This is a genomic window from Streptomyces plumbidurans, assembly GCF_019857225.1.
Taxonomy (GTDB): domain Bacteria; phylum Actinomycetota; class Actinomycetes; order Streptomycetales; family Streptomycetaceae; genus Streptomyces; species Streptomyces plumbidurans.
In genome coordinates this window covers 1-56,812 of sequence record NZ_JAFJSY010000017.1, presented here as the reverse complement: position 1 = coordinate 56,812, position 56,812 = coordinate 1, and the positions used below count along the sequence as shown (strand labels likewise).

Genomic DNA, 56,812 nt, shown 5'->3' with positions numbered 1-56,812 from the left:
ACGTCCACTCCGGCACCGGCGACCTCTATGGCACCGGCACCTCCCGCGACACCGGCACCGGCACCGGCACCCGCGACACCGATACCGCCGACGCCCCCGTCACCCCCCACCTCAAGCCCGTAGGCAGCCCCAAAGTCCGTGCCCTGCTCGCCGCCCTGCTCCTCGAAGCCGGTCGGGTCGTCTCCGTCGAGTCGCTCAAGGACGCGCTGTGGGGTGGCGCGCCGCCCGCTTCCGCGCAGGCCTCGCTGCACAACCATGTGGCCAGGCTCCGCCGTCTGCTCGACGACCCGGAGCGGCTGCGGGCGGTGCCGCCCGGGTATGTCCTGCGGGTCGAACAGGGCGAGCTGGACGTGCACGTCTTCGAGCGTCATGTCGCCGCTGCGCGCGGCGCGCACATCACCCACAACTGGGAAGGGGTCGTACGCGAAGGTGCCGCAGCCCTCGCCCTGTGGCGCGGCACCCCGCTCAGCGGGCTCCCCGCCGAGCTGGGCGGATACGCCTTCGTCCAGCGCCTGGAGGAGGCGCGGCTGCTCCTCCTGGAGTGGCGCTACGACGCCGGGCTGGCCGTCGGCGGCGCCCGACTGGACGGTCTCGTACCGGAGTTGGCCGCCCTGACCGCCGAACATCCGCTGCGCGAGGCATATCACCGTCAGCTGATGCTCGCCCTGCACCGCACCGGCCGTCAGGCCGAGGCGCTCGCCGTGCACCGCGATCTGCGCGCCCGCCTGGTGGAGGAACTGGGTGTGGAGCCGGGGCGGTTGGTGCGCGAGGCCCACGCGGAGGTACTGCAGGGGACCCGTGCGCCTGTGCGGCCCCCTGCTGCCGTCGGCGGCGAGCGCGAGGGCGAGCGTGAGGACAAGGACCAGGCCGTGACCGGGACCAAGCCCGGCGGCGCCCATGGGCCTCCGGATCCGCCCGACGCCCGGGTGCCCCCTCGCCAACCCGCAGCCTCCGCCCCGGCCCCCACCCCGTCCCCAAGCCCCGCTCCCGCCCAACTCCCCCCACCCCCACCCCACTTCACCGGCCGCACCCCCGAACAGTCCGACGTACGCCACACCCTCCTCGACCAGCGCAGCCACGTCGTGATCAGCGGCATGGCCGGCGTGGGCAAGAGTGCGCTCGCGCTCCACGTGGCACATCAGTTGCAGAACCGTTTCCCCGACGGTCAGCTCTACATCAACCTGCACGGCGCCACCCCCGGCATGACCCCGCTCACCCCCGCCCAGGCCCTCGCCGCGCTCCTGCGTGACCTCGGCACCGAACCCCGCCGCGTCCCCGAGGACCCGGACGCGGCCGCCGCGTTGCTGCGCAGCCTCCTCGCCCCGACCCGCACGCTCCTGGTGCTGGACGACGCCGCGAACGCCGCTCAGGTGCGCCCGCTGCTGCCGGGCGGTGCCGGATGCGCCGTGATCGTCACCAGCCGCTCGCCCCTGGCCGCCCTCGACGGCGCCCGCCGCTTCCCGCTCGCCCCGCTGAGCGACGAGGAGAGCGCCGCGCTGTTGCGGGCGGCCTCCGGACGCGACGCCCTGGACGCGGGCCACCGTCTCGTCGAACTGACCGGCCGCCTGCCGCTCGCGCTGCGCATCGTCGCCGCCCGGCTCGCCGCGCGCCATGCGCTCACCCCGGACGTACTCGCCGGTCAACTGGCCGCCACCGGGGGACGGTTGCACCACCTCGAATACGACGACCTGAGCGTGCGCCGCTCCCTGGCCGTCGCCCATGACGCGCTCGCCGCCTCCAGCCGAGAGGCCGACCGGGACGCGGCGCTGGTGCTGCGCGGTCTGGGCACGCTCGACCTGCCCGCGTACGGCGCACCCCTGCTCGCCCATCTCGTCGGCATTGACGCGCGTCGCGCCGAGGCCGCGCTGGACCGGCTCGTCGACGTGGCGCTCCTGGAGGAGACGGCGTACGGCCGCTACGCCCCTCACGACCTCGTCCGCGACTACGCACGCGAACTGGCCGGGGGCGCCGGCGCCATCGACTCCGCCCTGACCTGGTACGCCGCCGCCGCGGAGCGCGCCTTCGTCGCGATCGTCGAGCCGGGCCCCGACCACGACGAACGCTGCCGCCCGACCGCGGCACAGCCGCCGGACCATGCCGCGCATGTCGCCGCCCTCCCCGTCTTCGAATCCTTTGGACAGGCCTTCGCCTGGGGCGACACCGAGCTGGAGAACGTCGTCACGCTGGTCGAGCGGCACACCGACGACCCGGACGACATCGATCACCGCAGGGCCGCCCGCCTCTCGACGCTGATACGGCTCTTCTACCCGTATGTGCAGCGCAGCGGCCGGGTCGCCGAGATGGAGGTGCTCGGCCGGGCCGCCCTGCGCCTGGCCCGGCGGCTCGGTGACGAGGCCGCCGAGGGCTACGCGCTGGGCGACCTCGCCGGACTGCACTTCCTGACCGGACGGCAGAGCGAGGCCCTCGCCCTCAACGACCGGGCGCTGACGATCTGGCGCCGGCTCGGCCGTGTCTCCCGGCTGCGCCGCTGCCTCAACAACCGCGGCCTGCTGCTCGAAGGACTCGGCCGCTACGCGGAGTCGGAGCAGGCCCTGCGTCAAAGCCTCGATTACTCACGGCAGTTGAACGACCCGCACGGCGAGGCCGTGACCCACAGCCACCTGGGCAATCTCTACGAGCACACCGACCCGCGGGCCGCCATCGACCAGCACCGGCGCTCGCTCGCCCTCGGCGACCGGCTCGGCGCCGTGATCGTGCAGCACTCCGCGCACTGCAATATCGGCTACGCCCATCTGACCCTCGGTGAACCGGCCGCCGCCGTATCCCACTTCGAGGAGAGCCTGCGCATCCTCGGCGGCCACGGCGACTGGCACGGCGAGTCGCAGAGCCGGCTCGGCCTGGTGCGGGCCCTGCGGCTGCTCGGCCACCATGAACGGGCGGGCGGCGAGTGCGCCGAACTGCTCCGCGGGGCGGACGCCCGCGCCGACCGCTACACCGGCGCTCTCGCCCGCCACCAGCACGGGCTTCTGCTGCGGGAGAAGGGGCGCGCGCAGGAGGCGTACGAAGAGTGGCGCGGTGCGCTCGACGCCCTGGACGGCACGGACGAGCACGAGGTGGTCGCCGAACTCAGGGAGCTGCTGGGCGGCGCGGCCACCCGGTGAGCTCGGTCTGCCGGGCGGCGGCTCGTGGGTTTTACTTTCTGCCGGGCTGCCGCCCGCGGTTTGAGCGTCTTTCGGGCGGCGGCCTGCCGTTCACTGCCTACCGGGCTGCGGGCCGCGGTTTGACCGTCTGCCGGGCTGCCGTCCGCTGCTTGCGCCGCCTGCCGGGCGGCGGCCTGCCGTTCACTGCCCACCGGGCTGCGGGCCGCGGTTAGACCGTCTGCCGGACTGCCGTCCGCTGCTTGCGCCGCCTGCCTGGCTGCTGCCCGCCGTTTCACCGCCTGCCGGGCTGCGGGCCGCGGTTTGACCGTCTGCCGGGCTGCCGTCCGCTGCTTGCGCCGCCTGCCGGGCGGCGGCCTGCCGTTCACTGCCCACCGGGCTGCGGGCCGCGGTTAGACCGTCTGCCGGACTGCCGTCCGCTGCTTGCGCCGCCTGCCTGGCTGCTGCCCGCCGTTTCACCGCCTGCCGGGCTGCGGGCCGCGGTTTGACCGTCTGCCGGGCTGCCGTCCGCTGCTTGCGCCGCCTGCCGGGCGGCGGCCTGCCGTTCACTGCCCACCGGGCTGCGGCCCGCGGTTTGACCGCCTGCCGGGCGGCGGCCCGCCCCTTCACACTCTGCCGGGCTGCCGCGCTGTTTCACCGTTTGCCGGACTGCGGCCCGCTGCTTTCACTGCCTGCTTGGCTGCCGCCTGCCGTTTCACCCGTCTGCCGGGCGGCCCGCCGTTTCACCGCCTGCCTGGCCGTCGCCCGCTGCTTGCACCGCCCGCCTGGCCGTCGGCCGCCGTTTCACTCCCCGCCCGGCCGCGCGCCGTTTCATCGCTAGCCGGGCGCAGCCCATCCCCTCACTTGGCGTCGGCATAGCACTCCACCACCGCCGTAGTGAACGGGAACCGTACCGGCGTCTGTCCGAAGGTCAGCCGGCCTGCCAGCTCCGCCGCGTCCCGGATCGCCGCCACCACTTGGTCCGTCTCCTCCTCGGGGCAGTGCACGATCACCTCGTCGTGCTGGAAGAAGACCAGTTCGGCCGCCATGTCCGCGCAGGTCTGCCGCAGTGCGGCGAGCAGCAGCAGGGCCCAGTCGGCGGCGCTGCCCTGGACGACGAAGTTGCGGGCGAAGCGGCCGCGGGCGCGGGTGTTCGTCGAGGCGTAGCCCGGCACCCATTCGGTGTCCGCGGGGGTGTGCGCGGTGTCGTCCTGGGGGAGGCCGGCCTCCTCGGTGGCGTCGTCGCCCGTCCCGGCCGCGGGCGGACAGGTACGCCCCAGCCAGGTCCGTACGAGTCGGCCCTCCTCGCCCGCGCGGGCCGCGTCGTCGACGTACGCCACCGCCTTGGGGAAGCGGCGTCTGAGTGCGGCGAGGTTCTTCAGGCCGTCGCCGGAGGTCTGGCCGTAGACCGCGCCGAGCACAGCGAGTTTGGCCTGGGCGCGGTCGCCGGAGAAGGCGCGGTCGGAGACGGACTGGTACAGGTCGCTCTCCCGCCCGGCGACCTCCATCAGGCCGGGGTCGCGGGAGATCGCGGCGAGCACGCGCGGCTCCATCTGGTCGGCGTCCGCGACAACGAGCCGCCAGCCCGGGTCGGCGACCACCGCGCGCCGGATGACCTTGGGGATCTGCAGGGCGCCCCCGCCGTTGGTGACCCAGCGGCCCGTGACCGTGCCGTGCGCGAGGAACTCGGGCCTGAACCGTCCCTCGCGCACCCAGTCCTGCAGCCAGGACCAGCCGTGGGCGACCCAGATGCGGTACAGCTTCTTGTACTCCAGCAGGGGTTTGACGGCCGGGTGGTCGACGGACTCGATCTCCCAGCGCCGGGTGGACTTGACCTTGATCCCGGCCTGCGCGAACGCCTTGACCACGTCCGCGGGCAGGTCGGGCCGCACCCTGCGGCCGAAGGCGGCGGACACCTCGTCCGCCAGCTCGGCCAGGCGCCGGGGCTCGCCGCCGCCCGCATACCGCTCACCGAGCAGTTCGTGCAGCACCTGGCGGTGCACGTCGGCGCTCCAGGGCAGCCCGGCGCGGTTCATCTCGGCGGCGACCAGCATGCCCGCGGACTCGGCCGCGGTCAGCAGCCGCATCCGGTCGGGGTGCGTGGTGGCGTCGTGCCGGCGCTGCTGCTCGGAGTAGACCGCGACGAGGTCGGGCAGCGGGAGGTGGACGGCGCGCGGTTCGAAGAGGGAGGACTGCGCGCCGGGGTCGGCGGAGCGCAGGGGCGGGTCGGGCGGTACGGGGCCGCCGCGCAGCCTTGCCAGGGCGGCGGCCGCTGAGCGGGGTTCGCCGTACCGCCCCTCGTGGCCGAGGAGGAGGGTCTCGGCGTCCTCGATGTCGTAGCACCGCTCCACTCGCACGCCCGTGGCGAGCAGGCGCGGATAGACCTCGGCCGTGGAGCGCCACACCCAGCGGACGACCTCCGGCCGGGCCCGCACGGCCGTCGCGAGGTCGGGCTCCCACAGGACAGGTCCGGCGAGCAGGCCGTCCGGGCCGAGGGGGGCGATCTCCACGCCACCGTCCTCGGCCGGAGCCAGTGCCCAGCGACCGGTCATGCTGTGAGTGTCGCAGGGGGGTCTGACAACGGCGTCAGGCCTGCGTGGGTGGGGCCTGCAGGTACTTCTCCAGCGCCTTGACCAGCTCGGCCTCCACTGGTGCCTTCTCGACCCCGAGGCCGGAGAGCACTCCCGTGCCGTGCTCGAACTCCAGCATGGCCAGCAGGATGTGCTCGGTGCCGATGTAGTTGTGACCGAGGCGCAGGGCCTCGCGGAAGGTGAGCTCCAGGACCTTCTTGGCGTCGGAGGAGTACGGAACGAGCTCGGGCGCCTCGTCGGCGGCCGGCGGCAGCGCGGCGGTCGCCGCCTCGCGCACCGAGTCGAGGGTGAGGCCCTGCTGGACCAGCGCCTTGGCGGCCAGGCCCTCCGGTTCAGCGAGCAGGCCGATGACCAGGTGAGCGGGCGCGACCTCGGCGTTGCTCGCGGCCTTGGCCTCGTTGTGCGCGGACATCACCACGTTGCGGGCGCGCAGGGTGTAGCGGCTGAAGCCCTGGCTGGGGTCGAGCTCGGCCGACTCCTTGGGCACGAACCGCTTCTGCGCCGCCTGCCGGGTGACCCCCATGCTCTGGCCGATGTCGGTCCAGGAGGCCCCGGAGCGCCGGGCCTGGTCCACGAAGTGGCCGATCAGATGGTCGGCCACCTCGCCGAGGTGGTCGGCGGCGATGACGGCGTCCTGGAGCTGGTCGAGGGGCTGGGAGTGGACCTTCTTGATGGCAGCGATGAGGTCGTCGAGTCGTACGGACGACGCGGGGATCGGGTTCGTCGACATGTGTCAACCGTAGGTTGACACCCCTGCAGTGTCAACCCGAGGTTGACGATCACTCCGGTCCACGCGCGCGTGCCGCTACGTCGGCGTCACCCACCTCGGCGCTGCCTACTTGGGCGTCACCGCCAACCGCACCGCCAGACCCGTGAACACCGTGCCGCTGAAGATGTTCAGCCCGCGCGCCACCCGGCGGCTGCGGCGCAGCAGGGCGGAGAGCTTGCCGGAGAGCAGGCCGATCGAGCCGTCCACGCAGAACCCCATCACCGTGATCGTCAGCCCGAACACCAGGAACTGTTCGCGGACATGCCCCAGTGAGGGGTCCGCGAACTGCGGCAGGAAGGAGACGTTGAACAGGATCACCTTGGGGTTGAGCAGATTGGTGACGGCACCCTGCCAGAAGGCGCGCCGCCGCCCGGGCCCGGCCGGCGTCTCCTCCTCGACCGGAACCGAACGGTCCCGGAACGCCTTGACCGCGAGATACAGCAGATAGGCCGCGCCCGCCCAGCGCAGCACGTGGTACAGCGTCGGCAGGGCCAGGAACAGTGCCGACAGCCCGAGCGCCGCGGCGACCGTGTGCACGAACATCGCGCAGGCCACGCCGAACGCGGCCAGTACCCCGGTCCCGGGCCCGCCCCGCCCGCCCATCGCCACGATGAACATCATGTCGGGGCCGGGCGTGATGCAGAGCGCGAAGGCCGCGACGAGGAAGGCCGCGTACGAAGACATGTCCACCATGGGGGCCATGCTTGAACCGACGGCAGCCGGAAGCGACCGAATTCTCAAGGAGTGAGACGAAGGGAGTGGGACGAGGGGAGGGAGATGAGGGAGGGGGCGAGGGGAGTGGGACGAGCCCGGGGAAAACGCCGTGTGGGGAGCGGGTGCACGGTGATTGACTCACTTGCCATGACCACGACCACGACCACGCAGCCCTCGGACTCAGCCGCCGCCCCGACGCCGACTCCCGTACCCGTCACCGACGTTCCGGCCGTAGTCGACGAGACCGCCAGGCTCCTGACCGAGCACTACGTCTTCCCGGACGTCGCCGAGCAGTTGGCCGCGCTCCTGCGCCGGCGGCTGTCGGAGGGCGCGTACGACGTGCCGACCGCCGAGGAGCTCGGCGCCCTGGTCACCGCCGATCTGCAGTCGCTCAACGGCGATCTGCATCTGCGGCTCGCGTACCACCCCGAGAAGGTGCCGCAGGGCCGGGGCGAGGCCGCGCTGGCCAAGATGCGCCGCGAATTCGAGGCCTCCCTGGGCGGCGTCCCGCGCGTGCAGCTGCTGACCGGCGGGACCGCGCTGCTCGAACTGGCCCCCGCGCTCTTCCCTCTCGAATGGTCCGCCGAGCCGCTCTCTGCCGCGCTCACCCTGGTCGCACGCGCCGACGCGCTGATCCTCGACCTCAGGGGCAACCGCGGCGGCGACCCGGACACCGTCGCGTTCGTCTGCAGCCACCTCCTGGACGAGCGCACCCACCTCAACACCATGTACGCGCGCGAGGGCGACCGCTACGACCAGTCCTGGACCCAGCCGCACGTCCCCGGCCCGCGCTTCGGCGGCAGCAAGCCACTCCATGTCCTCACCGGCCCCGACACCTTCTCCGCAGCCGAGGAACTGGCCTACGACCTCCAGCAGTTGGGCCGCGCGGCCCTGGTCGGCGAGCCCACCCGCGGCGGCGCCCACCCCCGCGAGGGCTGGACCGTCCACCCGAACCTGGAGGCCACCATCCCCGTCGGCCGAGCGATCAACCCTGTCTCCGGCACCAACTGGGAAGGCACCGGCGTCCTCCCGGACGTCCCCTGCGAGGCCGGGGAAGCGCTGGACCGTTCACTGGCGCTGCTCCACGACTGACCTGACTGGTCGTCACCGGCGAGGTCAGCGGTGGGCGCGACGTCGATGACGTCATCGGGCCGGACGTCGCGCGCGTCGCGCCCACCGGCTAACCCCGGGCGACCTCAGCGGTGTGCGCGGGGGTGTAGCGCTCGCCCCTCACCTGGTCGCTCAGCGGGTCCAGCGCGGCCAGCGCCTCGGCGTCCAGGGTGAGTTCCAGGGCGGCCGCGTTCTGCTCCGGCCGGGCAGGGCTGCGGGTGCCCGGAATGGCCGCCACCGCCACCCCGAGGCGCTCGGCCTGCGCGTACACCCAGGCCAGCGCCACCTGGGCCGGGGTGGCACCCAGCCGGTCGGCCACCTCGCGGACGGTCCGCGCGATCTTCTCGTTGGCCTCGTCGGCGAAGCGGGGGTTGGTGCGCCGGAAGTCCTTCTCGCCCAGCGCGGAGCGGTCCAGGGCGCCGGTCAGAAACCCCCGCCCCAGTGGCGAGTACGGCGCACGAAGTCCCGGGCACCGCGGATACGGCGTGACCGGTCGCCGGCGCTGCGGTCGATGCCGAACTTGGTGGCCACCTGCACCTGGTCCCGGCGGCCGTGGACGGCCCGGCGCCCAGCTCAAGCGCCCGACCGATGGTGGCCAGCGAGCCGAGCGTGGTTCGGGTGATCATGCGCGAACACTCTTCCTGCCCGGCGGAACCGGGCGGTGCCTTGAGCACGGACGAACGCCTGCGAAGCCAGGACTTGAAGCGCGCTCGAAGTCGAGCCGCATCCGAACCCGGCCGTCGCCCCCGCCGGTCGCCCCCCACCCGTCAACGCCGCCCGTCGAAGCAGCCTGTCAGTGCCCCGTGGCACGATCGACGGGTGAGCAGCACTACGTCCGGCACCGTTGAACGCGCCTTTCGGGCCGCCCTGTACGCCGAGAGCGACGCGGCCCTCGACACGGGTGCGTCGCTGCTGGCTGCGGACCCTGCCGCGGACGGCGAACTCGCCCGCCGGGGGCAGGAGTTCATCGCGGCGGCCTGGCGGCGCGGGTGGCAGCCTGCCGATGTGGTGCGGACGGTGCGGCGCGAGTTGGACGACGTACACGTGCGGCTGGCGTCGGAGCTGATCCGTGCGCAGCGGCCGTACGACGGCCCGCGTGGTCCCCGCTGGCGCGCGCAGCTGGACGAACTCGCCGACGAGGCGGCCGAAGCGACCGGCCGGTCCACCGGTGCGGCGTCCCGCGCCGACCGCTTCACGCACGCGACCACCGTCCTGGAGCTGTACCGCCTACTGCTGCACCTGCCCCCGCTCGAACCCCTCGACGAGCCCACGCACCGGCCCAGTCCCGAGGCCGGCGGCCCCGCGTCCGGTGGCTCCGAGTCCCGCATGCTCACCCGCATCCGCGCGCTGCTCGCCAAGGCCGAGGCGACCGGGTTCCCGGAGGAGGCGGAGGCGCTGTCCGCCAAGGCGCAGGAGCTGATGGCCCGGCACAGCATCGACGAGGCGCTGCTCGCGGCCCGGACGCCGTCCGCCGCCGCCCCCGGCGCCTGCCGGATCGGTGTCGAGGCGCCGTACGAGCAGGCCAAGGCGGTGCTGCTGGACGCGGTGGCCACCGCCAACCACTGCCGCGCGGTGTGGAACGAACCGATGGGCTTCTCCACGGTCGTCGGCTTCGAGACAGATCTGGAGGCGGTCGAGATCCTCTACACCTCGCTGCTGGTACAGGCCACGACGGCGATGACCAGGGCGGAGGCGGCCCAGCGCGCGGGCGGCCGCAAGCGCACCAAGACCTTCCGGCAGTCCTTCCTCGCGGCCTACGCCCACCGCATAGGCACCCGCCTCTCGGTGGCCGCCGAGACGCAGGTGACCGACGACCTGCTCCCGGTACTGGCCTCCCGCGAGGTCGCGGTCACGGCACACACGGACCGCATGTTCCCGCGCACGACCACGACCCGGCTGCGCGGCGTCAACGACGCGGCGGGCTGGACCGAGGGCGCCGAGGCGGCGGACCGGGCACAGGTGGACCGGGCCCAGGCGGGAGCCCGGCCGCGGCTCCCGTGAGACGTGTGAGACGTCCGCCGTGAGACGGGTGTGGCGTCCGCCGTGAGACGTGTGAGGCGTCCGCGCGTCAGTCGCCGGCCTGCTGGAATGCGGTCACCGAGGCGTTCGGCTCGCCCTCGCCGCCCGTACCACCCTTGCCGCCCTTGGCGGCGACATCGCCGTACGACCAGGTGAAGCGATGCTTGTCGCCGGAGCCGGGCAGGGTGAACGTGCCCGTCTTCACGGCGAGGCTCTTGGTGGCGCCCGCGCCGCCCCGGACGTACGTGATCGTGAAGGAGGCGGTGGCGTCCTTGGCGAGGGTCAGCTTCTGGGCCTTGGCGGCCTTGTCGGCAGGGACGGTGCTCGACGTGCCGCCCGCCTGGAGGCCGACGCTCGGGAAGCCGTTCAGGGTGCATTCGGCGCCCTGGTTGGTGAGCGTGACGGTGACGGTGCCGGAGTCACCGGCGGACGGGGCGGCGCTCGCCGCGATCTGCACGCCGGTGTGAGCGAGTGCGCACGCGTCGCCGGCTTTGTCGGCACCGCTGCCACTGCCGCCGCCGTCACCGCCATCACCTCCGTCGTCGCAGCCGGACAGGAGGAGAGCCGCGGCGAGAGCGGCGACGGTGAGGGAGGTGGTGCGCATGGTGGTCCTCTGGTGCTCTGCGGCGTGACGCCGGTGGTCGCGTGCATGGATCATCACGCACGCGCCCGCGAGGCGGTTGCGCGCCCCCCGGCGGCTACTGTCCGAGGCTCGCCGTGGGCAGCCCCGAAGGCAGCGACCCGCCCGCGGACTTGGTGTACGTCTCCTTGCCGGTGCCGCCCGACCAGGTGATCTGCATGGCGCTCTTGGTCACCGAGTCGACCATTCCCGTCGTACGGCCCTTGCTGCCGTCGGTGCAGGTGAGGTGGATCATCTTCATCCCGGCCTCCTTGCCCGCGGTGCCGCTGCACACGGTCCCGCCGGTCGAAAAGAGCCCGGCCTGCTTGCCGTTGATCACCAGCGCCACGGCCTTGCCGCCGGTGGTGGCGAGCCAGCTGCCCTGCAAGTCGTCGGACGAGCCCGTGGTCGCGCCGGAGCTGCCACCCGTACCACCGCCCGTGCCACCGCCCGTGTCCGCGCTCGACGCGGCGGAGGAGGAGGGCGTGGACGAGGAGTCGTCGTCGGAGTCGCCGCCGCTGCACGCGGTCAGCACGAGCGCGCCCACCAGACCCGCGGCCGCCGCCGCGATCCGCACCTGCCGGCGCGACACCGTGCGAGAGGGACGCGTGAAGGTCGCCGTAGTCACTGGAAGCTCCCAAGCTGTAGCAGGGGGTGGCCACTCGCCCGGCCGGGAGACCGAACGCCCGCAGCAAGCTACCAGCAGCACCCCCTCGCCCCATGGGGAGCGCCTGTGAGATTTACCGACAGGAGTTGCGCCCTCGCGCTCGCCCTCTCCGTGCACAGGGGAGACCACACAGCCCCCACGTGTAGGAGTTTCCCTACGCTTAACGCGTAGGAAAAACCCTACGTATAGTCGTCCCCATGAACATCACTCACGCCTCCTTCGTCACCCTCCCCGTCTCCGACCAGGACCGCGCCCTGAGCTTCTACACGGACGTCCTCGGCTTTGAGGTCACCGCCGACCTCGACCTGCCCCAGGGGCGCTGGCTGCAGGTCGCGCCGAAGGGTGCGCAGACCGTCTTCACGCTCTCCGGTCCGGGGATGGGGGATTTCCGGCCCGGCGAGAGCCGGGGGATCATGTTGGTCACGACCGATGTCGACGCCGACTGCGCCCGGCTCGCCGAGGCGGGGGTCCGCGTGCAGGGTCCGGACGATTTCCCGTGGGGCCGCATGGCCTCCTTCACGGACCCCGACGGCAACGGTCTGATGCTGCTCACCGAGGCGCATCCGACGGAGGCGCACCAGTAGAAAGGCGGGCATGACCGCAACCGGTACCCGCGCGGCGGAGGCGGACCGCGTCTTCGCCGCGCTCGCCAACTCGACCCGCCGCGAGGTGCTTCGGCTGCTCCGCGACGGGGGGCCGCAGCCCGTCCAGGCGCTGGCCGACCACTTCGACATGCGCCGCCCCAGCCTCTCGGAACACCTCAAGGTGCTCCGGGAGGCCGGTCTCGTCTCCGAGCAGCGCAACGGCCGGCAGCGCATCTACCGCCTGGAGGCGGCGCCGCTCGCCGATGTGCAGGACTGGCTCCATCCGTACGAGCGGTTCTGGCGCGAGCAGCTGACGGGCCTCGGCGAACTGCTCGACCGCATTCCCGACGATGAGCCGTCATGAGCACCGAACACCCCGGCGTCCCCGAGGGCCACGACTCCTCCCAGGACCCCGAGAAGTACGGCTTCCCCGAAGACCCGGACGCCGACGACCTCACCGTCATCCGCGTCGACCAATTCTTCCCGCACCCGCCCGCCAAGGTCTGGCGCGCCCTGACCGAGCCGGCGCTGCTCGTGCAGTGGCAGATGCAGGGTGCGGAGGACTTCCGTCTCGAGGTGGGGCACCGGTACCGCCTGACCTCCGTACCCCGGCCCAACACGAACTTCTCCGGTGTCGTGGACGTGCAGGTTCTCGCCTACGACATCGAGCGGATGCTGTCCCTCCGCTGGGCCGACGCCGATCCGGCCAATCCCGCGGACTGGACCATTACCTGGACGCTGGAACAGGAAGGCCGCGGTACGCGTCTCTTCCTAGTGCACGAGGGATTCGACCCCGACGACCCGGCACAGCTCATGGCGCGCCGGATCATGGGCGGCGGCTGGCGGTCGCATGTCCTGCAGGCTTTGGGGCAGACGCTCGAACGGGTCGGGTAAAGCACGCGTCAAAGCTGTAACCGCAGGACCACCCCGCGTGCACGTGCATCTGCTCATGCATCTGCACATGAACAGGGTTATGATCCGGGCAGTTGACTACTGCATCAATGGCCCCTGGGCCACCGCACCACCGGGGAGCGACCTGTGGACCGGGACGTGTACAACGGCATGGCAGCCACGGATTTGAACGGGGTGTCCTGGCAGAAGAGCAGGCACAGCAACTCGCAGGGCTCCTGCGTGGAGTTCGCCAGGCTGCCCGACGGAGAGGTCGCCGTCCGCAACTCGCGTTTTCCGGACGGCCCCGCGCTCGTCTACACCCGCGCGGAGATCGAGGCGATGCTCCTCGGCATCAAGGACGGCGAGTTCGATCACCTGATCGCGGGCTGACCTCCCGCCGACCCCGGGGCAACTCGGGGCAACCGGTTCCTCACACGCGGTGACGCGCGTAGATTCCGGGCGTCAGAAAACGCCCGGTCGTCCTACTCACCGGACCTCGCTGTGTGCGGCAGCCGGAACAGCGCCCAGACGACCTTGCCGCTGAGCGTGCCCGCCATCGGGTGCCAGCCCCAGCTGTCGGCGAAGGAGTCGACGAGGAACAGGCCGCGGCCCGACTCCGCCGCGAAGTCGTCCGCCCCCTCGCGGGCCACCGGGCTCGCATGGCTCGGGTCGCGCACGGCGCACACCAGCCGCTCGGTCCAGCGCATCAGATGCAGCCGTACGGGCGGGCTCTGGTCCGCGGCGCACAGGGTGCCGGCCGGCAGGCCGTGCCGCAGGGAGTTGGTGACGAGTTCCGAGACCACCAGGCACACATCGTCGAAGCGCTCGCCTATCTCCCACTGGTCGAGCATTCTGCGGGTGAAGGCTCTCGCCTCGCGCACGGCCTCGTAGCGGGCGGGGAGGGCGCAGGAAGCGGCGTTGGACACGGCCGCTGGATCAAGCGGCGGAAGGCCCTGCCGTAACGGCTCGAGCATGGTCGATCCATTCGTCCCCATGCGAGGCACTCCCGGGAATTCGCGGTCGTTGCGATGCAGCGGTGGCGCGGGACCATGGTTTCGGATGCGCGGTGCAGATGCAAGGTGCAGATGCACGTGCACGTGACCGAATTGGGGGTTCCCGTCCCGCTTGTGGGCCATTTTTTCCGCCAACTTCTCTCCCTCTGGTGGCCAACTTCTTCCTCTCCCTTGCGCGGAAACTTTGGCTTCTTTCCATATCTGTAATCAGACGAGTACTGCTCGGAGTGTTTTAGTGGCAGACTCTGGCCCCTGAAGCGTTGGGGAGGCTGACGAACGTGAGCGTGGGAGAGCCCGGATCGGTGGTGCGGCGGATGCTGCTCGGCTCGCAACTCAGGCGACTGCGCGAGGCACGCGGAATCACCCGCGAAGCGGCGGGTTACTCGATCCGTGCCTCGGAGTCCAAGATCAGCCGGATGGAACTGGGCCGGGTGAGCTTCAAGACGCGGGACGTCGAGGACCTGCTGACCCTCTACGGCATCAGCGACGAGCAGGAGCGCACTCAGCTCGTCTCCCTCGCCCGCGAGGCCAACGTCGCGGGCTGGTGGCACAGTTACTCCGACGTCCTGCCGAGCTGGTTCCCCACCTATGTCGGCCTGGAGGGCGCGGCCCATCTGATCCGCGCCTACGAGGTGCAGTTCGTGCACGGCCTGCTGCAGACGGAGGAGTACGCGCGCGCGGTCGTGCGGCGGGGCATGCAGGGCGCGAGCACCTCCGACGTCGAAAAGCGGGTGGCGCTGCGGCTGGAGCGGCAGAAGAACCTCGTCTCCGAGCACGCCCCCGACTTCCATGTCGTCCTGGACGAGGCCGCCCTGCGCCGCCCGTACGGCGACCGCGAGGTGATGCGCGGACAGCTCGAGCATCTGATCGACATCTCGCAACGGCCCAACGTACGGCTACAGATCATGCCGTTCCGGCTGGGCGGCCACTCGGGCGAGAGCGGTGCGTTCACCATCCTCAGCTTCCCGGAGTCGGATCTGTCCGACGTCGTCTATCTGGAGCAGCTCACCAGCGCGCTCTACCTGGACAAGCACGAGGACGTAGCGCAGTACGAGAGGGCCCTGAAGGAGCTGCAGCAGGAGAGCCCCGGCCCGGACGAGAGCCGCGATCTGCTGCGCGGCCTGCTCCAGTTGTCCTAGGTTTCTCCGCCAACTTTCCCGGGGTTCTCCCCAGAAGATTGCACAGAGTCCCCAACTCACCTGTGCCGACAGTACGATGACAAGTGATCAGACCCTGTTGTCGATCGTGTGTCTGCTAGTGATTTGGGGATCACATGTCGTCGTACTTCTCCGACCTGGCCCAGCAGTACATCGACGGTGAGTGGCGCCCGGGTACCGGCTCCTGGGACATCATCGACTTCAACCCGTACGACGGCGAGAAGCTGGCCTCGATCACGATAGCCACCGTCGACGAGGTCGACGAGGCGTACCAGGCCGCGGCCCGCGCCCAGAAGCAGTGGGCCGACACCAATCCGTACGCGCGCCGGGCCGTCTTCGAGAAGGCCCTGCGGCTGATCGAGGAGCGCGAGCAGGAGATCACCGAGGTGATCATCGCCGAGCTCGGCGGCACCCGCCTCAAGGCCGCCTTCGAACTCCACCTGGCCAAGGAGTTCCTGCGCGAGTCGATCCAGTGGGCGCTGCGCCCCGAGGGCAAGATCCTGCCCTCGCCGGTGGACGGCAAGGAGAACCGCCTCTACCGCGTGCCGGTGGGCGTCGTGGGCGTCATCAGCCCCTTCAACTTCCCCTTCCTGCTGTCGGTCAAGTCGGTCGCCCCGGCCCTCGCGCTCGGCAACGCGGTGGTGCTCAAGCCGCACCAGAACACCCCGGTCACCGGCGGCACCCTGGTCGCGAAGATCTTCGAGGACGCGGGCCTGCCCGGCGGCCTGCTCAACGTCGTGGTCACCGACATCGCGGAGATCGGTGACGCCTTCATCGAGCACCCGATCCCGAAGGTCATCTCCTTCACCGGTTCCGACAAGGTCGGCCGCCATGTGGCCACCGTCTGCGCCTCGCACTTCAAGCGCTCGGTCCTCGAACTGGGCGGCAACAGCGCGATCGTGGTCCTCGACGACGCCGACATCGACTACGCCGTGGACGCTGCGGTCTTCAGCCGCTACGTCCACCAGGGCCAGGTCTGCATGGCCGCCAACCGGGTGCTGGTGGACCGCTCGATCGCGGACGAGTTCACCGAGAAGTTCGTCGCCAAGGTCAGGACGCTCAAGGCCGGCGACCCGCGCGACCCGCAGACCGTCATCGGCCCGGTCATCAACTCCCAGCAGGCGGACGCCCTTTCGGCCACCGTCGAGCAGGCGATCGCCGAGGGCGCCACGGCCCTGGTGCACGGCACGACCACCGACAACCTGGTCGAGCCCTCCGTCCTGACCGGCGTCCCCGCCGACTCGGCCCTGCTGCGCCAGGAGGTCTTCGGCCCGGTCGCCTTCCTCATCCCCTTCGACGGCGAGGAGGAGGCCGTACGCCTCGTCAACGAGACGCCGTACGGCCTCAGCGGCGCCGTGCACACGGGCGACATCGAGCGGGGCGTGTCCTTCGCCAAGCGCATCGACACCGGCATGTTCCACGTCAACGACGGCACCGTCCACGACGAGCCGCTGGTCCCCTTCGGCGGCGAGAAGAGCTCGGGGGTGGGCCGGCTGAACGGCGAGTCGACCGTCGAGTGCTTCACCACCCTGAAGTGGATCTCGGTGCAGCACGGCCGCAGCGGGTTCCCCTTCTAGCCCTCCGGTTCCAGTCCTCCGGTTTTGGTGTGATCGCGCGGGCCCTCTAGGACGGAACCTGTCCTAAAGGGCCCGTAGCTTCGTCGGTGTCAGGGGGAAGCCCCCGGCAGGATCCGACGAAAGGCGGCCGGTCATGGTTCACATTCCCGCAGAGGCGCAGGGCGACGAGCGCGGAGCGCTGCTCGCGTTCATCGAGGAGCAGCGCGGCGGTATCCGGCGCGCGCTGCTCGGACTGACCGAGGAGCAGGCCGCGAGCAGGCCGAGCGCGAGCGAGCTGTCCCTGTCCGGGCTGCTCAAGCATTCCGCCGAGGTCGAGCAGAGCTGGATCGCGCGCGCCAAGCAGGAGCCGCCGGCCGTCCAGCGGGACGCCTCCAACTGGCACGAGACGTTCCGGCTGGTCGAGGGCGAGAGCGTTCAGTCGCAGTTCGCGTACTGGGAGAAGGTCGCCGTTGAGACCGAGGCGTACGTCCGCTCGGTGCCGAGCCTCGACGACACCTTCCCGCTGCCCGACCAGCCCTGGTTCCCGGAGGACCGGGTCTCCGTGCGCTGGCTCTGCCTGCATCTGATCCGGGAGACCGCCCGGCACGCCGGCCACGCCGACATCATCCGCGAGTCCCTGGACGGCGCGACCGCGTTCGAGCTGGCGGCCAAGGAGCAGGGCACGAGCGTGAGCTGACGTCAAGGGTCCTACGCTGGCCCCATGTCAGCGATCCGTCTCCTGGTGCTGGGCGCGGTCCGCCGGCACGGGCGGGCCCACGGCTACCAGGTGCGGAGCGACCTGGAGTACTGGGGCGCGCACGAGTGGTCCAACGCCAAGCCCGGCTCGATCTACCACGCGCTCAAGCAGATGGCGAAGCAGGGACTGCTGCACGCGCACGAGATCGCGCCGTCCACGGCCGGCGGACCGCCGCGCACCGAGTACGAGATCACCGGCCGGGGCACCGAGGAGTACTTCCGGCTGCTGCGTGCGGCGCTGGTCTCCTACGACCAGAAGCCGGACGTGCTCACCTCCGCGCTCGGCTTCATGGTCGACCTCGACCGCGAGGAGGCCCTCGCGCTCCTGGAGGAGCGGGTGCGCGGCATCGAGGCGTGGCGCAAGTCCGTGACGGAGTACTACACGCCCGAGGACGGCCCCGGCCAGCTCGGCCACATCGGCGAGATCATGAACTTCTGGGTCCACTCGGCCGACACCGGCGCCGAGTGGACCCGCGGGCTCATCGAACGGATCCGCGGCGGCGCCTACACCTTCTCCGGGGAGGGCGAGCCGTTCCTCGGCATCCTCGCCGACGGGCAGGAGAACCCGTACGCGACGGGGCGAGTGCACCCCGAAGACGCGCGCTGATCACGTCCGGGCCGACCTCCCGCGTCCCCTAGTGGTGGAAGCCGGTGGCCGCCGTCTTGTCCTTGGTCCAGGGGTGCGGCTGGCGGTGCAGCTCCGGCAGCAGGCGGGTCAGGTCCTCCACGAACAGGTCGGCGAGGTCGCTCGAGAAGCCGTTGCGGCACACCACCCGCAGCACCGACAGGTCCTCGCGGTTCGGCGGGAAGGTGTACGCGGGCACCAGCCAGCCCTTCTCCCGCATCCGGCGGGACACGTCGAAGACGTCGTACGACTCCACGCCCGGCGCCGTCGTGAACGCGAAGACGGGCAGCTCGTCGCCGCGGGTCAGCAGCCGGAAGTCGTCGAGCGCCTCGACGCGTTCGGCGATGCTCCGTGCCACGTCCCGGGTGGTCTGTTGCACGGCCCGGTAGCCCTCGCGGCCCAGCCGCAGGAACGTGTAGTACTGCGCGACCACCTGGGCGCCGGGCCGGGAGAAGTTGAGCGCGAAGGTCGGCATGTCGCCGCCCAGGTAGTTGACGCGGAAGACCAGCTCCTCGGGCAGCGCCTCCTTGTCGCGCCACAGCGCCCAGCCGACGCCCGGGTAGACCAGGCCGTACTTGTGCCCCGAGGTGTTGATGGAGGCCACCCGCGGGAGGCGGAAGTCCCACACCAGGTCCTCGTCGAGGAAGGGCGCGATCATGCCGCCGGAGGCGCCGTCCACGTGGACGGGGACGTCCCAGCCCGTGCGCTCCTGGAGGGCGTCGAGGGCCGCGCACAGGTCCGCGATGGGCTCGTAGGAGCCGTCGAACGTCGAGCCGAGGATGCCGACGACGCCGATCGTGTTCTCGTCGCACAGGTCGGCGGCGGCCTGCGGGTCGAGGTGGAAGCGGTCGCCCTCCATGGGCACCTGGCGGGCCTCCACCTCCCAGAAGTTGCAGAACTTCTCCCAGCACACCTGGACGTTGACCCCCATGACCAGGTTCGGGCGCGCCCCCGGCGCCGGGTTCCGCTTGCTCCAGCGCCGCTTGAGGGCCATCCCGGCGAGCATGCAGGCCTCGCTGGAGCCGGTCGTCGAACAGCCCACGGCGGCCGACGGGTCCGGCGCGTTCCACAGGTCGGCGAGCATCGCCACGCAGCGGCGCTCCAGCTCCGCGGTGCGCGGGTACTCGTCCTTGTCGATCATGTTCTTGTCCCGGCACTCCGCCATCAGGACGCCGGCCTGCGGTTCCATCCAGGTGGTGACGAAAGTGGCGAGGTTCAGCCGGGAGTTGCCGTCCAGCATCAGCTCGTCGTGCACCAGCTGATACGCCGTCATGGACGGCATCGGGGCGTCGGGGAGCCGGTGCCTGGGGGGCGCCTCGGTCATGCCCGCGACCGGATCGGCCTCCCCGAAGAAGGGGTTGACCGACATCGGGCGTTCGTCGGGCTTCTGCGGGCCTTTGTGGAGCGCCATGACCTTGTCTCCTCGTGTCTCTTCGGTGAACGTGTGTCAGCGGACCGGGGTTCCGTCGTCGCGCAACTGCATCTGCGGCCGCCCGGTCACCAGCAGCCAGGCGGGCAGCGAGGCGAAGCACAACAGGGCGAGGATGGCCGGTGAGGACGCCAGCACGGCGGCCGTGAACAGGCTCACCCAACCCTGCCGGGTGACGGCGAGGAGCATGCCCAACACGCCCGTGGCGACACCGAGCGCCGGGTGAACGGACGGTATGAGGGCGTGCGCGCCCAGTCCGAAGGCGGCGCCCACGAACACCGCCGGGAAGATCCGGCCGCCCCGGAAGCCGCAGGACGCGGCGACGAGCAGCGCGGCCAGCTTCACCACGGCCAGCACCGCGTACTCGCCCGCCGACCGGCCGTCCGGGTCCCGGGCCAGTTCGGCGACCTCGTCGAGCCCCTTGAAGAGCGTCAGATGCCCGCCCAGGGCGGCCAGCAGCCCCAGCACCAGCCCGCCCGCGGGAAGCGCCACCAGGGGGTGGCCGAGGCGCCGGAAGACGCCGTGGACGTAGGGGAACGCGTAGACCGCGCACATGCCGAGCGCCGCCGCCAGCGGCGCGATCACCAGGGCGGCCAGCAGGTCGCCCCAGCCGGGATGCCGGCCGAACGCGGGCAGATCCAGGTCGAAGGTGGGATGGGCCACCAGGGTCGTCGTCAGGGCGGCCGCCCCGGCGGCCACCAGCGGCCCGAACACGTTGTCCCAGAGCAGCCCCTTGAGCTGCCGCCCGGCCAGCGCCTCGGAGACGACCAGCGCTGCCGCCACCGGTGTCCCGAACAGCGCCCCGATCGTCGCGGCCTCCGCCAGCGCCGGCCACAGCCCGCCCGGCAGCCGGCGGAACAGCCGGGTCCCCGCCCAGAAGGCGAGCCCCACGTTCACCGCGATGATCGGGTTCTCGGGACCCAGGCTCGGGCCGCCCGCCAGCATCAGCGCGGTCGCCAGCAGCAGGCCCGGCAGCACGCGGGGTGCCAGCACGGGCGCGTTGAGTCCCAGGGTGGCGGGCTCCGGCCCGGCGTGGCCTGGCACCTTCCACACCACCAGTCCGACCGCGAGGCCCGTCGCGGTGAGAATGACGAGCATCCACAGCACGGAGTACCGGCCGATGCCCAGGGCGTCGGGCAGGTTCCTCCACAGCACGTGCTGGAACTGCTCCGCGGCCGCGCTCACCCCGACGAACAGCAGGCTCGCGCCCACGCCCACCAGGAGAGCGGGCAGGATCAACGGCACGAGCGCGCGTGCCGGTGCCGCGGGAACAGACGGCTCCTGCTGGACGGTGTCGTGGGCCACGGGCTCACCATAAGCGGACGAATCGCATCAAACATGCGGAAAACCTCCGGAGCGGACGGGGCCGGCCACCCGCGAGACTTGCGGAGAGAACCGACTTGCACCTCACGTGGCGTGAGGGCTCACCGTGAAGGGCGTACCGAGAAAGGAGCGGAGAAGTGAGCTACTCCGTGGGACAGGTCGCGGACTTCGCCGGGGTCACGGTGCGCACGCTGCACCACTACGACGCCATCGGGCTGCTCGTCCCGAGCGAACGCAGCCATGCGGGCCACCGGCGCTACAGCGACGGCGACCTCGACCGGCTGCAGCAGATCCTGTTCTACCGGGAGCTCGGCTTCCCGCTCGAGGAGGTCGCCGCCCTGCTCGACGACCCGGACGCGGACCCGCGCGCGCATCTGCGCCGCCAGCACGAGCTGCTGACCGCCCGGATCGAGAAGCTGCAGAAGATGGCGGAGGCCGTGGAGAACGCCATGGAGGCACGGAAGATGGGCATCAACCTCACCCCGGAGGAGCGGTTCGAGGTCTTCGGCGACAAGGACCCCGAGCAGTACGCGGAAGAGGCGGAGGCGCGCTGGGGCAACACGGAGGCGTACGCCGAGTCGCAGCGCCGCGCCGCCACGTACACCAAGGAGGACTGGAAGCGCATCCAGGCCGAGGTCGACGACTGGGGGCGGCGGTACGCGGCCCTCGTGGCGGCCGGCGAGCAGCCGTCCGGCGAGGCGGCCATGGACCTCGCCGAGGAACACCGCCAACAGATCAGCAGGAACTACTTCGAGGTCCCGTACGAGATGCACCGGTGCTTCGGCGAGATGTACGTCTCCGACGAGCGCTTCAAGGCGTTCTACGACGCCATGCACCCGGGGCTCGCCGAGCACCTGCGCGAGGCGATCCTCGCCAACGCCGACCGGCGGACGGCCTGAGCGCCGAGGGCTCACAGCTTGGTGCCGGTCTCCTCACAGTGCATGCTGGAGGCACCGGTGGAACCTGGGGCGGACACATTGCGTTGATAGCTTTGTGCGCCCGCAGAAGGACGCCGTTCTTCTCTCACCCCCTCAGGGAGCCCGGAACCGTGACGACGCTTGCCCTCGGCCCGAGCTGGCTGGATCCGAACCACCTTCTGGACTCGTTCGGCATCTGGGGCCTGCTCCTGGTCGTCTTCGCGGAGTCGGGCCTGCTCATCGGCTTCTTCCTGCCGGGCGACTCGCTGCTGTTCACCTGCGGTCTGCTGATCACAGCGGGAACCCTCGACTTCCCGCTGTGGGCGGCCGTCCTGCTCATCAGCCTCGCCGCGGTCCTCGGCGACCAGGCGGGCTATCTCTTCGGCAAGAAGGTCGGACCCTCGCTCTTCACACGCCCCGACTCACGCCTGTTCAAGCAGGAGAACGTGGTCAAGGCGCACGAGTTCTTCGAGAAGTACGGCCCGAAGTCCCTGGTCCTGGCCCGCTTCGTGCCCGTCGTGCGCACGTTCACGCCGATCATCGCCGGTGTCAGCGGCATGCGGTACCGCTCCTTCATCACGTTCAACGTCATCGGCGGCGTGATGTGGGGCGCGGGCGTGACCCTGCTGGGCTCGTGGCTGGGCAACGTGGACTTCGTCAACAAGAACATCGAGGCGATCCTCGTCCTGATCGTCCTGATCTCGGTGATCCCGATCGCCATCGAGTTCCTGCGCGCCCGCTCCAAGGCGAAGAAGAACCCCCAGCCGGCCGCCCAGGCGCCCACCCGGCAGCACGCTCCGGCGCCCATGCCCATGCCCATGGACGACGCGACGACCCAGCTGCGCCGCGTCCCCGCGGCGGACGACCGGGGGCACCGGCAGCAGTACCCGCAGCAGTATCAGGAGCCGTACCAGCCGCAGCAGTACCAGCAGCCGCAGCCGCAGTACCAGCAGCCCCAGTACGAGGAGCCGCAGTACCAGCAGCCTGAACCCCAGTACCAGCAGCCTCAGTATCAGCAGCCCCAGTACCAGCAGCAGCCCCAGCAGTACGGCGGCCGCCAGGACCAGCAGTACCCGTACGACCAGGGCTACTAGAACCCTCGGGTCCGCTTGGCGGCCCGGCGTCCCGCCGCGCTGGCCGCACCCGGCACCCGCAGGAACAGCCGGGAGATCTCGGAGCCGAGGTTGACCCCGATGGCGATGGCCATGGCCAGCGACGCGGCCGTGGCCAGGGAGACCAGCCCCTTGTCGACCTCGTTCTGTGCCGTCGCGAGCAGCCCGAAGTAGGTCGCCGATCCCGGCAGCAGGGGGCCGATCGCCGCCGTCGTGTAGGGCAGCGCGGACGCGAAGCGGTACCGCGAAAGCAGCTGCCCGAACAGGCCCACGAGGCCTGCCGCCACGGCGGTCGAGGCGACGGGGGAGAGGCCGCCGGGGTAGTGCAGCGCGCCGTACACCGTCCACGCCACGCCGCCGTTCAGCGTCACCCACAGCACGGTCGACTTCTCCTGCTGCAGCAGGACCGCGAAGGTCAGCGACAGCAGCATCGACGCGGCGATCTGCAGCGCGGGCCGCTGGGAGATGCCGAGGGCCGCGTCCGGGTTGAGCTTGGCGCCCAGGTTCACGCCGAAGTACAGGACCACCAGGACGCCCACGACGATGCCGACGAAGAGGTACAGGACCTCCAGCAGACGCGCCGACGCCGTGATGTAGAAGCCGGTCAGCCCGTCCTGCACGCCCGCCACCAGCGCCCGTCCCGGCAGCAGCGCGAACAGCCCACCGGTGATCACCGCGGACGCCTTGACGTCGACGTGCGCGACGGTGAGCGCGACCCCGATGGCCGCAGGGGGCATCGCGGCCACCGTGAACTGGTAGAACTCCGGCAGCCCGCGCCCGGCGCACAGCCAGGCGAGCCGGTCGCCGAGCATCGCGCCCAGCGCGGCCGCCATGAACACCAGCCAGTCACCGCCGACCAGCACGGAGGCCGCACCCGCGAGCAGCCCTCCGGCCGCGGTCAGCGCCCAGCCGGGGTAGGGGTGCCGGTTGCGCCGTATCTCGGCGAGCCGCCGGTAGGCCTCCTCCAGGGAGAGATGGGTCTCCGGGTCGCTGAGGTCGTCCACCAGCCGGAAGACGGCCGCGAGCCGGGTGTAGTCGACGGCCCGGCGCCGCACGGTCCTGGACGCCGTCACCGGGTCGTCGACGAGGGACGGCTGGTGCGAGATCGACAGCAGGGTGAAGGTGACGTTCGGCTCGCAGCGGTCGAGGCCGTAGGAGCGGCAGACCGCGAACATCGCGGCCTCCACGTCCTCGGCGCCCTCACCGCCCGCCAGCAGCAACTCGCCGATGCGCAGGGTCAGGTCGAGCACGCGCGGGACGGCGGGGCCGTCCTCCTCCGCCTTCGGCGCGTGCTCCGGCGCCGGCCGCTCGGCCACCGGCATCCGCAGCATGGTGCGCATCCGGTCCTGCCAGGGCACGTCCTTGGTCAGGCTGATGGCGGGAATGCCGGTCGCCGGGGTGAAGGCCGTGGGGGGCTGCTTGGAGCTGTAGGTGTTCGGCGTGCTGAACGCCGATTTCTCCACCTCGTCGCTGTGCGGGTGCTGGACGTCCAGGCCGTCGGGGACCGCGAACTCGGACGTCGTCTCCGACTCCGTGACGCCCCTGGGCGCGGCGAAGCCCGCGGGAATGGCGAATTCGGATGTGATCTCGGGGTCGAACGCGCCCCTGGCCTCGTCCGACTGCGGCTTGCGGTCCTCCGCCTCCGACACCTGAGTAACGCTCCCTGTACGACGCGTGCAGCTACGCCAGTATGCGCACACGAACACGAACGGGCCGCACGCGCACGCGTGCGGCCCGTTGGACGACTCGGGGCTCAGTGGCCGCCCTGCTCCTTGAACCGCTTGTAGGAGCGCTCGATCTCGATCTCGGCGTCCGTGCGGCCCACCCAGTTGGCGCCCTCGACGGACTTGCCGGGCTCCAGGTCCTTGTAGACCTCGAAGAAGTGCTGGATCTCCAGGCGGTCGAACTCCGACACGTGGTGGATGTCACGCAGGTGTTCCACCCGGGGGTCCGTGGCCGGCACGCACAGCAGCTTGTCGTCGCCGCCCGCCTCGTCCGTCATCCGGAACATGCCGATGGCGCGGCACTTGATGAGGCAGCCAGGGAACGTCGGCTCGTCCAGGATGACCAGCGCGTCCAGCGGGTCACCGTCCTCGCCGAGGGTGTTCTCGACGAAGCCGTAGTCGGTCGGGTAGGCGGTCGAGGTGAAGAGTCGACGGTCCAGGCGGATCCGACCGGTCTCGTGGTCCACCTCGTACTTGTTCCGCGAACCCTTCGGGATCTCGATCGTGACGTCGAACTCCACCGGTGGCTCCTCCATGATCAACACATAGTTCTGGTGGTTAAGTGTCCCTCACGCTGGTGTGTGATCGCGAAAGGGGCTGGTGATCGTGCCCGAGCTGAGGCCTTGGCGGGCCGTTAGACCGCATGTGGCGCGGGCCGCGAACGCCGTTCGACCGCGTCTGGCACGGGCCGCCGGGACCGTACGTCCGCATCTCGAACGGGCCGCGAACGCCGTGCGACCGGGGCTGGAACGCGCCGCGGACGCCACGAAACCGCGGCTCGCGCGTGTGCGGTCCGTCCGGCTCACGCGGCCGAAGCCGGTCGGGGCCTGGCCGTACACCGCGGGCGCCGCCACCGCCGGTCTGGCGCTGGCCGTCGCCGTGGTGACCGCCGCCGGCCCCTGGGACTCCACCGGTCAGCGTACGGCCGAGGCGGACCACGCAGTCGCCCTGGAACGAACGGGTGGCGCAGATCACGGCCGTAATTCCGCTACGTCCGGTTCGTCCGACGCGGCCGCGGGCGCGCCCCGGCCCGCACCCAGCGCCGCCTCCGTCCTGGTGGGCCTCGGCCGGACGACCAGCACCGTCAAGTCGGCCCCCGCCGGACCGGCCCTCGCGGACGTGCTGGGACCGCTGCTGAAAAACCCGGCGCTGGGCACCCGGCACGCCGGCGCGGTCGTCGACATCGCGACCGGCGAGCGCCTGTACGGCACCGGCACCGGCGAGCCGCTCACCCCCGCCTCCACCACGAAGATCGCCACCGCGACGGCGGCCCTGTCGGCGATGGGCGCCGACCACCGGCTGACCACCCGCACGGCGCTGGAGCCCGGCACCGGGGAACTCGTCCTGGTCGGCGGCGGCGACCCCACCCTGACGGCACGCAAGAGCGCAGGCGGCTGGGCGAGCCTGCAGGATCTGGCGGACCGGACCGCGAAGGCACTGAAGAAGCGCGGCATCACCAAGGTGACGCTGTCCTACGACACCACTCTGTACACCGGCCCCCTGCTGCACCCCATCGGCGTCAACGGCAACCTCGCCCCCGTGAGCGCCCTGATGGCCGACGAGGCCCGTACGAACGACTCCACGAGCGGGCCGGTCGAGCGGGTGACCGACCCGGCGGCGGACGCGGCCCGCACATTCCGTACGTACCTCGCCGCCCACGGCATCCACACCACGTCCCCGGGCCCGTCCAAGGCGACGGGCCGGGCCGACGACCTCGCCGCCGTCTCCTCGCCCCCGCTGTCGGCCCTGGTCGAGCGCATGCTGACCAACAGCGACAACGACATCGCCGAGGCCCTGGCCCGGCAGACCGCCGTCGCGACGAAGCACCCCGTGAGCTTCGACGGCGGCGCGGCCGCGATCGCCGCCCAGCTGAAGAAGCTGCAACTGCCGCTCAAGGGCGCGCAGTTCCACGACGGCAGCGGACTCGACCGGGACGACCGGCTCACGGCCGGCCTGCTGACGGCCCTGCTGGCGAAGGCCGGCGACCCCGCGCGGCCCGAACTGCGCCCGGTCCTCACGGGCCTTCCGGTGGCCGGCTTCACCGGCACTCTGGCCACCCGCTACACGGACGGTGCGGCAGGGGTCGTACGGGCGAAGACGGGCACCCTGACGGGCGTGAACACCCTGGCGGGCACGGTGGTCGACCGGGACGGCCGCCTGCTGGCCTTCGCGTTCCTCGCCTCGGACACGACCGATGCCCAGGCGGCCCAGTCGGCCCTGGACAGGACCGCGACGGCCCTCGCCGCGTGCGGCTGCCGCTGACGCCCCGCCCGGCCACCGCGACCGCCGCCCGTGCTCGCGGCCTGCCCCAAGCGGGAACGCTCACGTACCGTTGACGCATGACGAGCATCGGTGGTGCCGAGATGGTCGACTGGAATCTCGCGGTGGCGACCGCGACCCGCCTCGTGCGGCCGGGCCCCGACGTGAGCCGCGACGAGGCGAGGACCGTCGTCGCGGAGCTGCGCCGGCATGCCAAGGCCTCGGAGGAACACGTCCGGGGCTTCACCCGTATGGGATCGGAGGAGATCCACGACACCCCGGTCCTCGTCGTCGACCGCCCCGGCTGGGTGCGGGCGAACGTCGCGGGCTTCCGGGAGATCCTCAAGCCCCTGCTGGACAAGATGCAGGAGCGGCGCGGCAGTACGCCCGGCGGCGCGGTCCTCGGCGCCGTCGGCGGCAAGGTCACCGGCGTCGAACTGGGCATGCTGCTGTCGTTCCTGGCCTCCCGCGTCCTCGGCCAGTACGAGACCTTCGCGCCGGCCACCCGCGAGCTTCCGGCGGGGGAGAACGGCGGCGGCCGGCTGCTCCTCGTCGCCCCGAACATCGTGCACGTGGAGCGCGAACTCGACGTCCAGCCGCACGACTTCAGGCTGTGGGTGTGCCTGCACGAGGAGACGCACCGCACGCAGTTCAGCGCGGTGCCCTGGCTGCGCGACCACCTCGAGGGCGAAATCCAGTCTTTCTTGGGGGAGACCGACGTCGACCCCATGACGGTCCTGGAGCGCCTGCGCGAGGCCGCCCAGTCCCTCGCGGGCGGGCGCCCCGAGGGCGAGGAGGACGACGGCGGGCGCTCCTTCGTGGAGATCGTGCAGACCCCGGCGCAGCGGGAGATCCTCGGGCGGCTGACCGCCGTGATGTCCCTCCTGGAGGGCCACGCCGACTTCGTGATGGACGGGGTGGGCCCGCAGGTCGTGCCGAGCGTGGCCGAGATCCGCGAGAAGTTCCAGCAGCGCCGGGCGAAGGGCGCCTCCCGGCTGGACATCGCCCTGCGCAAACTGCTGGGCCTGGACGCCAAGCTGAGGCAGTACCGCGACGGCGAGCGGTTCGTGCGGGCCGTCGTCGAGCAGGTCGGCATGGACGGCTTCAACCATGTGTGGACGTCCCCCAACACCCTCCCGACCAAGGCGGAGATCGCCAAACCGGCGGACTGGGTCGCGCGGGTGCACCGCAAGAACGAGTCGTGAACCCCGCGGGGGGTCGTGAAACGAATCCGGCCGACGGCAGGCGAACGCCCCTCCAATCACCCGTCCGAGGGACCGTGAGCCATGGGTAGGCGTGCGATGCTCGGGGAACGTCCCGGTTCTGTCACCATCTACACACTCTGAGTGACCGAACCGGGCTCACCCCCCGAAAACTTCATGAAGGGAACCGGACATGGGTCCCCATCCAGCGGTCGCGGCGATACGCCTGGCGGTCCGCCACGTCCTTCACGACATCCTCAACGAGCACCAGACCGCCTCCAAGGCCTACGGGCGCTTCGAGCAGGTCTCGCACGAGCGCCGGTCGTCGCCGCTCGTGCTCGTGGCATGCTCCGGCGGCGCCGACTCCATGGCCCTCGCCTCCGCCCTCGCCTTCGAGGCCCCCAAACTCGGCATCCGGGCCGGCGGCATCACCGTCGACCACGGCCTGCAGCAGGGTTCCGACCAGCGCGCCGAGGAAGTCGCGCAGCGCCTGCGCGAGCTTGGCCTCGACCCGGTCGACTCCGTGGCCGTCACCGTCGGCCGCGACGGCGGGCCCGAAGCCGCCGCCCGCGACGCGCGCTACGCCGCGCTGGACGCCGCGGCCGTCCGCCACGGCGCCACCGCGGTCCTGCTCGGCCACACCCGCGACGATCAGGCCGAGACAGTGCTGCTCGGCCTCGCCCGCGGCTCGGGCATCCGCTCCCTGTCCGGAATGGCCGCGGTCTCGGGGGCCGACGGCCGTTACCGCCGCCCGTTCCTCAGGCTCGACCGCCAGACCGCCCGCAAGGCCTGCATGGTCCAGTCGCTCCCCGTCTGGGACGACCCGCACAACGCCGACCCGGCCTACACCCGCTCCCGGCTGCGCCACGAGGGCCTGCCCGCCCTGGAGAAGGCGCTCGGCAAGGGCGTCGTCGAGGCCCTGGCCCGCACCGCGCAGCTCTCCCGCGACGACGCCGACGCCCTCGACTCCTGGGCCAGCCAGGCCGAGACCTCCGTACGGGACGCGGCGGGCCGCCTGGAGTGCGCCAAGCTCTACGCCCTGCCGCCCGCCGTGCGCCGCCGCATCCTGCGCAGGGCCGCCATCGAGGCCGGGGCGCCCGCCGGTTCGCTGTTCGCCCGGCACATCGAGGAAGTCGACCGGCTGATCACCCGCTGGCGCGGCCAGGGAGTCATCAATCTCCCGGGCAAAGTCGTCGCGCAGCGCCAGGGTGGCAGACTGGTGATTCGGCAAGGCTGAAACCTTGCCCCCCTTTGGGGGGTGATGGGCGGCCGCTGGGACGACCGAAAGTGATGCGGGTGGACGCGAAAGACATGGGCACCGACCTCAAAGAGGTGCTCATCACCAAGGAAGAGATCGACGCGAAGCTGCTCGACCTGGCCGCGAAGATCGACGCTGAGTACGCGGGCAAGGACCTGCTCATCGTCGGTGTCCTCAAGGGCGCGGTGATGGTCATGGCCGACCTCGCCCGGGCGCTGTCCACCCCCGTCACCATGGACTGGATGGCCGTGTCGTCGTACGGCGCGGGCACCCAGTCCTCCGGCGTGGTGCGGATCCTCAAGGACCTCGACACCGACATCAAGGGCAAGCACGTCCTGATCGTCGAGGACATCATCGACTCCGGCCTGACCCTGTCGTGGCTGCTGTCCAACCTCGGCTCGCGCGAGCCGGAGTCCCTCAAGGTGTGCACGCTGCTGCGCAAGCCGGACGCCGCCAAGGTCGCCATCGACGTGGAGTGGGTCGGTTTCGACATCGCCAACGAGTTCGTCGTGGGATACGGCCTCGACTACGCCGAGAAGTACCGCAATCTCCCGTTCGTGGGTACGCTCGCGCCTCACGTCTACGGCGGCTGAGCCAGTGAGGCCGTCTTAGTAGGACGATCGGGAACCCCAGCGGGTTTCGCGCCGTTGGAGCATGCAGACGGGCTTGCCAGCCCTCCCGTGCGGCTTCGTGCGACAAAGCTGGGGTACCGTCAGAAGAACTGTCTTATCAAACTCACTATGGCAGGAGGGACGGGGCGACACCGCTCCGTATGGATGGACGTGAAGCGATACTTCCGTGGGCCGGTCATGTGGATCGTGCTGGCCGTCCTTGCCGTGGTCGTGTTGATGCAGGTCGTCGGCTCGTCCGGCGGCTACAAGACGGTGGACACCGGCCAGGTCGTGGCGGCGATCAATGACAACAAGGTCGAACAGGCCAAGCTGACCACCGGCGACGAGCAGACCGTCAAGGTCCAGCTCAAGGACGGCGTAAAGGTCGAAGGCAGCTCGAAGATCCAGGCGAGCTACATCGGCGACCAGGGCGTGACCATCGCCAACACGCTGCAGACCAAGTACCAGGACAAGCAGATCCCCGACGGCTACACCGTTTCGCCGTCGAAGCAGAACCCCTTCCTGGGCATCCTGCTCTCCCTGCTCCCCTTCGTCCTGATCGTCGTCGTCTTCCTGTTCCTGATGAACCAGATGCAGGGCGGCGGCTCCCGGGTCATGAACTTCGGGAAGTCCAAGGCCAAGCTCATCACCAAGGACACCCCCAAGACGACGTTCTCCGACGTGGCGGGCTGTGACGAGGCCGTCGAGGAGCTCCACGAGATCAAGGAGTTCCTGCAGGAGCCGGCCAAGTTCCAGGCCGTCGGCGCCAAGATCCCCAAGGGCGTGCTGCTCTACGGCCGCCCCGGTACCGGCAAGACGCTGCTCGCGCGTGCCGTCGCCGGTGAGGCGGGGGTCCCCTTCTACTCGATCTCCGGTTCCGACTTCGTCGAGATGTTCGTCGGTGTCGGTGCCTCGCGTGTCCGTGACCTGTTCGAGCAGGCCAAGGCGAACGCCCCGGCGATCGTCTTCGTCGACGAGATCGACGCGGTCGGCCGCCATCGCGGCGCCGGCCTCGGCGGTGGTCACGACGAGCGCGAGCAGACGCTGAACCAGCTGCTCGTCGAGATGGACGGCTTCGACGTCAAGGGCGGCGTGATCCTCATCGCCGCGACGAACCGGCCCGACATCCTCGACCCGGCGCTGCTGCGCCCCGGCCGTTTCGACCGCCAGATCGCGGTCGACCCGCCGGACCTGCAGGGCCGTCTGGAGATCCTCAAGGTCCACCAGAAGGGCAAGCCGGTCGCGCCGGACGTCGACCTGTCGGCCGTCGCCCGCCGTACGCCGGGCTTCACCGGCGCGGACCTGTCGAACGTGCTGAACGAGGCGGCGCTGCTGACGGCCCGCAGCGACAAGAAGCTGATCGACAACTCCATGCTGGACGAGGCGATCGACCGTGTGGTCGCGGGCCCGCAGAAGCGGACCCGGATCATGTCGGACAAGGAGAAGAAGATCACCGCGTACCACGAGGGCGGTCACGCCCTGGTCGCGGCGGCGTCTCCGAACTCCGACCCGGTCCACAAGATCACGATCCTCTCCAGAGGCCGTGCGCTCGGGTACACGATGGTCCTGCCGGACGAGGACAAGTACTCCACGACCCGCAACGAGATGCTGGACCAGCTGGCCTACATGCTGGGCGGCCGTGCGGCCGAGGAGCTCGTCTTCCACGACCCGACCACGGGCGCTGCGAACGACATCGAGAAGGCCACCACCACGGCCCGCGCGATGGTCACGCAGTACGGCATGACCGAGCGGCTGGGCGCCATCAAGTTCGGCGGCGACAACACCGAGCCCTTCCTCGGACGTGAGATGGCTCACCAGCGCGACTACTCGGAAGAGGTCGCCGCGCTGGTGGACGAGGAGGTCAAGAAGCTCATCGAGAACGCGCACAACGAGGCCTGGGAGATCCTGGTCGAGAACCGCGACGTCCTCGACAACCTCGTCCTGCAGCTGCTGGAGCGCGAGACGCTGGGCAAGGAGGAGATCGCCGAGATCTTCGCCCCCATCGTCAAGCGTCCGCCGCGGCCCGCCTGGACGGGTTCGTCCCGCCGCACGCCGTCGACCCGCCCGCCGGTGCTCTCCCCCAAGGAGCTCGCACTGACGAACGGCGCCAACGGCGCGGCCCCGGCGATCACCACCGCCAAGGCCACCGCGTCGGAGTCGGCGCCGGTGACGGAGCCGGCCCCGGAGGAGCGCCCGGAGAACTGACCGGGCGGCCTCGACAGGCCCGGAATGATTGCCGCACCCCCCAGGTTCTAGCCTGGGGGGTGCGGCATTCAGCCATGTCCGCAGTCGAGGCGCGTGAGCCCACACGCGAGACCCGCACAGGAACGAGGCACCACATGACCGACCCCGTGACGCTGGACGGCGAGGGTTCGATCGGCGAGTTCGACGAGAAGCGCGCCGAGAACGCCGTACGGGAGCTGCTCATCGCGGTCGGTGAGGACCCGGAGCGGGAGGGGCTCAGGGAGACACCGGCACGGGTCGCGCGGGCGTACAAGGAGATCTTCGCGGGGCTGTGGCAGAAGCCCGAGGACGTGCTGACGACGACGTTCGATCTCGGCCACGACGAGATGGTGCTCGTGAAGGACATCGAGGTGCTGAGCTCCTGCGAGCATCACCTGGTGCCGTTCGTGGGGGTGGCCCACGTCGGATACATCCCGTCCACCGACGGCAAGATCACGGGCCTGTCGAAGCTGGCCCGGCTCGTGGACGTGTACGCCCGCCGGCCTCAGGTGCAGGAACGTCTCACCACGCAGATCGCCGATTCGCTGATGCAGATCCTGGAACCGCGCGGCGTGATCGTCGTCGTGGAGTGCGAGCACATGTGCATGTCGATGCGCGGGGTCCGCAAGCCCGGGGCCAAGACCATAACGTCGGCGGTGCGCGGTCAGCTGCGCGACCCGGCCACCCGCAACGAGGCGATGAGCCTGATCATGGCGCGCTGACGACGCCTGCCGCCACGCGGGTTCAAACGGTTTCAGGCGGGCGACGCCGCGCCGTTGTTGTGCTCGTCGTCGTCCTCCGGGAGCCGGCACACGCGCTCCAGGAAGATCGCGGCCACTATGACCGCGATGCCCGCCACGACCGAGAAGCCGGCGTAGATGGCCTGGTCACGGCGGGCCGGGATGTCGAGCAGCTCCAGCAAGAAGGCGCCCGTGCCGCCGTACATCCCGGCGACGAGCGCGGCCACCAGGGCGCTGGCCTGGCCGAAGACGACCGCACGGGCCGCCATCAGCGGGTCGACGCCCTTGGCCTCCGGGCGCCGCTCGCGCTGCGCCTTGAGACGGGCGCGCAGGGAGAACGCCGTGGCCAGCAGGACCACCGCGATCAGGGCGAGCACGATGGGGGCGGCCAGGGGGACGCTGGGCAGGGTCCCGATCGCGTTCCACAGGCGGGCGCCCGCCCAGGACAGGATTCCGGCCACGATGAACACGCCGACCAGCACCCTGATGCGCAGCTCTCTCACGGTGTCCCTTCAACTCCCCCGGGTCCTGGCGGACCGTCCCGCAGACAGTGGTCGTCTCGACCTTAACGACTACTCGGGCAGGTGGAGTTCCAGGTCCCCGCGGGGTGTCACGCCCGCGCGCGTGACGGCGTCCAGGAGATCGGCGACCGCGCCACGGCCGGGCACCTGGGCGTCGGGGTCGACGTCGTACCAGGGGGCGAGGACGAAGGCGCGCTCGTGGGCCCGCGGGTGGGGGAGCGTGAGGTGCGGGTCGTCGTCCACGACGTCGGCGTACGCGACGATGTCGACGTCGAGGGTGCGTGCGCCCCAGCGCTCGTCCCGCACCCGGTGGAAGGCCTCCTCGACCGCGTGGGCCCGCTCCAGGAGCGAGGACGGCGGGAGGGTGGTCTTGAGCACGACGACCGCGTTGAAGTACGACGGCTGGCTGCCGGGCTCGACGCCCCAGGGCTCCGTCTCGTAAACCGGCGAGACGGCCTTGATGCGCAGGCCGGGGGTGTCCTCCAGGGCGTCGATGGCGCCCTGCAGGGTCTCCAGGCGGTTGCCGAGGTTGGCGCCGAGGGAGATCACGGCCCGTTGGGGGTTGTGCAGCGTCGTGTCGGCGGCGTCCACCTGGGCCACGACGGAGGCGGGCACCGGCTGTACGGTCGGGTCGCTGTGATCCTCGGTGAAGGACGCGGTCATACTCGGCTCCGGATGATGGTGACGGTCACGTCGTCGAAGGGGACCGTGATCGGCGCGTCCGGCTTGTGGACGCAGACCTCGACCTCCTCGACCCCCTCGTGCTTCAGACAGACCTGGGCGATGCGCTCGGCGAGCGTCTCGACGAGGTTGACGGGCTCGCCCTTGACGACGGCCACGACCTCCTCCGCCACGATGCCGTAGTGCACCGTCTTCGCCAGGTCGTCGTCGGCGGCGGCCGGGCGGGTGTCCAGGCCGAGGACGAGGTCCACGATGAAGGTCTGACCCTCCTCGCGCTCCTTGGGGAACACGCCGTGGTGCCCGCGGGCCTTCAGGCCGCGCAACGCGACACGATCCACGCGAATCACTCCTGCAATCGTCGGTCACGGCCGGTCCGTGCCGTGTGCGGGCGGCACACCGGCCTCGAACGAATCTACCTGCGGGCACTGACAGGACCGGGCCACGGGGTGTGGGCCTGTGCCGGGGCCAGAGGCATACTCGCGTGTTTTCCCTGGGGAAGGCGGCGGCTCACGGGTTGGTAGCCGCCCCTACCCAGGGGCCCGTGATTCCAACCACTCGTTGGTCCCACCGGGCCACTTCCTGGTCCCACCGGGCCGTTTCTCGGTCCCATCGGGCGCCTACCCACTCAGGAGGGTGAGTCGTCGTCCTCGGACTCGTCGGTTTCGGCCATCACCGGGGAGGCATGGTGGGACCAGAGCTTCCAGCCGGCGGGGGTGCGGCAGAAGGCGTTCGTGGCGACCACCAGCTGGCCGACCAGCGGGCCGAGTTCCTCGTCCCCCTCGGGCGCGGGGCCGCCGCTGAGGATGTTCTCGGTGCAGGTCACCAGGGCGGTGTCCCCGGTCACGGAGACATGCACGTCGGTGAGGAAGAACTGGATGTAGTCGGTGTTCGCCATGATCAGCGCGTACGACCGCAGTACCTCGCCGCGGCCGGTCAGCACGGGCCAGCCGGGGTGCACGCACGAGACCACCCCGGTGTCGGCCGGGTCGTGGTACTCCTCGTCGACGCCCAGGTCGGACGGTTCGAGCCAGAGCGCGGACAGCGCCTCGAAGTCGCCGCGCTCCATGGCCTCGTAGAAGGTGGTGTTGGCGGCTTCCACCTGCTCGACGTCGGTGTGGGGGGCGCTCACCGGGGTCCGCTCGTCGTCTCGTCGCCCGGCGCGTCAGCAGCAGTGCGTGCGTCCGTAGCGGGGCGTGCGTCAACGTCGGTGCGCGCCCCTTCCACGGCGCGTGCGACACGTACGGCGTCCGCCGTCGCGCGCACCTCGTGCACGCGTACCGCCCACGCTCCCGCCTGCGCCGCGAGCGCGGAGACCGCGGCCGTCGCGGCGTCGCGCTCGCGCGCGGGCGGCGGCGCGCCCTCGGGTCCGGCGAGCACGCGTCCGAGGAACCGCTTGCGGGAGGCGGCGACGAGCAGCGGGCGGCCGAGGCCGAGGAGACGGTCGAGGTGGGCGAGCAGCACGAGGTCGTGCTCGGCGTCCTTGGAGAAGCCGAGACCGGGGTCGACCACGATCCGGTCGGGGGCGATGCCGCCGGCCAGAACGGCCTCCACGCGCGCGTGCAGTTCGTCGAGGACCTCGGTGACGATGTCCTCGTAGACGCCCCTGACGTTGCCGCCCTCCAAAAAGCCGCGCCAGTGCATCACGACGAAGGGGGCGCCGGCCTCGGCCACCACCGGGATCATCGCGGGGTCGGCCAGGCCGCCGCTGACGTCGTTGACGAGGGCGGCGCCGGCCGCGAGGGACCGCTCGGCGACACAGGCGCGCATGGTGTCGACGGAGACGGTGACGCCCTCGGAGGCCAGTCCGCGCACGACGGGGATGACCCGCCTGAGTTCCTCGGCCTCGTCCACGCGCGTGGCGCCGGGCCGGGTGGACTCGCCGCCGACGTCGACCAGGTCCGCTCCCTCGGCGACCAGTTCGAGGCCGTGCTTGACGGCGGCCGTGGTGTCGAAGAAGCGGCCGCCGTCGGAGAAGGAATCGGGCGTGACGTTCACGACCCCCATGACCGCGCAGCGGTCCCATTCCGGAAGGCCCGCGACGCGTCCGCGTCCGCTCTGCTTGCTCATGCGTTCAGCGTATGCCGTGGGTGCGGACCGCAGCGGCCGGCGTCCGGTCGCCGGCCGTGCTCAGGCCGCGCGTACGTCGCGCTCCGCGAGGGAGTGGGGGCACACGCGCGGGGCGCTTCCGCGGCGGCGCAGGAAGCGCGGCAGCGGGAGAGCGAGGTTGACGAACCCTTCCGCCTGCATGGCGGCGAAACCGATCCGCGGCAGGTCGGCGGAGGCGCGGTAGACCACGAAGCGCGGCTCCCAGCGCGGCCGGAACTTGGCGTTGAACTTGTACAGGGACTCGATCTGGAACCAGCGCGAGAGGAACACCAGCAGCCCGCGCCAGGCGCGCAGCACCGGGCCCGCGCCGATCTTCTCGCCTCGGGCGAGCGCCGAGCGGAACATCGCGAAGTTGAGCGACACGCGCGTGATGCCGAACTTCGGCGCCGCGTTGAGTGCCGCGACGATGAGGAGCTCGTTCATGCCGGGGTCGGCCGAGCGGTCGCGGCGCATCAGGTCCAGCGAGGCTCCGTCCGTGCCCCAGGGGACGAAGTGCAGAATCGCCTTGAGGTCGCCGTACGCCCCCGGCTCGGCGTCGGCCTTGTGCGCGGTGGCGATCAGGCAGTCGCCGTCGGAGGGGTCGCCCACACGGCCCAGCGCCATGGAGAAGCCGCGCTCGGTGTCGGTGCCGCGCCAGTCCTCGGCGGCCTTGCGGATCCGCTCCAGCTCGGCCTCGCCGAGGTCACGCACGCGTCGTACCCGGGTTTCGTAACCGGCGCGCTCGATGCGCTTGACCATCTGGCGCACATTGCGCATCGCGCGGCCGGTGAGCGAGAAATCCGCGACGTCCACCACCGCCTCGTCGCCCAGTTCGAGGGCGTCGAGGCCGGTCTCCCGGGTCCACACCTCGCCGCCCGTCTCCGAGCAGCCCATCACGGCCGGGGTCCAGGAGTGCGCCTTGGCCTCGTCCATGAAGCGCTCGATGGCGCCCGGCCAGGCCTCGACGTCGCCGATGGGGTCGCCGCTGGCGAGCATCACACCGGACACGACGCGGTACGTCACCGCCGCCTTGCCGCTCGGCGAGAAGACCACGGCCTTGTCGCGGCGCAGCGCGAAGTGACCGAGCGAGTCGCGCCTGCCATGCTTGTCCAGAAGCGCCCGCAGGCGTGCCTCGTCCTCCTCCGTCAGGCGCGCCGCCGGGTGTTCGGGCCGGAAGGCGAGATAAATGGTGGTCACGGCGGTGATCAGCCCGAGGGCGCCCAGCGAGAACGCGACCGTCCAGGAGGTGTTGCCCTGATAGTCCACCGGGCCCTCGAAGCCGAACAGGCCGTAGAGCACGTGCGTGATGCGATCGGCCAGGCTCGGGTCGCCGACCATGCGGTTCGGGTGGACGCTGACGATGATCAGTCCGAGCACGAGGGAACCGGCGCCCATGAGGACGAAGTTGGCGAGCGCACGCCACCGGCTGCGCGGGTCGGGCAGCGCCCTGAACTGGTCGCGATGGCGCAGCAGGGGCGCGAGCAGCGCGAGCGAGATGAGCACCCCGACGACGGAGTGCCGGTACGTGAACTGGGCCACGGCGCCCGCGGGCAGCAGCGCCACCGCCGCCCGCCAGGCCCGGCGTTTGCCGCGCTTGAGGCCGTGGGCGAGCAGCAGCAGAAGAAGGCCCGCGCTCAGCGAGAGCGCCGCCGCGAAGGGCCCGAACGAGCCGGGCAGCACCTCGGCGAGGGTGTGCATACGGCTGTGACGGAAGCGCGGGAAGACACCCGCCCCGACGTCCAGCAGGCCGACGAGGGCACACGCTCTGGCGACCAGGACCGGCACGGCCTCGGGACGCGGACCGTGCACCACGCGCCGCGCGCCGCGTGATCGGGTGGGAACCTCGCCCGACATTTCCTCATCTGTCCTGACAGACATCGCATCCCGTAGTTCTGCGAGAGATCTTGGATCCGGTGCCGATTCGGGCATCCGGCGACATTGCGCCCTCTAGGACGGTCTCACACGAGGAGAGGTTCACTCCGCTTCTCAAAGCCGTCCCAAAGGCCGAGGAAAGTCCCGGACAAGCCCTCGCGAAGGTGCGGGGGAGACGGGTGAAACCGCAGGCAGGAAGCAGTTCATGGGTCTTACGAGCAACAAAGTGCTGTGGCTGACGGCCGCGTTCGCCGTGCTGCTGTTCACCGGCACGGTGTGGCTGTGGCCGCGTCTGGCGCGCCGGAACTGGCGGGCCGTCAGCGGCCGCGTCGTTCTGCTGTTCGGCACCCAGCTGGCCCTGTTCGCGTCGGTGGGCCTGGCCGCCAACCAGGCCTTCGGGTTCTACGCCAGCTGGGCCGACCTGTTCGGACGGGAGAAGGAGCAGGGCGTCGTGGTGGACCACACGGCGCTCGGCGGCGCGGGCGGTCCGCTCCAGGTGCTCGACACGGGACGTATGGCCGGGGCCGGCGGTTCACGGCCGCAGACGGCCGGTCAGATCCAGAAGGTCGACATCGTCGGCCGTACCTCGCACATCGCCACACCCGCGTATGTCTATTTGCCTCCGGAGTACTTCCAGGCCCGCTACCGCGCGCGCACCTTTCCGGCCGCAGTCGTGCTGACGGGATATCCGGGCACCGCCCAGGCGCTGGTGAACAAACTGCACTATCCGCGCACTGCTCGGGAACTCGCCAAGAACGGCCGTATGCAGCCGATGATCCTGGTGATGCTGCGTCCTACGGTGGCGCCGCCGAGGGACACGGAGTGCGTGGACATCCCCGGCGGTCCGCAGACGGAGACGTTCTTCGCGAAGGACCTTCCGGATGCCGTGGCCGCGCACTACAGGGTGGGCAGAAAACCCGGCAGCTGGGGCATCATCGGCGACTCCACAGGCGGCTACTGCGCCCTGAAGATCGCGATGCACCATCCCCGGGCGTACGCGGCGGGGGCGGGCCTCTCGCCGTACTACAAGGCGCCGATCGACCCCACCACCGGCGATCTCTTCCGGGGTGACGGGGCGCTGCGCGACCGGGCCGACCTGTGGTGGTGCCTCAAGCACCTGCCCGCGCCCGACACTTCACTGCTCGTCACCAGCAGCAGGATCGGCGAATCCAACTACAAGGCGACGCTGAAGTTCATAGGGGGTGTGCGGGCCACGAAGCTGACGCGGATCTCCTCGATCATCCTCGAAAGCGGCGGGCACAACTTCAACACCTGGCGGCGGGAGATTCCGGCGACCCTGCAGTGGATGAGCGGCCGCCTGAGCGACAGGTGACCGGTGTTTCGAGCGGTGTTGATCTTGTTGAAATTCAACGAAGGTCAATTCCTGATGCCCTGTGAACGTTTCGGTATGGCTGTGTTTTTACGGGGCGGGGCACCAAGGGTCGCCTACGCGCGGTAAGTTTCTGGCCATGCCACGTGGACGTCACCGCCATTCCCCGCCCCTGCACAGGCTGCTGCCCCCGTCGGCGATCGCAGGCGTCTCCTTTGTCTGCGCCTTCGGCCCCTGGGTGTTCACACAGCAGGCCGCACTTCGCGTCATCGCGGCCATCGCCGCGGCCACCGCCGTCGTCGGTGCGGCCGTCATGCGCCGCTGGGACGCCCAGGCCGGCAAACAGGTCGCCGACCTCACGCGCGCGCGTGCGAGCGACGAGTGGCGGCACGAGGAGCGGGTCGCCGAGCTGGAGACCGACCTCGAGGAGTCCCGCGAGCTGCGCACCAAGCTGGAGCAGCGACTGCGGGCCAAGCGCGCCGAACTGGCGGGTCTGCGCAACGAACACGCGGCCCTGCTACGGCGGTACGCCACCGCGGAGACCGAGCGGGCGAGCGCCCTGGAGGGCCGTCGCCTGCTGGAGATAGAGGCGGGCACGCCGACGCGGGCGCTGCCGCCGGGGGACGTTGAGGCCACTGAGGCCGAGGCTGTGGCCGAGACCGCGGAGACTGAGGCTGTGGCTGCCTCGGTGGGTGCGGATACGGACGCGGATGCAGACGCGGACGACGTGGCGGATGTCGAGGGTTTGGCTGACGCGGGGGACGCGGACGAGTCGGAGGAGCCTGCGGCGGTCTTCTCACCGGAGGGGTCGCAGCTGTTCCTGCGGGCGAACGCGGCGCTCAAGCGGTTCGACGAGGTCGATGAGGGCGAAGAGGTCGAAAAGGTCAACGAGGTCGACCAGGACGGTGAGGCCGCTGGGGACGAGTCCGTGGAGGACGGTGCCCCGGAGGACGCTTCCGTGAACAGCGAAGCCGAGACCGAGACCGAGACCTCGACTGAGATCGAGGCCGAGGCCGGGACCGAGGGGGAGTCCGAGGGCGGCGAGCAGAACGGTACGACGCCCGACGACGACGGTTCGCCCAAGGGCGACGGTCCCACCAAGGGCGACAGGTCCGCGAAGCGCCGGCAGGTGAAGGCGAGTGCCGCCTCCGCGGCGAGCGAGGCGGCCGCGGCCGCCGGCAGGACCGGGACGGCCCACACTGCGACCGAGGCCGCCGTCGACGGCGGCGCCGAGGCCGCGGCGCAGGAGGACGAGGCACAGGGGAAGCCCGTGGCGGTCGACGGGCACGAGCGCGCGGCCGCCACCACTCCGGCGAAGTACGCCCCCTCCGCGCAGCAGCCCGCCGGTCACTTCGTCGCACCGACCGCAGTGGCCGTCGTACCCCCAACCCCCGCGCGTCCGGCGGTCGAGGGCGGATTCGACTTCTTCGGTACGAAGACGGAGCCCGCCCACGATGCCATCGAGGCCGTGCAGAACCAGGACCTTGCCGACGTGGTCGGCGAGGAGGCGCTCGCCGTCCACAAGACCGAGTCCGAGGCGGAGTTCAAGCCGGCCGACGAACACGCCCGCGGCGTCGGCCAGGTGATCGACCTGACCGCACACGACGAGACCGAACAGATCGACGTGGAGGGCCTGCGCAGCGCGGTCTCCTGACCACGCACCAACCCCCAGCCGCACCACCGACCCTGGGACCACTGACGGACCTTCAGCCCGTCGACCGGTCCTGGGGTCGTCGGTTTTCGGCGCCCGTACGAGGACGCCCTTGCGGGGCCATCCGGCGGTCGGACCCGGCGTCCCTGACGCGGCGTCCCGGGCGCGCGCCGAGCTCAGCCCGTCGGCCGGTCCGACGCCGTCACGCCATCGCCCCACCCCCAACCCGTCACCCACCCCTGACGCCCCCGCCCCCCGGCGCCCTCCCCGACTCGCCCCGCGAGGTCATCCACCGGTCAGGCCCCGCGTCCCGGCGCCCCGTGCGTGAGCGTTCGGCCTGCGCTCGTAGCAGCGTCGCTGCCTCCTGGGCGTCTCGTAGGCGGGCTGTCACGGATTTGTTGGCGCCCGTGTCCACGTGTACGTCGGCGAGGTGCCACAGGCGCTGCCAGGGGCCCTGGGAGAGGCGTACGCTCTGGACCTTTGCATGCGGGACCAGGGCGAGGCTGCGGCGGAGCAGGCCGTGTCGGGTGGCGAAGTACGTGTCGGTGACGGTGAGGCCGTAGGCGCGCCACCACAGGGGTATGCACCGGCCGGCGCGGTGGGGCGGTCGTGACAGGGACTTCCGCGTGGGGACCGTGACCCCCGGCAGTACGCGTGCGACGACCGCTTCGGCGACCGCGCGGGGAGCGACCGGTACGAGGACCGAGTTGGACGATCCGGCCACGTCCAGTTCCACCCGGACCCAACCGCGCCGGCGCCACAGCAGCGGCTCCACGATGCGTACCGTCTGCACGCGGCCGGGCGGCACCGTCTCGTGCGCGCGGTCGAGCAGCCCGTGGTCGATGCGCAGCCCGTCCGGCGACTCGCCGACCTTCCAGTCGTACTCGGTGACGAACCGCCCCACACTGCTCGCGCCCGCGGCGCCCAGCAGCGGCAGGCCGGTCGCCAGGACCGTCCACACGCTGTGGGTGGCCAGCCACAGCAGCGGCGGGACGACGAGCGCGGCGGCCAGGGTGCCCCAGGTGGAACCCGTCAGGACGACGGAGATCGCGAGGTCGCGCGGGGGCGTGCGCAGCAGTTCGCGCACCGGCGCCTCACCGACCTCGTGCGCCGTCTCGGGCGCGAACCCGGCGGCGCGCGCCAGCAGTTCGGCGCGCAGCGCACGCGCCTCGCGCTCCCCGAGGAAGGCGAGCTCGTCCTTTTTGTCGGTGCCTATGACGTCGAGTTTGAGCTTGGCGACGCCCGCCACGCGCGCGAGGAGCGGCTGGGTGACGTCGATCGCCTGGATGCGCTCCAACCGGATGTGCGCGGTGCGCCGGAACAACAGGCCGGTACGGATGCGCAGTTCGGACTCCGTCACCGCGAAGTGCGTGAACCACCAGGTCATGAAGCCGTACAGCGCGGCCACCGGCACGAGCACGGCGAGCGCGATCAGCAGCGTCGTGGTGGTCAGCCGCGTCAGCTGGCGCTGCGCCTGGTCGGGGTCGTGCACGGCCCACCCGATGACGACGGCCACCGGCGCCCACGCCCGCCTCAGCGGGGTCACGGGATGCAGCCGCCGCTCGGTGACGGGCTCCCTCCCGCGTACGGCGTCCTCGACGCCCGGCGCCGTCACAGGCCCGCCGATCGGGCCTCGCCGAGTTCGGTGAGCCGGTCGCGCAGCCGTTCCGCCTCGGCCGGGTCGAGGCCGGGGATGGTCGCGTCGGTCGCGGCGGCGGCCGTGTGCAGCTGCACGCTGGCCAGCCCGAAGTGCCGCTCGACCGGGCCGGAGGTCACCTCGACCAGCTGCATCCGGCCGTACGGCACCACGGTCTCCTCACGCCACAGGACGCCGCGGCTGATCAGCAGGTCGTCGGCGCGCTCGGCGTAGCGCCACGAACGCCAGTTGCGCCCGATCAGCACCCAGCCCCAGGCCAGCAGCGCCAGCGGCAACAGCGCGAAGGCGGCCCAGCCGGGCCCGCAGAGCAGCCCGAGCAGCAGGCCCAGGCCGAGGGCCAGCAGCCCCAGCCACACCACCAGCAGCAGCCGTCGCATCCGCAACAGCCCGGGAGGCAGACCGATCCATGTGGGCTCGGCCGCCTCGTTGCCCGTCGGTCCCGTGTTCAGCGGGCTCCCCGTCTCCATACGGCCAGCGTACGTAGGAGAGACTGGGTTCATGACTCCCACGACGGAGACCATGGTCGGCATCGGCGGCGCCGCGGAGAGCACCGACATGGTGCTCAACATCGGACCGCAGCACCCGTCCACGCACGGCGTGCTGCGGCTGCGCCTGGTGCTGGACGGTGAGCGCATCGAGCACGCCGAGCCGGTGATCGGGTACATGCACCGCGGCGCCGAGAAGCTCTTCGAGGCGCGCGACTACCGCCAGATCATCATGCTCGCCAACCGCCACGACTGGCTGTCGGCCTTCTCGAACGAGCTCGGTGTGGTCCTCGCCGTGGAGCGCATGCTCGGCATGGAGGTCCCTGTGCGCGCGGTGTGGACACGCACCCTGCTCGCGGAGCTCAACCGGGTGCTCAACCACCTGATGTTCCTCGGCTCGTACCCGCTGGAACTCGGCGGCATCACGCCGGTCTTCTACGCGTTCACCGAGCGCGAGGTCCTCCAGAACGTCATGGAGGAGGTCTCCGGCGGCCGTATGCACTACATGTTCAACCGCGTCGGCGGCCTCAAGGAGGACCTGCCGGCCGGATGGGCCTCACGCGCGCGTGCCGCCGTCGCCGGGGTGCGCTCGCGCATGGACCGGTTCGACGACCTGGTGCTCGGCAACGAGATCTTCCGCGGGCGCACACGGGGCGTGGGCGCGCTCGCACCGGAGGCCGTGCACGCGTACGGCGTGAGCGGGCCGATCGCGCGCGGCTCGGGCGTCGACTTCGACCTGCGCCGCGACGAGCCGTACCTCGCCTACGGCGAGCTGCAGGACACCCTGAGGGTCGTCACCCGCCAGGAGGGCGACTGCCTGGCCCGCTTCGAGGTGCTGCTGGAGCAGACGCACGTCGCCCTCGACCTCGCCGACGCGTGCCTGGACCGGCTCGCCGACCTGCCGCCCGGCCCGATCAACCAGCGGCTCCCCAAGGTGCTCAAGGCGCCCGAGGGGCACACCTACGCCTGGACCGAGAACCCGCTCGGCATCAACGGCTACTACCTCGTCAGCAAGGGCGAGAAGACCCCGTACCGGCTGAAGCTGCGCTCGGCCTCGTACAACAACATCCAGGCGCTGGTGGAGCTGCTGCCGGGGACGCTGGTCGCGGACATGGTGGCGATTTTGGGGTCGATGTTCTTCGTGGTCGGGGACATCGACAAGTAGGGCCTACGACGAGTAGGGCCGTCGGCAAGTGGGGCCGTCGGCAAGGTAGGCCCCTCCAGGGGCGGCCGCGGTCAGTCGGCGAGTACGTCCGGAATTCCAACCGTCTGCAGGAGCCAGCCGAAGTCGCCCAGGCCGCCCTCGGCGGTGAGCTCGGCGGCTTCGCCGGCGGTCGCGAGGGCGCGTACGTAGGCGGCGGGCTGGGTGGACGCGAGCGTGAGCGCGGGGCGTGCGCCGGTGATGCTTAGGGCGCGCAGCGCATCACGCTGTCGTAGCAGGCGGGCGTCCGATGGGGCGTGCGCCGTCGCGTGCGCCGCGCACGCGTCCAGGGCGACATGGGCCGTGATGTCGCACGACCCGTCGGGCACGGGCCGCGTCTCGCGCCCCGCGCGGAAGCCGGTGAGCGTACCGAAGGCGGGGCGGGCGTCCAGGGTGTGGGCGTAGTCGACGGCGACCGCGAGCCCCCGGTCGAGCGTGGCGACGGCGTCCGCCCACGCCTCGTCCCTGGGCAGCCCGATCTCGGCCCGCAGCCCCTCCTCGGCCTGCAGCGGCCACCACCGGTCGAGCCACCGCGCCTGCGCACCGCCGACGGGCTCCCCGAGCCGTTCGGTCCCGTCCTGCCGTACGAGCACGTGCCGGGGAACCCCGTCAGGGTCCACCTCGGCGACGTCCACCGGCACGTTGTCCAGCCATTCGTTGGCGAACAGGAGCCCGGTGACATTCCGCGGCGGCTCCCTCAGCCACTCGATACGGCCGTCCAGGCCCTCGGGGCGGTCGGCGATCTCGACGGCGTACGCACGCGTGCGGGCCAGCACGGCGGCGGGCAGTGCGGCGAGGACGCCGCAGGCCAGCTCGCCGCGCCCCGCGGCCATGTCCACGAAGGCGAGCGATCCGGGGTGGTCCAGGGCCGCGTCGACCCGGCACAGAAGCCGTGCCACGGCGTCGGCGAACAGCGGCGAGGCGTGCACGGACGTACGGAAGTGCCCGGCCGGTCCCTCGGGCCCGCGATAGAAGCCGCCGGGCCCGTACAGCGCCGCCCGCGCCGCCGTCCGCCAGCCCTGCCACCGGCCGGATGTCTGTTCCGTCACTGGGCAAGGCTAAGCGTGCAGGAGAGGAGGGCCTCCACCTGTGGGAGTACGCGCGGTGAGTCCGGATCGGCCCTCCGGTTGACCCCTGCACGCATCTCGCTTCCCTACGCTGGGTTACGTGCAGCGCCTCTATGACTTCCTCCGCAGGCACCCGACAGGGGTCGACACCTTCTGGGCCGTCTTCCTGTTCGGGATCTCGGTGGTGGGTGAAGTCGCCCGCCAGGAGGACAAGGGCACCGATTCGCCGGCGCTGATCATTCCGATCGTGCTCCTGCTGTGCCTGGTCATCGCGCTGCGCCGCCGTATGCCGGAGAAGATGCTGCTGCTCGCGATCGGGCTCGGCCTCGCCCAGGTCGCGCTGAACGTGGAGACCACGGCCGCCGACTTCGCGATGCTGGTGATCGTCTACACGGTGGCCGCGACGGGCGCCCGCTGGGCCTCCAGAACGGCGCTGGCCGCGGGCCTGTGCGCGGCGCCGGTCGCGCAGTTGCGCTGGCCGAACGAGCACTCCGGGGCGCTCGGCAACATCGCCGTGATGATCTTCCAGACGGTGCCGTTCGCGCTCGCCTGGGTGCTCGGTGACTCCATCCGCACCCGCCGCGCCTACTTCGCGCAGCTGGAGGAGCGCAACGCCCGGCTGGAGAAGGAGCGCGAGGCACAGGCCAAGGTCGCCGTCGCCGCCGAGCGCGCCCGGATCGCGCGTGAGCTGCACGACGTCGTCGCGCACAACGTGTCGGTGATGGTGGTGCAGGCCGACGGCGCCGCCTATGTCCTCGACTCCGCGCCCGACCAGGCGAAGAAGGCCCTGGAGACCATCTCCTCCACCGGCCGTCAGGCCCTCGCCGAGATGCGCCGCCTGCTCGGCGTGCTGCGCACCGGCGAGCACAAGGAGGCCGGCGAATACGTCCCGCAGCCCGACGTCGGGCAGATAGACGAGCTGGTCGAGCAGTGCCGCACCTCCGGGCTGCCCGTCGACTTCAAGGTCGAGGGCACCCCCCGCCCGCTGCCCAGCGGCGTCGAGCTGACCGCGTACCGCATCGTGCAGGAGGCGCTCACCAACACGCGCAAGCACGGCGGGCCCAACACGGGCGCGAGCGTGCGGCTCGTCTACTTCGACGACGGGCTCGGCCTGCTGGTCGAGGACGACGGCAAGGGCGCCCCGCACGAGCTGTACGAGGAGGGCGGCTTCGACGGCCAGGGCCACGGCCTGATCGGCATGCGCGAACGGGTCGGTATGGTCGGTGGCACGCTCGATGCGGGCCCGCGCCCGGGCGGCGGATTCCGGATCAGTGCTCTGCTGCCGCTGAAACCCGCACACTGACGTGTACGTACGCCCCCAGCCGACACCTGTGACGACCCGTAGCGACGCCCTCGCCGCGGGGACCGGCCGCAGACGGACGAGAACGGAAGAGGCCCGATGACGATCCGCGTGATGCTCGTCGACGACCAGGTGCTGCTGCGCACCGGGTTCCGGATGGTGCTCGCCGCACAGCCGGACATGGAGGTCGTCGCGGAGGCGGGGGACGGCGTCGAGGCCCTGCAGGTGCTGCGTGCGACGGCCGTCGACGTCGTGCTGATGGACGTCCGTATGCCGAAGCTCGACGGCGTGGAGACCACCCGCCGCATCTGCTCCGAGCCCGAGCCGCCGAAGGTGCTGATCCTGACCACCTTCGACCTCGACGAGTACGCCTTCTCCGGGCTGAAGGCGGGCGCCTCCGGCTTCATGCTCAAGGACGTGCCGCCCGGCGAGCTGCTGACCGCCATCCGCGCCGTGCACAGCGGCGACGCGGTGGTGGCCCCCTCGACCACGCGCCGCCTCCTCGACCGGTTCGCGCCGATGCTGCCGAGCGGTGCCAAGGAGCCCCGGCACAAGGAGCTGGAGCGGCTGACCGAGCGCGAGCGCGAGGTCATGATCCTGGTCGCGCAGGGCCTGTCCAACGGCGAGATCGCGGCCCGCCTGGTGCTGTCCGAGGCGACGGTGAAAACCCATGTCGGCCGCATCCTGACCAAGTTGGGGCTGCGCGACCGCGTCCAGGTGGTGGTCCTGGCGTACGAGACCGGCCTCGTGCGCGCGGGCGGGCACGGCTGACCCACGGGCACGGCTGACCACTGGCGAAGGCTCACCCGCGGGGTACGTGCCCGTCACGCACCCGGCGGCCACTAGGGTCTGCGCATGCTCCTGTGGATCAATGGCCCTTTCGGCGGCGGGAAGACACAGACCGCGCACGAGATCCAGCGGCGGTTGCCGGGCAGCGTCATCTGCGACCCCGAGCACGCCGGATTCGGTCTGCGCCGGATGCTCCCGCGCGAACTGCGCGGAGACTTCCAGGACTTGGCGTCCTGGCGGCAGGGCGTCGTCGAGGTGCTGGACCTCGCCCTGACCGAGCACGAGGGCGTGGTGATCGTGCCCATGACGGTCACGGACTCCGGCTACTTCGAGGAGACCGTGGGCCGGCTGCGCGAACTCGGCCACGACGTACGCCACTTCACCCTGCTCGCCCAACGCGAGACGGTCATCAAGCGGCTGCGCGAACGCGGCTTCGGGCACCTCCTTCAGTACGTCGCCGGCAAGAACTCGGGTCCGGGCAGGGAGACCTGGGCCGTGCAGCAGCTCGACCACTGTCTGGAGCGGCTGGGCGAGCCGGAGTTCGCCGAGCACCTGTGGACGGACCACTCGACCGTGCCGAAGACCGCGGACCGGATCGCCGTGCTCGCGGGGCTGACCCTGCGGCCGAACAATGAGGGCGCGCTGCGCACCCGGCTGCGGCAGGTGCAGGTGGGGATCCGGCACATCCGGTTCGACTGAGCGGGGGCGGCGCCCGCCCTGCGGGCCCGCGCTCAGCGCAGGACGCCCTCCAGGAAGTCGCTGCCCAGGCGGGCCACCACGGCTATTTCCAGCTGGTGCTGCACATACCGGCCGCGGCGGCGGGTGCCGATCAGCCCCGCCTTCTTCAGCGCGCCGAGGTGACGGGATATCTCCGGGGCGGTCATGCCCAGCGCCTGGGCCAGCTCGCTGGTGGTGTAGGCGCTGCGGGCCAGATAGCGGCAGATCCGCATCCTGACCGGGTGGGAGAGGGCGGTCATGCGCAGGGCGAGCTGCTGGACGGAGGGCGGGGCGGCGAGCTCCGGGGAGCCGGCCGGGTAGTGCAGCACCGGCAGCCAGCCGTGGCGGTACAGCACGGACAGATGGGGCCAACCGAGGCTCGTCGGCACCAGGAGGAGGGCGCCGTCCCGCGCGGCCGTACGACCCACCGTCAGCTTGTCGACCGTGATCTCCCCGGCTCCCTCGTCCAGCACGACCGACGGGGACACGGCCGTCAACGCCTCGGCCAGACCCTTGCGGTGCAGCAGATCGGTCTTGTGGCGGGCGTCCGCCGTGAGCTGGTGGCGCAGCCGGGACCAGGTCTCGGCGAAGAACGCCTCGTCGCAGTCCTGGAGGAACTGCCGCAGCCAGGCGCGGATCCTGGGCGGATCGGACAGCAGCAGCCTGCTGAACCGCTCCTGCTGCGGTCCGCGCGCGGCGGCCAGCTCCAGGGCGCGCCGGCCGAGCTCGGCATCGACGAGGGGGCTCGGCCCGACGCCGTAGGGCACCGCGCAGCTGAACTCCAGCGCCGCGTCCACGAACTGTTCGTCCGTCAGCTTGTCCAGCAGGTCCAGCTCCTCGGCGAGGGTGGCCCCGGGGAGGGCTCCGCCGGGGAGGCCCGCGTACGGCATGAACAGGTCCGCGAAGGTCGTCCGCCACAGGAAGTCGGCCTCGCACATCCGGTCGGCGAGATGCGGGTCGAGGCCTGCCGTCACGCCCGTGACCCAGCCCTGCAGACCGGGGTGGTGACCCGGCTCGGACAGCGCGTGCAGCGCCATGCCGAGCTCGGCCAGGGGTGAGGGGACGACGGCGACCCTCTCCGGCCGGAGCCCCGCGGTGTCGATGTGCACGCTCATGACCTCATGGTGCACCTCGCCACTGACAACGCCGACGTCGATTGACGGCGCCCGTCAATCGACGCGACGCCGGCGCCCGGCCCGGCGCAGCCTGGGATCACCGGGGCAACCGCGGAGCCCAGTGCCACATCCGGAGAATCCGACGTCCCAAGACGTCCCGTAGAGGCGGCGATCCGTCATGAGCATCACGCAGCAGTACCTCCTCGACAGCTACCGCGCCCATCGGCTGGGCGAATCCCCCGTGCCCGCGCCCGGCGCGAACGACTGGCAGGTCGTGCGCGAACTGCGCGACCACCACCGGTTCCGCGCGGTCCTCGCCGGGCGCCCGGCCCGCGGGCGGATGCGGCTCGCCCTGCGCCGTTGGCTGCGCCCGCGGCGGCGCTCGACCTACTGACCGGCGCCCTTGGCCGCTTTCGCGCGGCCGGCCTCCTCGGTGAGGCGGGAGACGAACTGCGCGACCGCGGCCTTCACGTCGTCGGCCGTCCACTCCAGGCCGGCTGCCCGTACCGACACCTCGGTCATGGCCACGCCCGGACCCTTCGCGTCCCAGGCGTCGGTGAACAGCAGGACGCCCGTCTCCTCGCCCTGCCGGATCGCCGCCTCCGCGACGACGTCGGCATCGTGGGGCAGCCAGAGCTGGAACTCGTTGGTGTGCGGCACCTCGGGGTGTACGAGCGTCCACGGCACCCCGGCCGCTGCCGCGAAACCCTCGCGCAGCGCCTCGGCCACCACGCGCGCGTGGGCCACGTACTCGGGCAGCCGGGGCAGCTCCCGCTCCAGGCCGGCCAGGGCCGACAGGACGGTCGGGAACTGCTGGAAGATCTGGCCGCCGTACCGGTGCCGCCACACCTTCGCCTCGTCGACCAGTGTCTTCGGCCCGGCGAGCGCGGCGCCGCCGTAGCCGTCGAGGGACTTGTAGAACGACACGTAGACGCTGTCCGCCAGGTCCGCGATCTCGTCCAGGGTGCGGCCGAAGTGGGTGGTGGACTCCCACAGGCGCGCGCCGTCGAAGTGCACCACCGCGTCGCGCTCGCGCGCGGCCTCCACGACCGCGGTGAGCTCCTCCCAGGAGGGCAGGACGAAACCGGCGTCCCTGAGCGGCAGTTCGAGCATCAGCGTCCCGAAGGGCTCGTCGAAAGCGCGGACCTCGTCGGCGGTCATGAGCCGGGGCTCGCCCGTCACGCGGACCGGGCGCAACCCGCTGACCTGGCTGAGCGCATGCCGCTCATGCACCTCGGGGTGCGCGAGGGCGTGCAGGGCGACCGCCGGGTTGCCCGTGCGCCCCGCCCAGCAGCGCAGCGCCACCTGCTGGGCCATCGTGCCCGTGGGGAAGAACGCGGCGGCCTCCTTGCCCAGCAGCTGCGCGACCTTCTCCTCCAGGGCGCCGACGACGCCGTTGCCGTAGATGTCCGACGGCTCGTCCAGGTCGTGCAGGTCCTGCACCTCGTCCAGCAGTGACAGGCGCTCGCGGAGCGTGCCCAGGAAACCGGGGCGTGCCAGCACCCGGCTCGCGCTCCGGTAGGCGCTGATACGCCGCTTGCGGCGCTGATTGAGCCGCTCCTCGTCCGTCAACTGCCCGGCTGTCCGACCGTCCTGCTCCGCCGCATCGCTCATGGTCCGGATCATGCCCGGCCGCACCCTTCCGGGCACCCGGATTTCCACAGGCTCCCTGCGCGCGGGCAGCGTGGCGAAACCCACAGCCTGTGGACAACCGGACGCCCCCGGAACCAATCGCGTTAACATGACGAGAAATCGTCCGGTACCCGGAGCGGACTGGAACGGGAAGGCCGCCGTCGAGTGAGTACAAGCCAACAGCCAGACCCCAGGGACCGCCCCGCGCGGCTCACCGTCGGCGTCGTCGGCGCCGGTCGTGTCGGCCCCGCACTGGCCGCGTCCCTCCAGCTCGCCGGGCACCGCCCGGTGGCCGTCTCCGGAGTCTCCGACACCTCGCGGAAGCGTGCCGCCGAGATGCTCCCCGACGTGCCGCTGGTCCCGCCCGCCGAGGTGCTCGAGCGCGCCGAACTGGTGCTGCTGACCGTCCCGGACGACACCCTGCCCGCACTGGTGGAGGGCCTCGCCGAGACCGGTTCGGTGCGGCCCGGACAGCTGCTGGTGCACACCTCCGGACGGTACGGCGCCAAGGTCCTGGACCCCGCCCTGCGCGCGGGCGCGCTCCCGCTGGCCCTGCACCCGGCGATGACCTTCACCGGCACCCCCGTGGACGTCCAGCGCCTGGCCGGCTGCTCCTTCGGCGTCACCGCGCCCGAGGAGCTGCGGCTGGCCGCCGAGGCCCTCGTCATCGAGATGGGCGGCGAACCGGAGTGGATCGCCGAGGAGAGGCGCCCGCTGTACCACGCGGCGCTCGCGCTCGGCGCCAACCACCTGGTGACGCTGGTCGCCCAGTCCATGGAGCTGCTGCGCGAGGCCGGCGTCGCGGCCCCCGACCGGATGCTCGGCCCGCTGCTCGGCGCCGCCCTCGACAACGCCCTGCGCTCCGGCGACGCCGCCCTGACCGGCCCCGTCGCGCGCGGGGACGCGGGCACGGTCGCCGCGCACGTCGCGGAGCTGCGCCGGCACGCCCCGCAGACCGTCGCCGGCTATCTGGCGATGGCGCGGGCCACCGCCGACCGCGCGCTCGCCCACGGCCTGCTGAAGCCGGAACTCGCGGAGGACCTGCTCGGGGTGCTCGCCGGCGAACCTGGCGGCCCCACTGGACCCGACGGACCCGGCGGGACCAACGGCGCCGAGGGGGACGCCCGATGACCACCACCCTGCTGCGCACCGCCGACGAACTGCACGCACGCACGCGTACCGGCCGCCGTGCCGTCGTGATGACCATGGGCGCCCTGCACGAGGGCCACGCCACCCTGATCCGCACCGCGCGAGGCATCGCGGGAGCGGACGGCGAGGTCGTCGTCACCGTCTTCGTCAACCCCCTGCAGTTCGGCGCGGGCGAGGACCTCGACCGCTACCCGCGCACCCTGGACGCGGACCTCAAACTGGCCGAACTGTCCGGCGCGGACGTCGTCCTCGCGCCCTCCACGGACGAGGTCTACCCGGGCGGCGAGCCCCAGGTGCGCATCAGCGCGGGACCCATGGGGGAGCGCCTGGAGGGCGCCTCCCGCCCCGGCCACTTCGACGGCATGCTCACCGTCGTCGCCAAACTGCTGCACCTCACCCGCCCCGACGTCGCCCTCTACGGCCAGAAGGACGCCCAGCAGCTCGCCCTGATCCGCCGCATGGTGCGGGACCTGAACTTCGGCATCGAGATCGTCGGCGTGCCCACCGTGCGCGAGGACGACGGCCTGGCACTGTCCAGCCGCAACCGCTACCTCTCGCCCGCCGAGCGGCGCACCGCGCTCTCGCTCTCGCGCGCCCTGTTCGCGGGCGGCGACCGGCACGCCGCCCAGGAGGCGCTGCGCGCACGGGCCCGCGAAGTGCCGGCCACGCACGCGCGTGCCGAGGCGCTCAGCGCCATCGGCGAGTCCCGCGCCGCCGCCGACGCGCACGCCGTCGCCAAGGCCCTTCCGGGCGCCCCCTCCGCGGTCCGCGCCGCCGCCCGCCTCGTCCTCGACGACGCCGCGCGCCTGTCGCCGCCGCTCGAGCTGGACTACCTCGCCCTCGTCGATCCGTCGGACTTCACGGAGATCGGGGACGACTTCACCGGCGAGGCCGTCCTCGCCGTAGCCGCCCGGGTCGGGACGACCAGGCTGATCGACAACATCCCACTCACTTTCGGAACCCCCGGAGCCGCCTCGTGACCAGCACAGGCACGACCACCACAGGCACGGCCAGCACAGGCATACGACTGCACGCGCCCGCCCCGGGCTGGTCCATCTCCGCGGACGTCGTGGTCGTCGGCTCCGGGGTCGCCGGACTGACCGCCGCCCTGCGCTGCGAGGCGGCCGGCCTGCGGACCGTCGTCGTCACCAAGGCGCGCCTCGACGACGGCTCCACCCGCTGGGCCCAGGGCGGCGTCGCCGCGGCCCTCGGCGAGGGCGACACCCCCGAACAGCACCTGGACGACACCCTGGTGGCGGGCGCGGGCCTGTGCGACGAGGAGGCCGTACGCATCCTCGTCACCGAGGGCCCCGACGCCGTACGGCGGCTCATCGAGACCGGCGCCCACTTCGACGAGTCCGAGGAGGGCGACCTGGCCCTCACCCGCGAGGGCGGCCACCACCGCCGCCGCATCGCGCACGCGGGCGGCGACGCGACCGGCGCGGAGATCTCCCGCGCGCTCGTGGAGGCGGTACGCGCGCGTGGCGTCCGCACCGTCGAGAACGCGCTCGTGCTCGACCTCCTGACGGACACCGTGGGCCGTACCGCCGGCGTGAGTCTGCACGTCATGGGCGAGGGCCAGCACGACGGCGTGGGCGCCGTGCACGCGCCCGCGGTCGTCCTGGCGACCGGCGGCATGGGCCAGGTGTTCTCGGCGACCACCAACCCGCCGGTGTCCACGGGCGACGGCGTGGCCCTCGCCCTGCGCGCCGGCGCCGAGGTCTCCGACCTCGAATTCGTGCAGTTCCACCCGACCGTTCTGTTCCTCGGCCCGGACGCGGAGGGTCAGCAGCCGCTGGTCTCCGAGGCCGTGCGCGGCGAGGGCGCCCACCTGGTCGACGCCGACGGCGTGCGCTTCATGGTGGGGCAGCACGAGCTGGCTGAACTGGCGCCCCGCGACATCGTCGCCAAGGGCATCCTGCGCCGCATGCTGCAGCAGGACGCCGAGCACATGTACCTCGACGCCCGGCACTTCGGCGCCGACATGTGGGAGCACCGCTTCCCGACGATCCTCGCCTCCTGCCGCGCCCACGGCATCGACCCGGTCACCGAGCCCATCCCGATCGCCCCGGCCGCCCACCACGCCTCCGGCGGCGTACGCACCGACTCCCGGGGCCGTACGACCGTCCCGGGTCTGTACGCGTGCGGCGAGGTCGCCTGCACCGGCGTGCACGGCGCCAACCGGCTCGCCTCCAACTCCCTGCTCGAAGGCCTCGTCTACGCCGAGCGCATCGCCGCCGACATCGCGGCGACGCAGGCGGCGGACGGCCTGCACGCGCGCGTGCCCGAGCCGGTCGAGCAGCCGGACGTGCCCACGCAGCCGCTGCTCGCCCCGGAGGCCCGGTTCGAGGTCCAGCGGATCATGACCGACGGTGCGGGCGTCCTGCGCTCCGCCGAGTCCCTCGCCACGGCCGCCGAGCAGCTGCAGCGGCTGCACGACGAGGCCCGTGACGCCCTCGACGAGAACGGCAAGACCGCCGAGCCCGGCGTCGACACCTGGGAGGCCACCAACCTCCTGTGCGTGGCCCGCGTCCTGGTCGCCGCCGCCCGGCTGCGCGAGGAGACCCGCGGCTGCCACTGGCGCGAGGACCACGCCGACCGCGACGACCCGGCATGGCGTCGCCACATCGTCGTACGGCTGAATCCGGACCGCACACTCGCCGTCGGCACCACCGATACCGCAGACTTCCCCCCGACCCGGCAGCCCCAGCCTGCGCACCGTCCCCAGGAGCAGTGACAGAAGTGAGCACCCCCGACCTCCCCCTCGCGTCCAACGGCGGCTGCGGCGACGGCTGTGCCTGCGGCGACGGCGCCGACGCCGAATATCTGGAGTGCGGGCTCGACCCCGCGCTCGCGCAGCTCCTGGCCGACGCCGGACTCGACCCGGTGGAGGTCGAGGACATCGCCCATCTCGCCATCCAGGAGGACCTCGACCACGGCGTGGACGTGACCACCGTCGCGACCATCCCCGAAGAGGCCGTCGCCACCGGCGACTTCACCGCGCGCGAGGCGGGCGTCGCGGCCGGCCTCAGGATCGCCGAAGCGGTCATCTCCGTGGTCTGCACCGACGAGTTCGAGGTCGAGCGGCACGTGGAGGACGGCGACCGGGTCGAGGCCGGTCAGAAGCTGCTGTCGGTCACCACCCGCACCCGCGACCTGCTCACCGCGGAACGCAGCGCGCTCAACCTGCTGTGCCGTCTGTCGGGCATCGCGACCGCCACGCGCGCGTGGGCGGACGTCCTGGAGGGCACGAGGACGAAGGTCCGCGACACCCGCAAGACGACTCCGGGGCTGCGGTCCCTGGAGAAGTTCGCCGTGCGCTGCGGCGGCGGCGTCAACCACCGGATGTCGCTGTCGGACGCGGCACTCGTCAAGGACAACCACGTGGTCGCCGCGGGCGGCGTCGCCCAGGCCTTCAAGGCCGTACGGGAGGCCTTCCCGGACCTGGCGATCGAGGTCGAGGTCGACACCCTGCACCAGCTGCGCGAGGTCGTCGACGCCGGCGCCGACCTGATCCTGCTGGACAACTTCACCCCCGGCGAGTGCGAGGAGGCCGTCGCCCTCGTGGAAGGCCGCGCGGCCCTGGAGGCGTCGGGCCGACTGACCCTCGACACCGCGCGCGCATACGCCGACACGGGCGTCGACTACCTCGCGGTGGGGGCCCTGACCCACTCCTCGCCGATCCTCGACATCGGCCTCGACCTGCGAGCGGCGGAGTAGGTACGGGCCATGCTGCTGACGATCGACGTAGGGAACACGCACACCGTCCTCGGCCTGTTCGACGGGGACGACATCGTCGAGCACTGGCGCATCTCGACCGACGCGCGCCGCACGGCGGACGAGCTCGCGGTGCTCCTGCAGGGCCTGATGGGCATGCACCCGCTGCTCGGCGACGAGCTGGGCGACGGCATCGACGGGATCGCGATCTGCGCCACCGTGCCCTCCGTGCTGCACGAGCTGCGCGAGGTGACGCGCCGGTACTACGGCGACGTGCCCGCCGTGCTGGTGGAGCCGGGCGTGAAGACGGGCGTGCCGATCCTGACCGACAACCCCAAGGAGGTCGGCGCCGACCGCATCATCAACGCGGTGGCGGCCGTCGAGCTCTACGGAGGCCCTGCGATCGTCGTCGACTTCGGTACGGCGACCACCTTCGACGCGGTCTCCGCGCGCGGGGAGTACATCGGCGGCGTGATCGCCCCCGGCATCGAGATCTCCGTCGAGGCGCTCGGCGTCCGGGGCGCCCAGCTGCGCAAGATCGAGGTGGCCCGGCCGCGCAGCGTGATCGGCAAGAACACCGTCGAGGCGATGCAGTCCGGGATCGTCTACGGCTTCGCCGGGCAGGTCGACGGCGTCGTCGGCCGGATGGCCCGGGAGCTGGCCGAGGACCCGGACGACGTCACGGTGATCGCGACCGGCGGGCTCGCCCCGATGGTGCTGGGGGAGTCGTCGGTGATCGACGAGCACGAGCCCTGGCTGACCCTGATCGGCCTGCGCATGGTCTACGAGCGCAACGTCTCGCGCATGTGAGGGGCACCGCGGGCCTACCAGGCGTCGCGGACCAGCCGGGCCGCCGCGGGCCTACCGGCCACCGCG

At 71.6% G+C, this 56,812-nt stretch carries 53 protein-coding genes (1 of these 53 cut by a window edge); 31 read left to right on the top strand and 22 right to left on the bottom strand.

The window, feature by feature from the left end; all coding sequences use genetic code 11:
* Positions 1-3,122, top strand: the 3' portion of a protein-coding gene (locus tag JYK17_RS14145; protein WP_222810483.1) for an AfsR/SARP family transcriptional regulator. The gene continues 52 nt to the left of window position 1, outside the view; the window shows 3,122 of its 3,174 coding nt (coding positions 53-3,174); its start codon lies off the left edge, out of view; the stop codon is at positions 3,120-3,122.
* Positions 3,123-3,958: 836 nt separating this feature from the next.
* Here the strand turns inward: JYK17_RS14145 and JYK17_RS14140 are convergent.
* From JYK17_RS14140 to JYK17_RS14130, 3 genes are all read right to left on the bottom strand, one after another.
* Complete coding sequence (locus JYK17_RS14140; RefSeq protein WP_222810482.1) at positions 3,959-5,650, bottom strand: bifunctional 3'-5' exonuclease/DNA polymerase; 1,692 nt, start codon at positions 5,648-5,650, stop codon at positions 3,959-3,961.
* 34 nt (positions 5,651-5,684) lie between these two features.
* On the bottom strand, positions 5,685-6,419 hold the full coding sequence (locus tag JYK17_RS14135) for a Clp protease N-terminal domain-containing protein (protein ID WP_222810481.1): 735 nt from the start codon (positions 6,417-6,419) through the stop codon (positions 5,685-5,687).
* Positions 6,420-6,524: 105 nt separating this feature from the next.
* A complete protein-coding gene (locus tag JYK17_RS14130) occupies positions 6,525-7,151 on the bottom strand; it encodes a LysE family translocator (protein ID WP_108011139.1) in 627 nt (208 codons plus the stop codon).
* Positions 7,152-7,319: 168 nt separating this feature from the next.
* On the opposite strand from JYK17_RS14130, the gene JYK17_RS14125 reads away from it, so the two are divergent.
* Positions 7,320-8,264 carry a S41 family peptidase gene (locus JYK17_RS14125; protein WP_108010920.1) on the top strand — a complete coding sequence of 315 codons (945 nt, stop codon included), beginning with the start codon at positions 7,320-7,322 and terminating at the stop codon, positions 8,262-8,264.
* 88 nt (positions 8,265-8,352) lie between these two features.
* Here JYK17_RS14125 and JYK17_RS14120 read toward each other — a convergent pair whose 3' ends face one another.
* The gene (locus JYK17_RS14120) at positions 8,353-8,859 is read right to left on the bottom strand and encodes an aldo/keto reductase (protein WP_234547980.1); all 507 of its coding nucleotides are present in this window, start codon (positions 8,857-8,859) and stop codon (positions 8,353-8,355) included.
* 242 nt (positions 8,860-9,101) lie between these two features.
* Between JYK17_RS14120 and JYK17_RS14115 the strand changes: the two genes are divergently transcribed.
* Positions 9,102-10,283, top strand: coding sequence for a DUF2786 domain-containing protein (locus tag JYK17_RS14115; protein WP_108010922.1), 1,182 nt, complete (start codon positions 9,102-9,104; stop codon positions 10,281-10,283).
* A gap of 67 nt (positions 10,284-10,350) precedes the next feature.
* Here JYK17_RS14115 and JYK17_RS14110 read toward each other — a convergent pair whose 3' ends face one another.
* The gene (locus JYK17_RS14110; protein ID WP_222810480.1) at positions 10,351-10,905 is read right to left on the bottom strand and encodes a DUF4232 domain-containing protein; all 555 of its coding nucleotides are present in this window, start codon (positions 10,903-10,905) and stop codon (positions 10,351-10,353) included.
* Positions 10,906-10,999: 94 nt separating this feature from the next.
* Entirely contained in the window at positions 11,000-11,548 is a 549-nt protein-coding gene (locus JYK17_RS14105) for a hypothetical protein (protein WP_108010926.1), read from the bottom strand.
* A 236-nt stretch (positions 11,549-11,784) separates the two neighbouring features.
* Here JYK17_RS14105 and JYK17_RS14100 point away from each other — a divergent pair, with 236 nt between their 5' ends.
* The 4 genes from JYK17_RS14100 to JYK17_RS14085 all read left to right on the top strand — a co-directional run bounded on the left by JYK17_RS14100 (position 11,785) and on the right by JYK17_RS14085 (position 13,452).
* Positions 11,785-12,171, top strand: a complete 387-nt coding sequence (locus JYK17_RS14100) for a VOC family protein (protein ID WP_128802593.1) — start codon at positions 11,785-11,787, stop codon at positions 12,169-12,171.
* 10 nt (positions 12,172-12,181) lie between these two features.
* Positions 12,182-12,535 carry an ArsR/SmtB family transcription factor gene (locus tag JYK17_RS14095; protein ID WP_108010930.1) on the top strand — a complete coding sequence of 118 codons (354 nt, stop codon included), beginning with the start codon at positions 12,182-12,184 and terminating at the stop codon, positions 12,533-12,535.
* Positions 12,532-13,065 (top strand): SRPBCC family protein, encoded by a 534-nt coding sequence (locus JYK17_RS14090; protein ID WP_234547979.1) that lies wholly within the window; start codon positions 12,532-12,534, stop codon positions 13,063-13,065. Before JYK17_RS14095 ends, JYK17_RS14090 begins: the two co-directional genes overlap by 4 nt.
* 144 nt (positions 13,066-13,209) lie before the next feature.
* Entirely contained in the window at positions 13,210-13,452 is a 243-nt protein-coding gene (locus JYK17_RS14085) for a DUF397 domain-containing protein (RefSeq protein ID WP_164932215.1), read from the top strand.
* Between the two features lie 92 nt (positions 13,453-13,544).
* Here the strand turns inward: JYK17_RS14085 and JYK17_RS14080 are convergent, their stop codons facing one another.
* The gene (locus JYK17_RS14080; protein ID WP_108010932.1) at positions 13,545-14,057 is read right to left on the bottom strand and encodes an ATP-binding protein; all 513 of its coding nucleotides are present in this window, start codon (positions 14,055-14,057) and stop codon (positions 13,545-13,547) included.
* 320 nt (positions 14,058-14,377) lie between these two features.
* Here JYK17_RS14080 and JYK17_RS14075 point away from each other — a divergent pair, with 320 nt between their 5' ends.
* The 4 genes from JYK17_RS14075 (at position 14,378) to JYK17_RS14060 (ending at position 18,151) form a co-directional block, all read left to right on the top strand.
* Positions 14,378-15,214, top strand: coding sequence for a Sco1979 family transcriptional regulator (locus JYK17_RS14075; protein WP_504739974.1), 837 nt, complete (start codon positions 14,378-14,380; stop codon positions 15,212-15,214).
* 134 nt (positions 15,215-15,348) lie between these two features.
* Positions 15,349-16,809, top strand: a complete 1,461-nt coding sequence (locus tag JYK17_RS14070) for an aldehyde dehydrogenase family protein (protein WP_108010936.1) — start codon at positions 15,349-15,351, stop codon at positions 16,807-16,809.
* Between the two features lie 133 nt (positions 16,810-16,942).
* Positions 16,943-17,485: a DinB family protein gene (locus tag JYK17_RS14065; protein WP_222810479.1), complete on the top strand. Its 543-nt coding sequence runs from the start codon at positions 16,943-16,945 to the stop codon at positions 17,483-17,485.
* A 24-nt stretch (positions 17,486-17,509) separates the two neighbouring features.
* Positions 17,510-18,151: a PadR family transcriptional regulator gene (locus JYK17_RS14060; protein ID WP_222810478.1), complete on the top strand. Its 642-nt coding sequence runs from the start codon at positions 17,510-17,512 to the stop codon at positions 18,149-18,151.
* Between the two features lie 28 nt (positions 18,152-18,179).
* Here JYK17_RS14060 and gad read toward each other — a convergent pair whose 3' ends face one another.
* Positions 18,180-19,580: a glutamate decarboxylase gene (gene gad, locus JYK17_RS14055; RefSeq protein WP_222810477.1), complete on the bottom strand. Its 1,401-nt coding sequence runs from the start codon at positions 19,578-19,580 to the stop codon at positions 18,180-18,182.
* Positions 19,581-19,616: 36 nt separating this feature from the next.
* The gene (locus JYK17_RS14050; RefSeq protein WP_222810476.1) at positions 19,617-20,903 is read right to left on the bottom strand and encodes an ion channel protein; all 1,287 of its coding nucleotides are present in this window, start codon (positions 20,901-20,903) and stop codon (positions 19,617-19,619) included.
* 155 nt (positions 20,904-21,058) lie between these two features.
* Here JYK17_RS14050 and JYK17_RS14045 point away from each other — a divergent pair, with 155 nt between their 5' ends.
* Together JYK17_RS14045 and JYK17_RS14040 are read left to right on the top strand one after the other, a co-directional pair.
* On the top strand, positions 21,059-21,820 hold the full coding sequence (locus tag JYK17_RS14045; RefSeq protein ID WP_108010946.1) for a MerR family transcriptional regulator: 762 nt from the start codon (positions 21,059-21,061) through the stop codon (positions 21,818-21,820).
* A 149-nt stretch (positions 21,821-21,969) separates the two neighbouring features.
* Positions 21,970-22,932: a DedA family protein gene (locus JYK17_RS14040; protein WP_128802599.1), complete on the top strand. Its 963-nt coding sequence runs from the start codon at positions 21,970-21,972 to the stop codon at positions 22,930-22,932.
* On the opposite strand, the gene JYK17_RS14035 is transcribed toward JYK17_RS14040, so the two are convergent.
* Both JYK17_RS14035 and JYK17_RS14030 read right to left on the bottom strand, forming a co-directional pair.
* Positions 22,929-24,599 carry a threonine/serine exporter family protein gene (locus JYK17_RS14035; RefSeq protein ID WP_128802600.1) on the bottom strand — a complete coding sequence of 557 codons (1,671 nt, stop codon included), beginning with the start codon at positions 24,597-24,599 and terminating at the stop codon, positions 22,929-22,931. The genes JYK17_RS14040 and JYK17_RS14035 overlap by 4 nt on opposite strands.
* Before the next feature lie 104 nt (positions 24,600-24,703).
* The gene (locus JYK17_RS14030) at positions 24,704-25,195 is read right to left on the bottom strand and encodes an inorganic diphosphatase (RefSeq protein ID WP_010044289.1); all 492 of its coding nucleotides are present in this window, start codon (positions 25,193-25,195) and stop codon (positions 24,704-24,706) included.
* 79 nt (positions 25,196-25,274) lie between these two features.
* Between JYK17_RS14030 and dacB the strand changes: the two genes are divergently transcribed.
* The 6 genes from dacB to folE all read left to right on the top strand — a co-directional run bounded on the left by dacB (position 25,275) and on the right by folE (position 32,949).
* A complete protein-coding gene (gene dacB / locus JYK17_RS14025) occupies positions 25,275-26,936 on the top strand; it encodes a D-alanyl-D-alanine carboxypeptidase/D-alanyl-D-alanine endopeptidase (protein ID WP_222810475.1) in 1,662 nt (553 codons plus the stop codon).
* 77 nt (positions 26,937-27,013) lie between these two features.
* Complete coding sequence (locus tag JYK17_RS14020; protein ID WP_108010954.1) at positions 27,014-28,138, top strand: Rv3626c family coenzyme F420 biosynthesis-associated protein; 1,125 nt, start codon at positions 27,014-27,016, stop codon at positions 28,136-28,138.
* 190 nt (positions 28,139-28,328) lie between these two features.
* Positions 28,329-29,372 carry a tRNA lysidine(34) synthetase TilS gene (gene tilS, locus JYK17_RS14015; protein ID WP_222810474.1) on the top strand — a complete coding sequence of 348 codons (1,044 nt, stop codon included), beginning with the start codon at positions 28,329-28,331 and terminating at the stop codon, positions 29,370-29,372.
* Positions 29,373-29,425: 53 nt separating this feature from the next.
* Entirely contained in the window at positions 29,426-29,986 is a 561-nt protein-coding gene (hpt, locus tag JYK17_RS14010; protein WP_108010958.1) for a hypoxanthine phosphoribosyltransferase, read from the top strand.
* Between the two features lie 183 nt (positions 29,987-30,169).
* Positions 30,170-32,209: an ATP-dependent zinc metalloprotease FtsH gene (gene ftsH, locus JYK17_RS14005; protein ID WP_108010960.1), complete on the top strand. Its 2,040-nt coding sequence runs from the start codon at positions 30,170-30,172 to the stop codon at positions 32,207-32,209.
* A gap of 134 nt (positions 32,210-32,343) precedes the next feature.
* Positions 32,344-32,949: a GTP cyclohydrolase I FolE gene (gene folE / locus JYK17_RS14000; protein ID WP_108010962.1), complete on the top strand. Its 606-nt coding sequence runs from the start codon at positions 32,344-32,346 to the stop codon at positions 32,947-32,949.
* Between the two features lie 32 nt (positions 32,950-32,981).
* Here folE and JYK17_RS13995 read toward each other — a convergent pair whose 3' ends face one another.
* The 6 genes from JYK17_RS13995 to JYK17_RS13970 form a co-directional block, all read right to left on the bottom strand.
* Positions 32,982-33,470: a DUF3180 domain-containing protein gene (locus JYK17_RS13995; protein WP_108010964.1), complete on the bottom strand. Its 489-nt coding sequence runs from the start codon at positions 33,468-33,470 to the stop codon at positions 32,982-32,984.
* 69 nt (positions 33,471-33,539) lie between these two features.
* On the bottom strand, positions 33,540-34,151 hold the full coding sequence (folK, locus tag JYK17_RS13990; protein ID WP_108010966.1) for a 2-amino-4-hydroxy-6-hydroxymethyldihydropteridine diphosphokinase: 612 nt from the start codon (positions 34,149-34,151) through the stop codon (positions 33,540-33,542).
* Positions 34,148-34,507 (bottom strand): dihydroneopterin aldolase, encoded by a 360-nt coding sequence (gene folB, locus JYK17_RS13985; RefSeq protein ID WP_108010968.1) that lies wholly within the window; start codon positions 34,505-34,507, stop codon positions 34,148-34,150. The genes folK and folB overlap by 4 nt, the downstream gene beginning before the upstream one ends.
* A gap of 287 nt (positions 34,508-34,794) precedes the next feature.
* Positions 34,795-35,298, bottom strand: a complete 504-nt coding sequence (locus tag JYK17_RS13980) for a nuclear transport factor 2 family protein (protein WP_108010970.1) — start codon at positions 35,296-35,298, stop codon at positions 34,795-34,797.
* Complete coding sequence (folP, locus tag JYK17_RS13975) at positions 35,295-36,236, bottom strand: dihydropteroate synthase (protein ID WP_108010972.1); 942 nt, start codon at positions 36,234-36,236, stop codon at positions 35,295-35,297. Before folP ends, JYK17_RS13980 begins: the two co-directional genes overlap by 4 nt.
* Before the next feature lie 60 nt (positions 36,237-36,296).
* Entirely contained in the window at positions 36,297-38,108 is a 1,812-nt protein-coding gene (locus JYK17_RS13970) for a phosphatidylglycerol lysyltransferase domain-containing protein (protein WP_222810473.1), read from the bottom strand.
* Positions 38,109-38,331: 223 nt separating this feature from the next.
* On the opposite strand from JYK17_RS13970, the gene JYK17_RS13965 reads away from it, so the two are divergent.
* Both JYK17_RS13965 and JYK17_RS13960 read left to right on the top strand, forming a co-directional pair.
* A complete protein-coding gene (locus JYK17_RS13965) occupies positions 38,332-39,459 on the top strand; it encodes an alpha/beta hydrolase (protein ID WP_108010976.1) in 1,128 nt (375 codons plus the stop codon).
* A gap of 136 nt (positions 39,460-39,595) precedes the next feature.
* Positions 39,596-41,110, top strand: coding sequence for a hypothetical protein (locus tag JYK17_RS13960; RefSeq protein WP_164932216.1), 1,515 nt, complete (start codon positions 39,596-39,598; stop codon positions 41,108-41,110).
* A gap of 226 nt (positions 41,111-41,336) precedes the next feature.
* On the opposite strand, the gene JYK17_RS13955 is transcribed toward JYK17_RS13960, so the two are convergent.
* A complete protein-coding gene (locus JYK17_RS13955; protein WP_504739973.1) occupies positions 41,337-42,734 on the bottom strand; it encodes a PH domain-containing protein in 1,398 nt (465 codons plus the stop codon).
* Positions 42,719-43,264, bottom strand: coding sequence for a PH domain-containing protein (locus JYK17_RS13950; protein ID WP_504739972.1), 546 nt, complete (start codon positions 43,262-43,264; stop codon positions 42,719-42,721). The genes JYK17_RS13955 and JYK17_RS13950 overlap by 16 nt, the downstream gene beginning before the upstream one ends.
* On the opposite strand from JYK17_RS13950, the gene JYK17_RS13945 reads away from it, so the two are divergent.
* Entirely contained in the window at positions 43,263-44,414 is a 1,152-nt protein-coding gene (locus JYK17_RS13945) for an NADH-quinone oxidoreductase subunit D (RefSeq protein ID WP_222810472.1), read from the top strand. The two genes, JYK17_RS13950 and JYK17_RS13945, sit on opposite strands and share 2 nt — an antisense overlap.
* 71 nt (positions 44,415-44,485) lie before the next feature.
* Here the strand turns inward: JYK17_RS13945 and JYK17_RS13940 are convergent, their stop codons facing one another.
* Positions 44,486-45,499, bottom strand: coding sequence for an SAM-dependent methyltransferase (locus JYK17_RS13940; RefSeq protein ID WP_222810471.1), 1,014 nt, complete (start codon positions 45,497-45,499; stop codon positions 44,486-44,488).
* A 118-nt stretch (positions 45,500-45,617) separates the two neighbouring features.
* Between JYK17_RS13940 and JYK17_RS13935 the strand changes: the two genes are divergently transcribed.
* The 3 genes from JYK17_RS13935 (at position 45,618) to JYK17_RS13925 (ending at position 48,305) form a co-directional block, all read left to right on the top strand.
* Positions 45,618-46,820: a sensor histidine kinase gene (locus JYK17_RS13935; protein ID WP_108010986.1), complete on the top strand. Its 1,203-nt coding sequence runs from the start codon at positions 45,618-45,620 to the stop codon at positions 46,818-46,820.
* A gap of 96 nt (positions 46,821-46,916) precedes the next feature.
* Positions 46,917-47,588 carry a response regulator gene (locus JYK17_RS13930; RefSeq protein WP_108010988.1) on the top strand — a complete coding sequence of 224 codons (672 nt, stop codon included), beginning with the start codon at positions 46,917-46,919 and terminating at the stop codon, positions 47,586-47,588.
* An 84-nt stretch (positions 47,589-47,672) separates the two neighbouring features.
* Entirely contained in the window at positions 47,673-48,305 is a 633-nt protein-coding gene (locus JYK17_RS13925; RefSeq protein WP_222810470.1) for an AAA family ATPase, read from the top strand.
* Positions 48,306-48,337: 32 nt separating this feature from the next.
* On the opposite strand, the gene JYK17_RS13920 is transcribed toward JYK17_RS13925, so the two are convergent.
* Entirely contained in the window at positions 48,338-49,438 is a 1,101-nt protein-coding gene (locus JYK17_RS13920) for a DUF5937 family protein (protein WP_222810469.1), read from the bottom strand.
* A gap of 178 nt (positions 49,439-49,616) precedes the next feature.
* Here JYK17_RS13920 and JYK17_RS13915 point away from each other — a divergent pair, with 178 nt between their 5' ends.
* The gene (locus JYK17_RS13915) at positions 49,617-49,832 is read left to right on the top strand and encodes a hypothetical protein (protein ID WP_108010993.1); all 216 of its coding nucleotides are present in this window, start codon (positions 49,617-49,619) and stop codon (positions 49,830-49,832) included.
* Here the strand turns inward: JYK17_RS13915 and JYK17_RS13910 are convergent.
* Complete coding sequence (locus tag JYK17_RS13910) at positions 49,826-51,052, bottom strand: threonine aldolase family protein (protein WP_222810468.1); 1,227 nt, start codon at positions 51,050-51,052, stop codon at positions 49,826-49,828. The genes JYK17_RS13915 and JYK17_RS13910 overlap by 7 nt on opposite strands.
* Positions 51,053-51,235: 183 nt before the next feature.
* Between JYK17_RS13910 and JYK17_RS13905 the strand changes: the two genes are divergently transcribed.
* Genes JYK17_RS13905 through JYK17_RS13885 form a run of 5 tightly spaced genes read left to right on the top strand, consistent with a single transcriptional unit; the run spans position 51,236 to position 56,746 of the window.
* Positions 51,236-52,201, top strand: a complete 966-nt coding sequence (locus JYK17_RS13905; RefSeq protein WP_108010997.1) for a Rossmann-like and DUF2520 domain-containing protein — start codon at positions 51,236-51,238, stop codon at positions 52,199-52,201.
* Complete coding sequence (panC, locus tag JYK17_RS13900; RefSeq protein WP_108010999.1) at positions 52,198-53,199, top strand: pantoate--beta-alanine ligase; 1,002 nt, start codon at positions 52,198-52,200, stop codon at positions 53,197-53,199. Before JYK17_RS13905 ends, panC begins: the two co-directional genes overlap by 4 nt.
* Positions 53,196-54,956, top strand: coding sequence for an L-aspartate oxidase (locus JYK17_RS13895; RefSeq protein WP_108011001.1), 1,761 nt, complete (start codon positions 53,196-53,198; stop codon positions 54,954-54,956). The genes panC and JYK17_RS13895 overlap by 4 nt, the downstream gene beginning before the upstream one ends.
* A gap of 5 nt (positions 54,957-54,961) precedes the next feature.
* A complete protein-coding gene (nadC, locus tag JYK17_RS13890) occupies positions 54,962-55,939 on the top strand; it encodes a carboxylating nicotinate-nucleotide diphosphorylase (RefSeq protein WP_108011003.1) in 978 nt (325 codons plus the stop codon).
* Between the two features lie 9 nt (positions 55,940-55,948).
* Positions 55,949-56,746: a type III pantothenate kinase gene (locus tag JYK17_RS13885; RefSeq protein WP_016437445.1), complete on the top strand. Its 798-nt coding sequence runs from the start codon at positions 55,949-55,951 to the stop codon at positions 56,744-56,746.
* Positions 56,747-56,812: the final 66 nt, after the last annotated feature.

Excerpts from the sequence above, each read along its gene's own strand:
- JYK17_RS14080 (WP_108010932.1), bottom strand. The coding sequence starts at position 14,057 with ATGGGGACGAATGGATCGACCATGCTCGAGCCGTTACGGCAGGGCCTT.
- JYK17_RS14020 (WP_108010954.1), top strand. The coding sequence starts at position 27,014 with ATGACGAGCATCGGTGGTGCCGAGATGGTCGACTGGAATCTCGCGGTG.
- JYK17_RS14130 (WP_108011139.1), bottom strand. The coding sequence starts at position 7,151 with ATGGTGGACATGTCTTCGTACGCGGCCTTCCTCGTCGCGGCCTTCGCG.
- JYK17_RS14060 (WP_222810478.1), top strand. The coding sequence starts at position 17,510 with ATGTCAGCGATCCGTCTCCTGGTGCTGGGCGCGGTCCGCCGGCACGGG.
- panC (WP_108010999.1), top strand. The coding sequence starts at position 52,198 with ATGACCACCACCCTGCTGCGCACCGCCGACGAACTGCACGCACGCACG.
- JYK17_RS14135 (WP_222810481.1), bottom strand. The coding sequence starts at position 6,419 with ATGTCGACGAACCCGATCCCCGCGTCGTCCGTACGACTCGACGACCTC.
- folE (WP_108010962.1), top strand. The coding sequence starts at position 32,344 with ATGACCGACCCCGTGACGCTGGACGGCGAGGGTTCGATCGGCGAGTTC.
- JYK17_RS13950 (WP_504739972.1), bottom strand. The coding sequence starts at position 43,264 with ATGAACCCAGTCTCTCCTACGTACGCTGGCCGTATGGAGACGGGGAGC.
- folP (WP_108010972.1), bottom strand. The coding sequence starts at position 36,236 with ATGAGCAAGCAGAGCGGACGCGGACGCGTCGCGGGCCTTCCGGAATGG.
- folK (WP_108010966.1), bottom strand. The coding sequence starts at position 34,151 with ATGACCGCGTCCTTCACCGAGGATCACAGCGACCCGACCGTACAGCCG.
- JYK17_RS14065 (WP_222810479.1), top strand. The coding sequence starts at position 16,943 with ATGGTTCACATTCCCGCAGAGGCGCAGGGCGACGAGCGCGGAGCGCTG.
- JYK17_RS14125 (WP_108010920.1), top strand. The coding sequence starts at position 7,320 with ATGACCACGACCACGACCACGCAGCCCTCGGACTCAGCCGCCGCCCCG.
- JYK17_RS13910 (WP_222810468.1), bottom strand. The coding sequence starts at position 51,052 with ATGAGCGATGCGGCGGAGCAGGACGGTCGGACAGCCGGGCAGTTGACG.
- JYK17_RS13930 (WP_108010988.1), top strand. The coding sequence starts at position 46,917 with ATGACGATCCGCGTGATGCTCGTCGACGACCAGGTGCTGCTGCGCACC.
- JYK17_RS14140 (WP_222810482.1), bottom strand. The coding sequence starts at position 5,650 with ATGACCGGTCGCTGGGCACTGGCTCCGGCCGAGGACGGTGGCGTGGAG.
- JYK17_RS13915 (WP_108010993.1), top strand. The coding sequence starts at position 49,617 with ATGAGCATCACGCAGCAGTACCTCCTCGACAGCTACCGCGCCCATCGG.
- JYK17_RS14110 (WP_222810480.1), bottom strand. The coding sequence starts at position 10,905 with ATGCGCACCACCTCCCTCACCGTCGCCGCTCTCGCCGCGGCTCTCCTC.
- hpt (WP_108010958.1), top strand. The coding sequence starts at position 29,426 with ATGCGGGTGGACGCGAAAGACATGGGCACCGACCTCAAAGAGGTGCTC.
- JYK17_RS14070 (WP_108010936.1), top strand. The coding sequence starts at position 15,349 with ATGTCGTCGTACTTCTCCGACCTGGCCCAGCAGTACATCGACGGTGAG.
- JYK17_RS14100 (WP_128802593.1), top strand. The coding sequence starts at position 11,785 with ATGAACATCACTCACGCCTCCTTCGTCACCCTCCCCGTCTCCGACCAG.
- JYK17_RS14095 (WP_108010930.1), top strand. The coding sequence starts at position 12,182 with ATGACCGCAACCGGTACCCGCGCGGCGGAGGCGGACCGCGTCTTCGCC.
- JYK17_RS13925 (WP_222810470.1), top strand. The coding sequence starts at position 47,673 with ATGCTCCTGTGGATCAATGGCCCTTTCGGCGGCGGGAAGACACAGACC.
- JYK17_RS13920 (WP_222810469.1), bottom strand. The coding sequence starts at position 49,438 with ATGAGCGTGCACATCGACACCGCGGGGCTCCGGCCGGAGAGGGTCGCC.
- JYK17_RS13945 (WP_222810472.1), top strand. The coding sequence starts at position 43,263 with ATGACTCCCACGACGGAGACCATGGTCGGCATCGGCGGCGCCGCGGAG.
- JYK17_RS13965 (WP_108010976.1), top strand. The coding sequence starts at position 38,332 with ATGGGTCTTACGAGCAACAAAGTGCTGTGGCTGACGGCCGCGTTCGCC.
- JYK17_RS13960 (WP_164932216.1), top strand. The coding sequence starts at position 39,596 with ATGCCACGTGGACGTCACCGCCATTCCCCGCCCCTGCACAGGCTGCTG.
- tilS (WP_222810474.1), top strand. The coding sequence starts at position 28,329 with ATGGGTCCCCATCCAGCGGTCGCGGCGATACGCCTGGCGGTCCGCCAC.
- gad (WP_222810477.1), bottom strand. The coding sequence starts at position 19,580 with ATGGCGCTCCACAAAGGCCCGCAGAAGCCCGACGAACGCCCGATGTCG.
- ftsH (WP_108010960.1), top strand. The coding sequence starts at position 30,170 with ATGGACGTGAAGCGATACTTCCGTGGGCCGGTCATGTGGATCGTGCTG.
- JYK17_RS14090 (WP_234547979.1), top strand. The coding sequence starts at position 12,532 with ATGAGCACCGAACACCCCGGCGTCCCCGAGGGCCACGACTCCTCCCAG.
- JYK17_RS13885 (WP_016437445.1), top strand. The coding sequence starts at position 55,949 with ATGCTGCTGACGATCGACGTAGGGAACACGCACACCGTCCTCGGCCTG.
- JYK17_RS13970 (WP_222810473.1), bottom strand. The coding sequence starts at position 38,108 with ATGTCGGGCGAGGTTCCCACCCGATCACGCGGCGCGCGGCGCGTGGTG.